This window comes from Sporosarcina sp. P3 (genome assembly GCF_002743415.1).
Taxonomy (GTDB): domain Bacteria; phylum Bacillota; class Bacilli; order Bacillales_A; family Planococcaceae; genus Sporosarcina; species Sporosarcina ureae_A.
On the sequence record NZ_PDZE01000008.1, the window covers coordinates 1 to 57395 of the forward strand.

The 57395-nt window shown below is 42.7% G+C and carries 64 protein-coding genes, 1 rRNA gene and 2 riboswitches (1 of these 67 running past the window's edge); of the genes, 17 read left to right on the plus strand and 48 right to left on the minus strand.

The window, feature by feature from the left end; translation table 11 throughout:
* Both CSV61_RS10965 and CSV61_RS10970 read right to left on the minus strand, forming a co-directional pair.
* Window positions 1-133 (minus strand): 16S ribosomal RNA (locus CSV61_RS10965); the annotation flags it as partial.
* Between the two features lie 397 nt (window positions 134-530).
* Window positions 531-1433, minus strand: a complete 903-nt coding sequence (locus CSV61_RS10970) for a DMT family transporter (protein WP_099639252.1) — start codon at window positions 1431-1433, stop codon at window positions 531-533.
* A gap of 125 nt (window positions 1434-1558) precedes the next feature.
* Between CSV61_RS10970 and CSV61_RS10975 the strand changes: the two genes are divergently transcribed.
* The gene (locus CSV61_RS10975; protein ID WP_099639253.1) at window positions 1559-2281 is read left to right on the plus strand and encodes an MgtC/SapB family protein; all 723 of its coding nucleotides are present in this window, start codon (window positions 1559-1561) and stop codon (window positions 2279-2281) included.
* 104 nt (window positions 2282-2385) lie between these two features.
* On the opposite strand, the gene CSV61_RS10980 is transcribed toward CSV61_RS10975, so the two are convergent.
* Window positions 2386-3549 (minus strand): iron-containing alcohol dehydrogenase, encoded by a 1164-nt coding sequence (locus CSV61_RS10980; protein ID WP_099639254.1) that lies wholly within the window; start codon window positions 3547-3549, stop codon window positions 2386-2388.
* A 106-nt stretch (window positions 3550-3655) separates the two neighbouring features.
* Between CSV61_RS10980 and CSV61_RS10985 the strand changes: the two genes are divergently transcribed.
* Complete coding sequence (locus CSV61_RS10985; RefSeq protein WP_083032886.1) at window positions 3656-3913, plus strand: DUF378 domain-containing protein; 258 nt, start codon at window positions 3656-3658, stop codon at window positions 3911-3913.
* Between the two features lie 41 nt (window positions 3914-3954).
* Here CSV61_RS10985 and CSV61_RS10990 read toward each other — a convergent pair whose 3' ends face one another.
* From CSV61_RS10990 to pruA, 3 genes are all read right to left on the minus strand, one after another.
* The gene (locus CSV61_RS10990) at window positions 3955-5199 is read right to left on the minus strand and encodes a Glu/Leu/Phe/Val family dehydrogenase (RefSeq protein WP_083032889.1); all 1245 of its coding nucleotides are present in this window, start codon (window positions 5197-5199) and stop codon (window positions 3955-3957) included.
* Window positions 5200-5334: 135 nt separating this feature from the next.
* Window positions 5335-6528, minus strand: a complete 1194-nt coding sequence (locus tag CSV61_RS10995; RefSeq protein WP_099639255.1) for an ornithine--oxo-acid transaminase — start codon at window positions 6526-6528, stop codon at window positions 5335-5337.
* 33 nt (window positions 6529-6561) lie between these two features.
* Window positions 6562-8106: an L-glutamate gamma-semialdehyde dehydrogenase gene (gene pruA, locus CSV61_RS11000; protein ID WP_099639256.1), complete on the minus strand. Its 1545-nt coding sequence runs from the start codon at window positions 8104-8106 to the stop codon at window positions 6562-6564.
* Window positions 8107-8287: 181 nt separating this feature from the next.
* Between pruA and CSV61_RS11005 the strand changes: the two genes are divergently transcribed.
* The gene (locus CSV61_RS11005) at window positions 8288-9589 is read left to right on the plus strand and encodes an AAA-type ATPase lid domain-containing protein (protein WP_099639257.1); all 1302 of its coding nucleotides are present in this window, start codon (window positions 8288-8290) and stop codon (window positions 9587-9589) included.
* Window positions 9590-9722: 133 nt separating this feature from the next.
* Here CSV61_RS11005 and yugI read toward each other — a convergent pair whose 3' ends face one another.
* The 4 genes from yugI to CSV61_RS11025 form a co-directional block, all read right to left on the minus strand.
* Window positions 9723-10097 carry a S1 domain-containing post-transcriptional regulator GSP13 gene (gene yugI, locus CSV61_RS11010; RefSeq protein WP_099639258.1) on the minus strand — a complete coding sequence of 125 codons (375 nt, stop codon included), beginning with the start codon at window positions 10095-10097 and terminating at the stop codon, window positions 9723-9725.
* A 117-nt stretch (window positions 10098-10214) separates the two neighbouring features.
* A complete protein-coding gene (locus CSV61_RS11015) occupies window positions 10215-10481 on the minus strand; it encodes a DUF1871 family protein (protein WP_083032904.1) in 267 nt (88 codons plus the stop codon).
* A gap of 112 nt (window positions 10482-10593) precedes the next feature.
* Window positions 10594-10815 carry a hypothetical protein gene (locus tag CSV61_RS11020; protein ID WP_099639259.1) on the minus strand — a complete coding sequence of 74 codons (222 nt, stop codon included), beginning with the start codon at window positions 10813-10815 and terminating at the stop codon, window positions 10594-10596.
* A gap of 29 nt (window positions 10816-10844) precedes the next feature.
* The gene (locus tag CSV61_RS11025) at window positions 10845-11435 is read right to left on the minus strand and encodes a peptidylprolyl isomerase (protein ID WP_099639260.1); all 591 of its coding nucleotides are present in this window, start codon (window positions 11433-11435) and stop codon (window positions 10845-10847) included.
* Between the two features lie 831 nt (window positions 11436-12266).
* Between CSV61_RS11025 and CSV61_RS11030 the strand changes: the two genes are divergently transcribed.
* Together CSV61_RS11030 and CSV61_RS11035 are read left to right on the plus strand one after the other, a co-directional pair.
* Window positions 12267-13508 (plus strand): MFS transporter, encoded by a 1242-nt coding sequence (locus tag CSV61_RS11030; RefSeq protein ID WP_099639261.1) that lies wholly within the window; start codon window positions 12267-12269, stop codon window positions 13506-13508.
* Between the two features lie 121 nt (window positions 13509-13629).
* On the plus strand, window positions 13630-15483 hold the full coding sequence (locus CSV61_RS11035; protein ID WP_233193585.1) for a transglycosylase domain-containing protein: 1854 nt from the start codon (window positions 13630-13632) through the stop codon (window positions 15481-15483).
* 45 nt (window positions 15484-15528) lie between these two features.
* Here CSV61_RS11035 and CSV61_RS11040 read toward each other — a convergent pair whose 3' ends face one another.
* Window positions 15529-16101, minus strand: coding sequence for a YufK family protein (locus CSV61_RS11040; RefSeq protein WP_083032917.1), 573 nt, complete (start codon window positions 16099-16101; stop codon window positions 15529-15531).
* Window positions 16102-16282: 181 nt separating this feature from the next.
* Here CSV61_RS11040 and CSV61_RS11045 point away from each other — a divergent pair, with 181 nt between their 5' ends.
* The 7 genes from CSV61_RS11045 to mnhG are packed head-to-tail and all read left to right on the plus strand — an operon-like array spanning window position 16283 to window position 22052.
* Window positions 16283-18691: a Na+/H+ antiporter subunit A gene (locus CSV61_RS11045; protein ID WP_099639262.1), complete on the plus strand. Its 2409-nt coding sequence runs from the start codon at window positions 16283-16285 to the stop codon at window positions 18689-18691.
* Window positions 18678-19100, plus strand: a complete 423-nt coding sequence (locus CSV61_RS11050; protein ID WP_083032923.1) for a Na(+)/H(+) antiporter subunit B — start codon at window positions 18678-18680, stop codon at window positions 19098-19100. The genes CSV61_RS11045 and CSV61_RS11050 overlap by 14 nt, the downstream gene beginning before the upstream one ends.
* On the plus strand, window positions 19100-19441 hold the full coding sequence (locus CSV61_RS11055; protein WP_099639263.1) for a Na(+)/H(+) antiporter subunit C: 342 nt from the start codon (window positions 19100-19102) through the stop codon (window positions 19439-19441). Before CSV61_RS11050 ends, CSV61_RS11055 begins: the two co-directional genes overlap by 1 nt.
* Window positions 19434-20918, plus strand: coding sequence for a Na+/H+ antiporter subunit D (locus CSV61_RS11060; protein WP_099639264.1), 1485 nt, complete (start codon window positions 19434-19436; stop codon window positions 20916-20918). Before CSV61_RS11055 ends, CSV61_RS11060 begins: the two co-directional genes overlap by 8 nt.
* Window positions 20919-20924: 6 nt before the next feature.
* A complete protein-coding gene (locus CSV61_RS11065; RefSeq protein WP_099639265.1) occupies window positions 20925-21407 on the plus strand; it encodes a Na+/H+ antiporter subunit E in 483 nt (160 codons plus the stop codon).
* A complete protein-coding gene (locus CSV61_RS11070; protein ID WP_099639266.1) occupies window positions 21404-21685 on the plus strand; it encodes a Na(+)/H(+) antiporter subunit F1 in 282 nt (93 codons plus the stop codon). The genes CSV61_RS11065 and CSV61_RS11070 overlap by 4 nt, the downstream gene beginning before the upstream one ends.
* On the plus strand, window positions 21669-22052 hold the full coding sequence (mnhG, locus tag CSV61_RS11075) for a monovalent cation/H(+) antiporter subunit G (RefSeq protein WP_083032934.1): 384 nt from the start codon (window positions 21669-21671) through the stop codon (window positions 22050-22052). The genes CSV61_RS11070 and mnhG overlap by 17 nt, the downstream gene beginning before the upstream one ends.
* An 18-nt stretch (window positions 22053-22070) precedes the next feature.
* On the opposite strand, the gene CSV61_RS11080 is transcribed toward mnhG, so the two are convergent.
* Both CSV61_RS11080 and CSV61_RS11085 read right to left on the minus strand, forming a co-directional pair.
* Entirely contained in the window at window positions 22071-22307 is a 237-nt protein-coding gene (locus CSV61_RS11080; protein WP_099639267.1) for a hypothetical protein, read from the minus strand.
* Between the two features lie 70 nt (window positions 22308-22377).
* Entirely contained in the window at window positions 22378-23892 is a 1515-nt protein-coding gene (locus CSV61_RS11085) for a leucyl aminopeptidase (protein WP_099639268.1), read from the minus strand.
* 156 nt (window positions 23893-24048) lie between these two features.
* Between CSV61_RS11085 and CSV61_RS11090 the strand changes: the two genes are divergently transcribed.
* Window positions 24049-24525 carry a divergent PAP2 family protein gene (locus CSV61_RS11090; RefSeq protein ID WP_083032943.1) on the plus strand — a complete coding sequence of 159 codons (477 nt, stop codon included), beginning with the start codon at window positions 24049-24051 and terminating at the stop codon, window positions 24523-24525.
* Between the two features lie 246 nt (window positions 24526-24771).
* On the opposite strand, the gene CSV61_RS11095 is transcribed toward CSV61_RS11090, so the two are convergent.
* The 3 genes from CSV61_RS11095 to CSV61_RS11105 form a co-directional block, all read right to left on the minus strand.
* Complete coding sequence (locus CSV61_RS11095; protein ID WP_083032946.1) at window positions 24772-25098, minus strand: YuiB family protein; 327 nt, start codon at window positions 25096-25098, stop codon at window positions 24772-24774.
* A gap of 219 nt (window positions 25099-25317) precedes the next feature.
* Window positions 25318-26532: an NAD(P)/FAD-dependent oxidoreductase gene (locus CSV61_RS11100; RefSeq protein WP_099639269.1), complete on the minus strand. Its 1215-nt coding sequence runs from the start codon at window positions 26530-26532 to the stop codon at window positions 25318-25320.
* Between the two features lie 236 nt (window positions 26533-26768).
* On the minus strand, window positions 26769-27134 hold the full coding sequence (locus CSV61_RS11105) for a HesB/IscA family protein (protein ID WP_099639270.1): 366 nt from the start codon (window positions 27132-27134) through the stop codon (window positions 26769-26771).
* A gap of 120 nt (window positions 27135-27254) precedes the next feature.
* Between CSV61_RS11105 and CSV61_RS11110 the strand changes: the two genes are divergently transcribed.
* On the plus strand, window positions 27255-27959 hold the full coding sequence (locus tag CSV61_RS11110; protein WP_099639271.1) for a DUF2225 domain-containing protein: 705 nt from the start codon (window positions 27255-27257) through the stop codon (window positions 27957-27959).
* Between the two features lie 60 nt (window positions 27960-28019).
* On the opposite strand, the gene CSV61_RS11115 is transcribed toward CSV61_RS11110, so the two are convergent.
* A complete protein-coding gene (locus CSV61_RS11115; RefSeq protein WP_029054424.1) occupies window positions 28020-28259 on the minus strand; it encodes a NifU family protein in 240 nt (79 codons plus the stop codon).
* Between the two features lie 83 nt (window positions 28260-28342).
* Between CSV61_RS11115 and CSV61_RS11120 the strand changes: the two genes are divergently transcribed.
* Window positions 28343-28669: a YuzD family protein gene (locus CSV61_RS11120; RefSeq protein ID WP_099639272.1), complete on the plus strand. Its 327-nt coding sequence runs from the start codon at window positions 28343-28345 to the stop codon at window positions 28667-28669.
* A gap of 153 nt (window positions 28670-28822) precedes the next feature.
* On the opposite strand, the gene CSV61_RS11125 is transcribed toward CSV61_RS11120, so the two are convergent.
* On the minus strand, window positions 28823-29890 hold the full coding sequence (locus CSV61_RS11125) for an NAD(P)/FAD-dependent oxidoreductase (RefSeq protein WP_083032959.1): 1068 nt from the start codon (window positions 29888-29890) through the stop codon (window positions 28823-28825).
* A 138-nt stretch (window positions 29891-30028) separates the two neighbouring features.
* On the opposite strand from CSV61_RS11125, the gene CSV61_RS11130 reads away from it, so the two are divergent.
* Complete coding sequence (locus CSV61_RS11130; protein WP_083032962.1) at window positions 30029-30265, plus strand: YuzB family protein; 237 nt, start codon at window positions 30029-30031, stop codon at window positions 30263-30265.
* Between the two features lie 255 nt (window positions 30266-30520).
* Here the strand turns inward: CSV61_RS11130 and CSV61_RS11135 are convergent, their stop codons facing one another.
* The 16 genes from CSV61_RS11135 to CSV61_RS11200 form a co-directional block, all read right to left on the minus strand.
* The gene (locus tag CSV61_RS11135) at window positions 30521-31291 is read right to left on the minus strand and encodes a TIGR01457 family HAD-type hydrolase (RefSeq protein ID WP_099639273.1); all 771 of its coding nucleotides are present in this window, start codon (window positions 31289-31291) and stop codon (window positions 30521-30523) included.
* Window positions 31288-31734 carry a DUF86 domain-containing protein gene (locus tag CSV61_RS11140; RefSeq protein WP_099639274.1) on the minus strand — a complete coding sequence of 149 codons (447 nt, stop codon included), beginning with the start codon at window positions 31732-31734 and terminating at the stop codon, window positions 31288-31290. The genes CSV61_RS11135 and CSV61_RS11140 overlap by 4 nt, the downstream gene beginning before the upstream one ends.
* A 97-nt stretch (window positions 31735-31831) precedes the next feature.
* Window positions 31832-32185 (minus strand): YutD family protein, encoded by a 354-nt coding sequence (locus CSV61_RS11145; protein WP_099639355.1) that lies wholly within the window; start codon window positions 32183-32185, stop codon window positions 31832-31834.
* Window positions 32186-32203: 18 nt separating this feature from the next.
* Window positions 32204-33169 carry a lipoyl synthase gene (gene lipA, locus CSV61_RS11150; protein WP_083032970.1) on the minus strand — a complete coding sequence of 322 codons (966 nt, stop codon included), beginning with the start codon at window positions 33167-33169 and terminating at the stop codon, window positions 32204-32206.
* Window positions 33170-33478: 309 nt separating this feature from the next.
* Window positions 33479-33613 carry a MetS family NSS transporter small subunit gene (locus CSV61_RS16615; protein ID WP_233193587.1) on the minus strand — a complete coding sequence of 45 codons (135 nt, stop codon included), beginning with the start codon at window positions 33611-33613 and terminating at the stop codon, window positions 33479-33481.
* A complete protein-coding gene (locus tag CSV61_RS11155) occupies window positions 33614-35134 on the minus strand; it encodes a sodium-dependent transporter (RefSeq protein ID WP_099639275.1) in 1521 nt (506 codons plus the stop codon).
* A gap of 160 nt (window positions 35135-35294) precedes the next feature.
* A complete protein-coding gene (locus CSV61_RS11160) occupies window positions 35295-36863 on the minus strand; it encodes a Na+/H+ antiporter NhaC family protein (RefSeq protein ID WP_099639276.1) in 1569 nt (522 codons plus the stop codon).
* A 192-nt stretch (window positions 36864-37055) separates the two neighbouring features.
* A riboswitch (Lysine riboswitch) is annotated at window positions 37056-37231 on the minus strand.
* A 54-nt stretch (window positions 37232-37285) separates the two neighbouring features.
* Window positions 37286-38053, minus strand: coding sequence for a sporulation protein YunB (yunB, locus tag CSV61_RS11165; protein WP_099639277.1), 768 nt, complete (start codon window positions 38051-38053; stop codon window positions 37286-37288).
* Window positions 38054-38100: 47 nt separating this feature from the next.
* Entirely contained in the window at window positions 38101-39480 is a 1380-nt protein-coding gene (locus tag CSV61_RS11170; protein WP_233193589.1) for a bifunctional metallophosphatase/5'-nucleotidase, read from the minus strand.
* Window positions 39481-39485: 5 nt separating this feature from the next.
* A complete protein-coding gene (locus CSV61_RS11175) occupies window positions 39486-40310 on the minus strand; it encodes a sulfite exporter TauE/SafE family protein (protein ID WP_083032985.1) in 825 nt (274 codons plus the stop codon).
* Complete coding sequence (locus tag CSV61_RS11180; RefSeq protein WP_099639279.1) at window positions 40310-41170, minus strand: DUF72 domain-containing protein; 861 nt, start codon at window positions 41168-41170, stop codon at window positions 40310-40312. The genes CSV61_RS11175 and CSV61_RS11180 overlap by 1 nt, the downstream gene beginning before the upstream one ends.
* A 175-nt stretch (window positions 41171-41345) precedes the next feature.
* Entirely contained in the window at window positions 41346-41699 is a 354-nt protein-coding gene (locus tag CSV61_RS11185; protein ID WP_099639280.1) for a rhodanese-like domain-containing protein, read from the minus strand.
* A 15-nt stretch (window positions 41700-41714) separates the two neighbouring features.
* Window positions 41715-41867 carry a hypothetical protein gene (locus tag CSV61_RS16835; protein WP_158233842.1) on the minus strand — a complete coding sequence of 51 codons (153 nt, stop codon included), beginning with the start codon at window positions 41865-41867 and terminating at the stop codon, window positions 41715-41717.
* The gene (locus CSV61_RS11190; protein WP_099639281.1) at window positions 41864-42100 is read right to left on the minus strand and encodes a glutaredoxin family protein; all 237 of its coding nucleotides are present in this window, start codon (window positions 42098-42100) and stop codon (window positions 41864-41866) included. Before CSV61_RS11190 ends, CSV61_RS16835 begins: the two co-directional genes overlap by 4 nt.
* Window positions 42101-42345: 245 nt before the next feature.
* Window positions 42346-43326 (minus strand): NAD(P)H-dependent flavin oxidoreductase, encoded by a 981-nt coding sequence (locus CSV61_RS11195; RefSeq protein WP_099639282.1) that lies wholly within the window; start codon window positions 43324-43326, stop codon window positions 42346-42348.
* Between the two features lie 180 nt (window positions 43327-43506).
* The gene (locus CSV61_RS11200; protein ID WP_099639283.1) at window positions 43507-43980 is read right to left on the minus strand and encodes a MarR family winged helix-turn-helix transcriptional regulator; all 474 of its coding nucleotides are present in this window, start codon (window positions 43978-43980) and stop codon (window positions 43507-43509) included.
* Between the two features lie 196 nt (window positions 43981-44176).
* Between CSV61_RS11200 and CSV61_RS11205 the strand changes: the two genes are divergently transcribed.
* A complete protein-coding gene (locus CSV61_RS11205; protein ID WP_099639284.1) occupies window positions 44177-44587 on the plus strand; it encodes a hotdog fold thioesterase in 411 nt (136 codons plus the stop codon).
* Window positions 44588-44664: 77 nt separating this feature from the next.
* Here the strand turns inward: CSV61_RS11205 and sufB are convergent, their stop codons facing one another.
* From sufB to CSV61_RS11275, 14 genes are all read right to left on the minus strand, one after another.
* Entirely contained in the window at window positions 44665-46062 is a 1398-nt protein-coding gene (gene sufB, locus CSV61_RS11210) for a Fe-S cluster assembly protein SufB (RefSeq protein ID WP_099639285.1), read from the minus strand.
* A gap of 42 nt (window positions 46063-46104) precedes the next feature.
* Entirely contained in the window at window positions 46105-46542 is a 438-nt protein-coding gene (gene sufU, locus CSV61_RS11215) for a Fe-S cluster assembly sulfur transfer protein SufU (protein WP_083033009.1), read from the minus strand.
* The gene (locus CSV61_RS11220; RefSeq protein WP_099639286.1) at window positions 46532-47761 is read right to left on the minus strand and encodes a cysteine desulfurase; all 1230 of its coding nucleotides are present in this window, start codon (window positions 47759-47761) and stop codon (window positions 46532-46534) included. Before CSV61_RS11220 ends, sufU begins: the two co-directional genes overlap by 11 nt.
* Window positions 47761-49068 carry a Fe-S cluster assembly protein SufD gene (sufD, locus tag CSV61_RS11225; protein WP_083033015.1) on the minus strand — a complete coding sequence of 436 codons (1308 nt, stop codon included), beginning with the start codon at window positions 49066-49068 and terminating at the stop codon, window positions 47761-47763. Before sufD ends, CSV61_RS11220 begins: the two co-directional genes overlap by 1 nt.
* Before the next feature lie 18 nt (window positions 49069-49086).
* Window positions 49087-49866 (minus strand): Fe-S cluster assembly ATPase SufC, encoded by a 780-nt coding sequence (sufC, locus tag CSV61_RS11230; protein WP_083033017.1) that lies wholly within the window; start codon window positions 49864-49866, stop codon window positions 49087-49089.
* Window positions 49867-50133: 267 nt separating this feature from the next.
* Window positions 50134-51315, minus strand: coding sequence for a dicarboxylate/amino acid:cation symporter (locus CSV61_RS11235; RefSeq protein WP_099639287.1), 1182 nt, complete (start codon window positions 51313-51315; stop codon window positions 50134-50136).
* Between the two features lie 719 nt (window positions 51316-52034).
* Window positions 52035-52892: a MetQ/NlpA family ABC transporter substrate-binding protein gene (locus tag CSV61_RS11240; RefSeq protein ID WP_099639288.1), complete on the minus strand. Its 858-nt coding sequence runs from the start codon at window positions 52890-52892 to the stop codon at window positions 52035-52037.
* A gap of 64 nt (window positions 52893-52956) precedes the next feature.
* On the minus strand, window positions 52957-53625 hold the full coding sequence (locus CSV61_RS11245) for a methionine ABC transporter permease (protein WP_083033029.1): 669 nt from the start codon (window positions 53623-53625) through the stop codon (window positions 52957-52959).
* Window positions 53618-54643 (minus strand): methionine ABC transporter ATP-binding protein, encoded by a 1026-nt coding sequence (locus CSV61_RS11250; protein ID WP_099639289.1) that lies wholly within the window; start codon window positions 54641-54643, stop codon window positions 53618-53620. Before CSV61_RS11250 ends, CSV61_RS11245 begins: the two co-directional genes overlap by 8 nt.
* 366 nt (window positions 54644-55009) lie before the next feature.
* Window positions 55010-55115, minus strand: a riboswitch (SAM riboswitch).
* Window positions 55116-55164: 49 nt separating this feature from the next.
* The gene (locus tag CSV61_RS11255) at window positions 55165-55464 is read right to left on the minus strand and encodes a thioredoxin family protein (protein ID WP_083033034.1); all 300 of its coding nucleotides are present in this window, start codon (window positions 55462-55464) and stop codon (window positions 55165-55167) included.
* The gene (locus CSV61_RS11260; protein ID WP_099639290.1) at window positions 55457-55810 is read right to left on the minus strand and encodes a toprim domain-containing protein; all 354 of its coding nucleotides are present in this window, start codon (window positions 55808-55810) and stop codon (window positions 55457-55459) included. Before CSV61_RS11260 ends, CSV61_RS11255 begins: the two co-directional genes overlap by 8 nt.
* Before the next feature lie 63 nt (window positions 55811-55873).
* Entirely contained in the window at window positions 55874-56254 is a 381-nt protein-coding gene (gene gcvH, locus CSV61_RS11265; RefSeq protein ID WP_029054457.1) for a glycine cleavage system protein GcvH, read from the minus strand.
* A gap of 76 nt (window positions 56255-56330) precedes the next feature.
* The gene (locus CSV61_RS11270; protein ID WP_099639291.1) at window positions 56331-56690 is read right to left on the minus strand and encodes an arsenate reductase family protein; all 360 of its coding nucleotides are present in this window, start codon (window positions 56688-56690) and stop codon (window positions 56331-56333) included.
* A 631-nt stretch (window positions 56691-57321) separates the two neighbouring features.
* On the minus strand, window positions 57322-57395 hold the final stretch of the coding sequence (locus CSV61_RS11275; protein ID WP_369824362.1) for an acyl-CoA dehydrogenase family protein. The gene runs 1726 nt beyond the window's last position; 74 of the gene's 1800 nt are visible here — the last part of the coding sequence; its start codon lies off the right edge, out of view — the gene reads right to left on this strand; the stop codon is at window positions 57322-57324.

Consider the following 57395-nt stretch of genomic DNA (forward strand, 5'->3'; position numbering starts at 1 on the left):
GGTAGGTTGCCCACGTGTTACTCACCCGTCCGCCGCTAACTGTTGGAAGCAAGCTTCCAACAGTTCGCTCGACTTGCATGTATTAGGCATGCCGCCAGCGTTCGTCCTGAGCCAGGATCAAACTCTCCATAATACCGGCAGACGATATACCGCGGATTGCGTTGTCAGTTTCACTCACTCAGTCGGTCACGTACCTGAGTACGCTCCCTCTTTCGCTCGATCACTTCCTAGCACTCCACAACATCTCGTCAGCCAGTTACATGAAAAATCGATTAGCTCGAGTTTCATTTGCTGGCATCAATTAAGATACTCATTTTGTTCGTGTCATCGTTAGATGCGCAAACTGTATTTCGTTAACGTTTTGCTGTTCAGTTTTCAAGGTTCGTGTTTGTTAGTCGTATAAAAGCGACTTCTCTATATTACACTCGAAGTTTGTCGAAGTCAACAACTTTTTTTAAAAAGTTTTTTATGTTGTTTTCGATTACGTCCGAAGCGACAAGAACTAATATACAATAGATCATATAGAGAAATCAAGTGTTTTTCAAAAAAAGTTTTTTCTTTATTGCTTTTATATCTACGACAAACAGCAGAACCCCTGTCAGAACAACGATTGCGCCACCTAATTGAAGTACAGTTATTTTTTCGTGCAACACGAAATATGCAGCGATTGAAGCAAGTACCGGTTCAAACAAAATAGCGATTGACACTACATTTGTGCTCACCCATTTGACTGCCCAGTTAAATAACGTGTGTCCCAACAGATTAGGTAAGATCGCCAAAGCTAAAAACCATCCCCAATCCGCAGTGGGGTATCCGAAGAAAGGCTCTTGCGTGATGAGTACATAGAAAAACAGCGCAACCGAACTTACGGAGTAAACAAGAAACGTGTACGTTACGAGCGAGATTCTTTTACGCACATTCTGGCCTATTAATAAATACGCTGTAACGAATAAACATGCGAGTAACGCAAGTAAATCTCCAAATAACGCGGCTCCACTCACTTGGAAATCTCCCCAACTAATAATGAAGCTTCCCGTTAACGCAATGAATACAGCGGTCAACATCTTTCCTGTAATAATTTCTTTAAAGAACAATGCCGTACCTGCTAACGCAAATATCGGTTGAAGCGTCACTAAGACAGTCGAGCTAGCAACTGATGTGTAGTTGAGGGATTCGAACCACAGTATAAAATGAACCGCCAGAAATAATCCTGAGCTTGCAGTGTAAAGCCAATCCCTTGCCGTTAATGTTTGCAATTCATTACGATAGGAAATGAAGAATAACGGAAGCATAATGACAGCTGAAAAGAACATACGATAAAAGGCGATGATACCCGCGTCAGCCGTGGCCATTTTCACAAAAATTGCAGATAAGCCGACAGTAAGGACACCAAGCGCAATCGGTATGTAAGGATGAATTAATGGTTTATTCAAAATATCACTTCTCTTTCTATCTCTCTTCCCATTACAATAGAAGGAGACGTGTGTACGAGTTGATTGCCGTATTAAAGAAAGTATATAGGTAATCTTCCTATTTTGTAAGTGAAGGAGGATGATTTATGTTAGCTATACTAGCCGATTCATTTAATGGAGAAGCATTGATTAAAATCAGCATAGCCCTCGTACTTAGTATCATTATGGGTGTAGAGCGGGAGATCAAGAAAAAACCTATTGGGCTAAAGACGAGTGCAGTCATTGCTACCTTTAGCTGTCTATTGACAATTATCTCAATTGAAGCAGCTTATTTAGTACCTTCTCGTAACGATATCAATATCACCATGGACCCTTTGCGGCTATCCGCTCAAATCGTCAGTGGTGTAGGTTTCTTGGGTGCGGGCGCAATATTACGTAGAGATAATGATAATATTACAGGCCTGACTACCGCTGCTATGATTTGGGGCGCAGCAGGAATCGGTATTGCAGTAGGGGCAGGTTTTTATATCGAGGCATTCTTCACAGTAATTAGTGTAATGATCGTTATTGAGCTAATAGCGCCTTTACTAGGTAGGTTCGGCCCTAAACGACTGCGTACTAAAGAAGCGAATTGTACGATCGTCATTACTCAAAAGTCCAAAATTGATGATCTTATTAGATATTTGAATGAAGAACATATGGAAATTGACCATTTGCATATCAAACAATTCCAGACACCTGAACATCAGTATCATCACGAATTGCAATTCAAACTTATGGCACACCCGAAAAAATCTACCTCTACACTCTATATAGAACTCACTACACTTTCCTATGTAGAATCGGTAGAACTCGTTATTTATCCATAATAAAAACGCCAAGTCGACGCGACCTGACGTGATCGACTGAAAGCAAACTCACTCGCAAGCTTTGCTTTCAGTCTTTTTATTCAATTGACATTTTACTACAGTAATTACAAACTAGCTTTCAATATAGTTAGAACTTCATCCTTAGATAATTTAGCAAATCCACCAACCGGACCATCCCCAGCAGCTTTTTCTGCTATCAGCTCTAATTTAGAGTCATCAATATCATAATCCGCTAGTGTGACAGGTGCACCAATTCCCTTCCAATACGCGCTTAAACGGTCGATTCCTTCTGTTGCAATCTCTTCATCCGTCTTATCAGCTGGATCTACTCCGAACACATTCATAGCCAACTGTGCAAAACGCTGTGGATTTTTTGGGAGTGTCTGCTTCATCCAGTGCGGGAATAAAATCGCTAAGCCACCAGCGTGAGGAATATCGTAGACAGCGGATATGGCGTGTTCGATATTATGCGTACCCCAGTCTCCTCTTGTACCCATCGATAGGAATCCGTTCAATCCCCACACACCCGCAAACATCATGGATTCCCGAAGCTCGGTATTCTTAGGGTCTTTCACCAGTTGCTCTCCAGTCTTCATAACGGAACGTAATGCTGCTTCACAAATTTCATCTTGGAACGACGCATTGTCTGCAGTGTGGAAATATTGCTCGAAAATGTGAGACATTGTATCGACTATACCGTTGACTGTTTGATCAAGTGGTACTGTCAATGTGTATTTCGGATCCAAGATAGAAAACTTCGGATAATTTAACGGTCCACCCCAACCATATTTCTCCTGTGTCTCTTCGTTTGTAATAACAGATCCTGCATTCATTTCTGAACTAGTTGCAGTGATCGTCAGCACCGTACCGAACGGCAGTGCTTCTTTAGGTGTTGCTTTACCTGTTACAAAATCCCATGGATCACCATCGTATTTTGCCGCGGAAGCAATCAACTTTGTACAGTCGATTACAGACCCTCCACCTGCCGCGATAATTACATCAATATTATGCTCTTTACAAAGGTCTGCGCCTCTTTTAGCAGTCGACAGCCGAGGATTCGGTTCAACGCCTGGCATGTCTACTACTTCAAAATCATGTTCAGTCAACAATTTCATTATTTCATCATATAAGCCATTGCGCTTAATGCTGCCACCACCATATACTAACAATGCCTTTTTACCGTATTTTTCAAGTTCTTTAGGTAAATGTTGCAGTTGATCTTGACCGAAAATTAGCTTAGTCGGGTTATTGAAAATAAAATTATCCAAAATTGTACGCCTCCTTCTTCTTACTCTCTATTATGAAAAAGATGTATTTACGTTGCAAGTATAGTGTTCTAAAAACAGGATATACTTTTTGATAGGAGGAGATAATATGGAAACACTGCAAAAAGTTACGTTAGCCATTGCGTTAATCGGTGCATTAAACTGGGGTGTTGTCGGGATTTTCCGTTTTGATGTCATCGCCCAACTAACTGAAGGCGCCTATCAGCCACTAGCACGCTTTCTTTATATTGTGATCGGATTATCTGGTCTCATGGCGTTACAAGTTCTCTTTACGTATTGGCGCAGGGAAGAAGAACCGAAGTCACCAGAAGAAATTCGTTCCGCTTCATCTATCGAACAAACCTAAAAGGCATCTCCTCACACTTGAGGAGATGCCTTTTTGTATTCTTATACCCATCCACGGAAACGACTTGCTTCCGCTGTTTTGCGTGCACCAATCATATATGCCGCTAAACGCATATCGATATTACGTGTAGTTGCAATGTTATACACATTTTCAAATGCCAGAACCATCTTTTCTGTCATTTTTTCACGTACCTCATCTTCAGACCAGTAATATCCCATATTATTTTGAACCCATTCGAAATACGAAACCGTTACCCCACCAGCACTAGCCAATACGTCTGGTACTAATAGGACTCCGCGATCTGTCAGGATTTTTGTTGCTTCTGAAGTAGTTGGACCGTTAGCTGCTTCCACTACGATGTCTGCTTTAATATTATGGGCATTCTTTTCTGTGATTTGGTTTTCGATTGCAGCTGGAACTAGAATATCACATTCCATTTCAAGCAATTCCGCATTGGTAAGCGTATTGTCGAATAATGTAGTAACTGTTCCGAAACTGTCACGACGATCGAGTAGATAGTCGATATCTAAACCATCCGGGTCATACAATGCACCGTATGCATCGGAAATACCGATTACTTTCGCGCCTGAATCGTGTAAAAACTTGGATAGGAAACTACCTGCGTTACCGAATCCTTGAATGATCACACGTGCACCCTTCATATCGATATTACGACGTTTTGCCGCTTCGTTAATAATAATTGTTACACCTTCAGCTGTTGCGCGCTCGCGGCCATGTGAACCGCCAAGTACGACTGGCTTTCCTGTAATGAAACCAGGTGAGTTAAATTCATCAATTTTACTGTACTCATCCATCATCCATGCCATGATTTGTGAATTCGTAAAGACGTCCGGTGCCGGAATATCCTTTGCAGGTCCCATTACCTGACTAAGTGCACGCACATAGCCACGGCTCAAACGTTCTAATTCACCCATCGACATTTCTCGCGGATCACATATAATACCGCCTTTAGCACCGCCATATGGCAAGTCCACAATTCCTGCTTTTAGTGTCATCCACATAGAAAGCGCCTTCACTTCATCAGCACTTACGTTAGGATGGAAACGAATTCCACCTTTTGTTGGTCCGACTGCATCATTGTGTTGTCCGCGGTATCCGGTAAATACTTTTACTTTTCCATCGTCCATACGGATAGGAATACGCACTTCTACCATAAGAAGTGGTTCTTTCAGTAGTTCGTACATTCCTTCATCATAGCCTAGCTTTTCAAGTGCTTCTTTTATAACAACTTGTGTAGACGTAAATAGATTCAGGTTTTCTGTCATTGTATGGCTCGCCTCTTTGTTTGTTATTGTCTTTCACGGACACATTATAACACGAGCATATTCAAACATCCACATATCGATTCCAAATCGCCTTTGATTTTTTCATGTGATAAAAGCTTGGCGGTAAAATGCTGCTTACTTGCTAAATACTGTGCGGATTTTTTCCAATGCCCAATCTAACTCCTCTTTAGTAATGGTCAATGGCGGAGCAAAACGGATTACGGTATCATGTGTTTCTTTACATAATAAACCAAGTTCTTTTAGTTCTTCGCAATACGGACGTGCTTCTTCCGTTAATTCCATTCCAATAAATAATCCACGTCCACGTACTTCTTTGATTGCAGGATGAGAAAGTTTTTTTAATTCATCCATAAAGTAGTTCCCTAATTCCTTAGATTGCTCCGCAAGCTTTTCGTCTTCCAACACTTCAATTGCGGCTAAGGATACTGCGCATGCCATTGGGTTCCCACCGAATGTAGAACCGTGAGATCCTGGATTAAATACACCTAAGATGTCCTCATTCGCGAGTACACAGGAAATCGGGAATACGCCTCCGCCCAGTGCCTTCCCTAAGATATACATATCCGGTGTGACACCATCATAGTCACAAGCAAACATTTCACCTGTACGACAGAGTCCTGCTTGAATTTCATCTGCAATAAGGAGTATGTTTTCTTTTTTACACAGTTCAGATGCTTCTTTCATGAATCCTTCAGGAGGAATCATGATGCCCGCCTCTCCTTGGATCGGCTCAATTAGGAACGCAGCAGTATTGGAAGTAATAGCCGCTTTCAACGCCTCGATATCCCCGTACTCTACTAATTTGATACCAGGTAGCAACGGACCGAATCCTTTTTTATATTCGGGTTCTGATGACAATGAAACTGCGCCAAGTGTTCGGCCGTGGAAGTTCCCTACACATGCGATAATTTCTGCATGATTGCCCGCTACACCTTTCACATCATATGCCCATCGTCTGGCGGCTTTTAAAGCAGTCTCTACTGCTTCTGCGCCAGTGTTCATAGGTAACACCATATTTTTACCTGACAGTTCTGCCATCTTTTCATACCACGGGCCCAATTGATCGTTATGGAAGGCACGTGAAGTTAGCGTGACACGATCTGCTTGGTCTTTTAGCGCTTGAATGATTTTCGGATGGCGATGCCCTTGATTGAGTGCAGAGTAGGCAGCCAGCATATCCAGATATTTATTACCTTCAGGATCTTTTACCCAGACACCTTCCGCTTCAGAAATTACGATCGGTAGCGGATTATAGTTATTCGCACCATACTTTTTCGTTTTTTCAATAACATTTGTCGTTTTCGTCATATCCGTTCACTCCTTTGAATTCAGTTTAACGATTTATAGCATCTCTGACGTAGTTTTTCCTTGCATATGCAACTGCAAGTAATCAGGCCCGCCAGCTTTTGAATCCGTACCGGACATATTGAAACCGCCAAATGGTTGGTATCCAACGATAGCGCCTGTACAGCCTCTATTGAAATATAGATTACCTACATGGAAATCTTCACGAGCTTGCTCAATATGGTGGCGATTCTTCGTGATGACCGCACCTGTTAGACCGTAGTCTGTGTCGTTTGCAAATTCAATTGCTTCTGTAAACGACGAAGCCTTTGAAAGTGCCACAACCGGACCGAAGATTTCTTCTTGAGAAATACGTGCATTTGGATCCACGTCAGCGAAGACAGTTGGCGCTATGAAATAGCCCTTTGAATCATCGCCAGTTCCGCCAGCGATGAGACGTCCTTCTTGTTTACCGATTTCAATATAATCCATGATTTTATCAAATGCCGCTTGATCAATAACTGGACCCGCTGTGTTATTTCCATCGACTGGATCACCCCATTTGTATGCCTTCGTGAGCTCTTCTACACGCTTTACCACTTCATCATAGACATCTTCATGAATGATGGCACGAGAACATGCCGAACACTTTTGGCCACTGAATCCAAATGATGAGGAAACGATAGATTGTGCAGCCAATTCCAAGTCCGCCTCATTATCAACGACTATCGTATCTTTACCGCCCATTTCTGCAATTACACGTTTCAGCCAGATTTGACCGTCATGTACTTTTGCCGCACGTTCGAAAATGCGTGTACCTACTTCACGTGAACCTGTGAACGAAACGAAACGAGTATCTTTGTGATCGACCAAGTAGTCACCGATCTCAGAACCCGATCCCGGGATGAAGTTGACGACACCCGCCGGCATGCCCGCTTCTTCCAACACTTCGATAAACTTATACGCAACGACTGTTGCTGTAGAAGCCGGTTTCAACAGGACGGTGTTTCCTGTGACAAGCGCACCTACTGTAGTCCCTGCCATGATCGCAAAAGCGAAATTCCACGGTGAAATGACAACACCTACACCAAGCGGTACATAATCGAATCGATTATATTCACCTGGTCTGCTCTCCACGTGCATACCTTCTTTCAGCGTAAGCATTTGACGAGCATAATATTCCATGAAATCGATACCTTCCGCAACATCTGCATCCGCTTCATTCCACGGCTTACCTGCTTCTTTTGTCAGTAACGCGGAAAATTCAAACTTGCGGCGTCTGACGATGGCAGCTGCTTTGAATAATACGTCAGCACGAAATTCTGGCTTAACTTTTCTCCAAGTTTCGAAAGTTTTCTTTGCAGTAGTCATCGCTTGCTCTGCTAAATCGCGACTAGCTTGCGAGACATGACCAATCACTTCTTTTTTATCAGAAGGGTTAGTGGATGCTAGTTTCTTATCTGTCATTATGCGTTCACCGCCGATAATTAGCGGATAATCTTGCCCAATATAACTTTCTACTACTTTCAAGCCTTCTTCATACGCTTCGCGGTTTTCTTTAACTGTAAAATCTGTGAATGGTTCGTGTTTGTATGGAATCATTTGGAATCAAATCCTCCTTTATAGTTAGGGACGCAAAATTAGTTTGCGTTTGTCAACGTTTACATTTATAATGATGCAAGAAAACGTTGCACATTGCAAGTGTTTTCTTCTAATTATTTTTAAATTCTATTAATTTATTAACAGAAATCCGATATGCACTAGGTTAGGAAGGTGTTTTTTTATGAGTAAAGATGAAAATATATTGAATACATGCAATCAGTTTGCTGTAGATCATGCAAATATCGGTATACATGCTGTAGATCATTCAGGACGGACGATTGTCTATAATCGCAAAATGAAAGAAATCGAAGGACTGAATCTTGAGGATATACAAGACCACTCTATTTTGGAGTTATTTAACTTTGATAAGACCGAAAGCACGTTATTGAAAGTATTGCAAAGTGGAGAGCCACAATTGCGTGTTAAGCAGAAGTACTGGAATACGAATAAAGTAGAAATCACGACGATGAATGACACCTACCCTATTTATGAACAACAGGAATTGATTGGTGCGATTGAGTTCGCTCAAGATATTACGGCATTGGAAAAATTCGTTTTACAACCATTGCGTAAAAATCGTGGCCCAATAACATTTAATCAAATCACCGCTCAATCATTGGCCATGAAATCGGTTATTTCCACTGCCGAACAAGCAGCGGCGGCTGACTTGCCAGTTTTATTGATTGGAGAAACAGGTGTAGGGAAGGATAATCTTGCCGAAGCGATTCACTATGGCTTTGCAGACAACGAGCGGATTTTCCACACATTTCATTGTCTACATGCTGATACAGATATCATCCAGCAACTCGAAGAAACTTTGCAACAACAACCGCCTATGACGTTATTCTGCGAACGGATGGATACTTTATCGATTTCATTGCAACAGGCATTGCTCTATGTTTTGCAGAAAACACCCGCCCATCAATTCATCGCGAGTATCGGGGATGACCCAGTCGAGCTGATCGCGTCAGGCACATTGCTAAAGGAGCTCTATTATTTTTTCGCGTCTTTCGCCATCAGAATCCCTCCACTACGGAAGCGCCCAGAAGACATCATTCCTTGCGCTGAAGCGTATTTAAAGATCCGAGTGGAATCATTAGGGACAGGACTAACGAAAATCGATGACAAAGTGAACGAATTACTTCTTGCATACGATTGGCCAGGAAATTTGCGAGAGCTCGAGCTACTCCTGGACGAAGTTTCTTCCATGCATACAACAGAAGATACGTTGACTCAGGATATGTTGCCTTTGCAATTTAAAATGAAGGTCGAGGCAATAGCTAATGACGCATCACAACCAAGTGACTTTATCGTGCAAAGTGACTCTAAACTGTTGCCGTTTGATCAATATTTACGAGGAGCCGAGAAGTATTATCTTCAAAAAGCAATGGAGTTGCATGACCATAACATTACGAAAACTGCCAACTCCCTCGGTATGAGTAGACAGAATTTGCAATATCGGTTGAGGAAATTGAAAGAATAAGTGATAATGCACCGTTCTACTTGTAGTGACGAAACTTACTCCAACTTCCAAGGAGCCATTTAACGTCGAAACGATTCCACAAACAAAAAGGACTGTCGCAAAAGTTATAAAAACTTCTGCGACAGTCCTTTTATCAACGTCCGGATTGCTCAATCCAACCCTGCAGTTTATCTTTCAGTGAATTAAAACCATCTGCGTCTTGCTGATCCACACGTTCTTGCAATGATTGACGAGAACGAGAGTGATTCAAGTAAGAACTTGGTGGCTCCTGTAATGCACGAATCGACAAGCTGATTTTACTAGCTCCTTCGTCCACATCTAATACTTTGACGTGAACTTCTTGCCCAACTTCCAAAAAGTCATGAATATCTTTAACAAATCCATACGTGATTTCAGAGATGTGCACTAAGCCTTGCGTTGAAGCATCCAGCGCTACAAACGCACCGTATGGCTGGATCCCGGTAACTTTTCCGGTCAGCTCATCTCCGACTGCAAATTTGTGAGACATGCAAAACAGCTCCCAATCTAAAGTAGTATCTAGTCTGCCACTATGGCCGCTTCAAAGTATACCATATTTCGAAGTTTTGAACAAAAAAGAGCCATCTGAATAGAAGGCTCTGAGTATTTAATACTGCACAATTGAATGGGCTTCATATTTAACAGCAATGAGTTTATAGGATATGTCCATACAGTTCTCTAAAGGTATCCATATTTCATGGGTATGCTCATAGACATCACGAATATATTTGGCTAAGTCTGCTGGATGATCTACACGATGAAGCTCCGTCACTATTTCAGCAATTTCTGCACCATACGCATACTCCCCTTCTTCAAATGGATCCCATTGTTTAAGAAGTGAGACTGCTTTTTTATTCATTTCCGTGGTTTGCATGATTCGTCACCTGATTTGTTTTTCTTTTAATCATAGCACAACAGGTAGCAAGAAAACAGTTAGAGATATTTTGGCAGTTTACGAGACCGATGAATAAAAAAGAACATCCCGATCAATCGATGGGATGTCCTGTATTTTGATGTTGTTGTCGTTCTTTTAGAATACGTTGTTCCAGCTCTTTCGTTTCTTCTTCCTGCTGTTTGGATTTCTTAATAATCCAACGAAATACGAACAGCATAAGCGTCATAAAGATGACGAAAGAAATTGCTGCTGGGATGTATTCTGATTTATCTTCAGGAAAATAAAGAAACGGCATCAATAGAACGAAGTCCATGCTAGTTTCCCCCTACGAATCAAATCCGCTTACTTTTGGATGATTTCAATTGATTCAATTTTAATTTCTTCATTTGGCTTATTGTCGCGGTTTGTTTTCACGTTAGCAATTTTGTCCACAACGTCCATTCCTTCTACTACTTGACCAAATACAGAGTGTTTCTGATCCAAGTGAGGTGTTCCACCGTTTGCTTCATATGCATCCGCAATTTCTTCAGGCCATCCGCCATTTTTTAATTGTGCCGCTGAAGCGCCTGCAAGTGAAGATGCTTGTACGATGAAGAATTGGCTACCGTTTGTGTTGGGTCCAGCATTTGCCATAGATAGTGCGCCACGCAAGTTGAATAGATCCATTGTAAACTCATCTTGGAATGTATTGCCATAGATACTTTCTCCGCCCATTCCTGTTCCAGTTGGGTCTCCACCTTGAATCATGAATTCTGGGATCACGCGGTGGAAAATAATACCGTCGTAATAACCATTTTCCGCATGAGTCAAGAAGTTTTCAACTGTTTTTGGAACTTGCTCTTTAAAAAGCTTTATTTTGATAGGCCCCATTGTGGTGTTCATCGTAACTAGTGCTTCGTTTTCTGCTACTTCAGTCGATAGTTGTGGATACATGATATTCCTCCTCAAATTTACGTGCTTGTTCATTTTGCTGCATGTTTTGTGTATGAAAACAGTCTATCATATATGATGGCAAAATTCGATAATTGTAACTGTGACAGTTAATTGACAAAGTTTAATTTGCTGAGAAAAAACGCAATCTGAGGACAGCGCAACGTTGATCTATCTATAGGCTATAGGGATATGCGAGTTCGCTCATAAATTCGTGTAGGTGCTCATTGTTTTTGCGTGATCGCTCTATTGCGTGAGATATCCGCTCTATCGTGGGGCGTTTCCGCTCATACTTGCGGGTTATGCGATCAATCAGGCCGCTTAGGCGCTCATTGTCTTGCAGCACTCGTGGGCAGTCGCTGGGACGCTCATAAATTCGTGTAGGCGCTCATTGTTTTTGCGTAACCGCTCAATAGCGAGAGATATCCGCTCTATCCTGGCCCGCACCCGCTCATACTTACGGGTTATGCGATCAATCAGGCCGCTTAAGCGCTCATTGTCTTGCAGCACTCGTGGGCAGTCGCTGGGACGCTCATAAATTCGTGTAGGCGCTCATTGTTTTTGCGTAACCGCTCAATAGCGAGAGTTATCCGCTCTATCGTGGGCCGTACCCGCTCATACTTACCGGTTATGCGATCAATCAGGCCGCTTAACCGCTCATAGCCCTCTGCGTTTCGACTGCTCTTGCATTCGAAAAGCCAATATACGTCCCTCAGCCGGATCGAAAATTTCAATTCACTCTCCTTTTACGTGTAAGCACTATGTTTCCTTCGACTGTCGAATTGTTTTATACTGATACCTATCGAAACATTACAGGAGGAAGGCGGTTCAACGTTGAGTCGACATAAGAAAAACTTCATTATCATCTGGATCACGAACTTTCTTGTAGCAGGTACGATGACGATGATTATGCCATTCCTGTCGTTATATATTGAAACGTTTGGGGATTATTCCGATGCGTATGTCCAGAAGTGGGCAGGATTAATATTTGGTGCTACGTTTATTACCGCGCTAGTTATGTCACCTATTTGGGGACGTTTTGCGGATCGTTTCGGTTTTAAGCCTATATTGCTTATTAATGGTTTCGGGATTACGGTTTCGGTCTTTTTGATGGGCTTTGTCAATTCCGTAGAAATCTTTTTCGTATTGAGATTTCTGATGGGCTTGGTTACAGGTTTCTTACCGACTTCATTAGCTTTCATTTCATCTCAGACTCCTCGTGAGGAAGCGGGTAAGATGCTCGGGACGCTGCAAATGGGTGGTGTCGCGGGCATGTTATTTGGTCCCGTTCTCGGTGGTCTCATGGCTGATACGTTCGGTTTTGAGTATACTTTCATCATCACGTCTATTTCCGTAGTGATCGCGACGCTGCTTGTGCTATTTGGAATTAAAGAGGAAGCACGGGTGAAAGCGAAAAAAGTAGCGAAATATTCGCGAAAAATTATTTTAGGTGGATTGTTTAAACACCGTCTGATGTTCAATGTCATGCTGGTCACGACGTTGATCCAAGTCGGGAATTTCAGTATTCAGCCGTTGCTGTCACTCTACGTAGCGGATTTGACCCATGCTGCAACCAATGTTGCGTTCCTTGCTGGACTGACGTTCAGTGCAACGGGCCTCGGCAATTTACTATTCGCTAGGTATTGGGGGAAGGTTGGCGACGATGTTGGATACGAAAAAATTCTTGGGCTACTGCTCATCATGTCGTTCGTCTTCATTATTCCACAGGCATTCGTTACGTCACTTTGGCAACTGGTTTTGTTGCGGTTCTTATTTGGGATCTCGACAGGCGGTATGATTCCACTTACGACAGCGCTTGTTCGTCGTGAAGCACCACTGGAAGTACAAGGTGAGGTTATGGGATATAACACGAGCTTCCGTTTCCTTGGTAATATTATCGGACCTATGTTTGGTGGGATTGTCAGTGGATATATTGGGATTCCTGCAGTTTTCATCGTGACAGGCGTATTGTTCATAGTCGGTTATTTGTTCTTATCTATGGCAGTGCGACGGCCTACACAGGATTTCGAACACTTCTTAGAAGACCGGCAAGGTGAAGCGAATGAACACGCGTAAAATAGCTACGTAACCTTTTATAGGTTGCGTGGCTTTTTTTATTTCTTTTTGATTCAGGCGACAGTTGTCAAGATATGTTATATTTTTCTATAGCTACGTGACAGTACAGGAGGCTAGTCAGTTGAAACAAACGGTTGCATTAGTGATTACGCTTGCATGCGTTCCGCTATTATTATTTATTCAAAATCAAATCCACGAAGAAACCGTACAGACGAAAACATTGCATACAGCGATTCGTGACACAGTGAAGCTGGAAGTACCTACTATGACCTCCCCTATTCAAATGAAAGACCGTAACGGGACTTTATTTGCGGAAGAATATACCGAATGGAGACAGCCCATTCATTTGCAGGATATGACTTTTTTCACGCGGCAGTTATTTTTGAAAAGTGAAGATCGAACGTTTTATGAGCATCGAGGCTATGATATCGCGGCAATCATTCGAGCTTTCACGATTAACGCAGCAGCAGACGCTAAACAGCAAGGAGCTTCGACCATTACACAGCAAGTTGTCCGGATGCGCTATTTATCGACAGAGAAAACGTATGAACGGAAGTTTAAAGAGCTCTTCTTTGCAGCAGAATTAGAGAAGCAATCGACAAAAGATGAAATTCTGGAAATGTATTTGAATGAAATGTATTTTGGCAATCAAGTGTACGGCATTGGTGGCGCTGCAACTTACTACTTCAGTCGTCCTATCGAGAAATTGCATGAGGCGGAAATTGCGTTTTTAGCGGCCATTCCAAATAATCCATCACTTTATAACCCAATCAAGCATTTCGACCAAACGAAAGAGCGTCAAATACGACTGCTTCAAGTTATGCTCGATCAACAAGTCATTACACAAGAGCAATTTGAGGCGTACAGTGCGTTTCCGATTCAATTGAACGTCAAGAAAAAAGAACAGCTTCACCCAATGTACAGCACGTACGTATTGGAAGAGTTGAAAGAACTGATTGCGCAGACGGAAGGGCTTGACACGTCGATGAGTAAAGCAAAAACGCCAGAGGAACGGCAACGCTGGCAAAATGAAATCAATCGTCGTACGCGAGAAGTGATCAGCAAAGGCGTGACAATCGATACGGCACTGGATCAACACAAGCAACAACATGATGAAAATCGACTGAATGCACTTATTGGAACGGGCGGTGTGCAAGCTGGAGCTGCTATCATCGACAATGACATGCGAGAGATCATTAGTCTCTATGCAGGTGCACGTTATAAAAAAACTGACTTCCATCGTGCGTATCAAGCAGTGCGGCAACCAGGGTCCGCAATCAAACCATTGCTTGTCTATGCGCCGTTTTTTGAAAGTGGTCCGTATCACGCGGATACCCCTGTCAACAGTAGTGATATTTGTATTGGGGGATATTGTCCGAAAAACTTCGGCAACTATCAGTTTGGAACGACTACGGTACGGGAAGCATTCCGAAATAGTTATAACTCGACGGCTGTACGTTTATTGCAACGTGTAGGAATCGCCGAAGCATTCTCGCATTTAGCACCTTTCCACTTCCAGCATATCGTTAAGGCTGACCGTTCTTATCCTGCAGCGCTTGGCGGCTTTTCTAAAGGCGTCACGCCATTAGAACTTGCTGGAGCAACTACGAGCTTTATCGACGGGATGTACTTGCCGCCTCGTGCGATTCGCTCGGTAAAAGATCATAAAGGGGAAGTCTTGTATAAATGGAAGGACACGTCAAAAGCGGTCTGGTCCCCTTCCACAGTCCATAGCATCCGCTCGTTGATGAGAGAAGTTGTCGTCAACGGTACTGGCGAAGGAATTGCGTATACAACTAGCTACACCGGAGCGAAAACAGGAACGACTGATGCGTTTAAAGATTTGTGGGCTATCGGTATGAATGATCGCTATACGTCAGCTGTGTGGATCGGTTACGACAGACCGACACCTATTCCACGTCTGCGCGACCAAAAAGTTCACCTACGGGCATTTTCCTCGACGATGCGACCATAAAAGCCTTGCAAGGTCCGTTATTTCGGATCCGCAAGGCTTTTCCATTTATTTAACTGGATTGGTTAACGGAATACTGGCGAGTAGCCCGTTGTATAGACGGATAATGATATACACAAGCCCCGCCACGAGAACACTCCAGATGATAATCTGGAAGAAAATCAAACCTACTGTATGGGTCAGCGGCATGAATGGACTTAATTTGTACACAACATAAACAAAATACACGAACGAAGTAATGAGGAAGATCAATACGAGGGCCTTCCATGATTGGATACCTATCGCTGAAGCAAGTGCACCGACAAAGTAAATGACTACACCGGATTTTGACGCGCTATAGGATGCATCCGCTTCTTCTTTCAGGAAAAATAATAAGGCCGTTTCATGTATAGTGACAGCAATGAGTTTTAGCGCTGCAAATAGCATGAAGAATACTAATGAATACATCGTCAATAAAAAGATACGTAACTGAAAATCTGATAAAAACTCTCTCATACCTTGATAGAGACCGATTTCCTTAAAAAGAATCAATGTCTCTCCAACACTATAGACACCAAAGGTCAAACTGAATAGCAAGACCGTAACAAATGGTAAATAGCTGAACAAATATGGATTTTTCATAATACCCCCAAAAAATATTTTTTCATCATCCTAATAATATAAGAAGGAAGTCGAATAAAGCAATAATTGGTCAACTGTCGTCTATGCAATTTGAAATGTTTTACGCTATACTAACAAATACGCCCACGCTTATGCCTTGGGAATTGAATATGTGAAGAACATGGTTGGAAGGAGGATTCTCTTGGAATTCGTGTTATTGATTTTTTTACCTGTAATCTTCGCAATACTTGTTCCTTTTGCTTATAGAAAAGTTAAAGGAATACATACAGGTTGGTTTGTTTTAGTAGTCCCTCTAGTGTTATTTAGCTATTACCTGAGCTTTTTACCGCTAGTCATGGATGGTGGTCATGCTATTTCTGAAATGAAATGGATTCCGTCACTTGGAATTGCGTTTACTTCATACATAGATGGTCTTAGTTTATTATTCACGCTATTGATCACCGGAATCGGTTCGTTAGTCGTCTTGTACTCTGTGTTTTACATGGATAGGGAGAAAGAGGATCTCGGTAGCTTTTACGTCTACTTACTCATCTTTATGACCGCTATGCTCGGAGTCGTGCAATCTGACAACACGATGACACTTTACTTGTTCTGGGAGTTAACGTCCATTTCGTCCTTCTTGTTGATTGGTTTCTGGTACACAAAGGACAAATCACGTTTTGGCGCATTGAAATCGATGATGATTACGGTGTTTGGTGGATTAATGATGCTCGGGGCATTCGTTTTACTCAGTATCATGGGGGAAACATTCTCCGTTCGGGAATTAATTGCCCAAGCTCCTGATCTACTGAATCAACCGTACTTCACTCTGGCATTAGTATTACTCTTGCTTGGTGCCTTTACGAAGTCAGCACAATTTCCATTCTATATCTGGTTACCGGATGCAATGGAAGCGCCCACACCAGTCAGTGCCTATTTACACTCTGCCACGATGGTGAAGGCGGGCATTTATTTGGTCGCACGATTTACACCGATCTTCGGCTCAGCGTCCACTTGGATTTGGCTCGTTACAGGAATTGGATTGTTGACGTTGTTCTGGGGTTCATTATTCGCAGTAAAACAAACTGATTTGAAAGCGATTTTAGCATTTTCAACAGTCAGTCAACTTGGTTTAATCATGTCGTTACTTGGTGCTGGTGCTATTTCATACCATACGACCGCAGCCATGTTCAGCTTCGCGACGTATGCAGCAATCTTCCACTTGATTAACCACGCAGCATTTAAAGGTGGGCTCTTCATGATCGCAGGTATTATTGATCATGAAACCGGTACCAGGGATATTCGTAAGCTAGGTGGGTTAATGAGCGTCATGCCAATCAGCTTTACTGTGGCTGCGATTGGTTCATTGTCTATGGCTGGCTTGCCACCGTTCAGTGGATTCTTAAGTAAAGAAATGTTCTTGGAATCTATGGTAGCACTTCGACATTTTGAGTTATTCAACTTCGATACGTGGGGTATTCTGTTCCCAATCGTCGCTTGGGTTGCTAGTGTGTTTACGTTTACGTACAGTATGTATTTTGTACTAAAAACATTTATTGGACAGAAGAAGTTTGAACAATTGCCGAAGCAACCGCATGAAGCACCGATTGGAATGCTACTTGCACCGATGATTTTGGCCACAATCGTCATTGTCGTGTTCTTCATTCCGAATGTCATCGGGAAGTGGATTATTAAGCCGGCTGTCATGGCGGTTCAACCGACATTGTATGCAAGTCCATCCGCTATCGACATTCATGTCAAAGCATGGCATGGATTTGGAGCTGTTGGCTTATGGCTAACCATTGGTGTCATCGTATTCGGTACGTTACTTTACTTGACCATTCCGAAATGGCAACCACTTTATCGTATCCAGCCTGATCAGCTATCGTTAAATAACGGTTATGATGCGATGATGCGCGGAAGCGAAAAAGGTATGAATCGGGTGTCTCGCCTTTATATGACAGGCAAGATTCGGACATACTTATTGTATATGTTCGCATTTATGTCCGTTACGATCATTGCGTTGCTGTTTATCAAGGATGCATTCGTTATCGATATGAACAGTTTCGCAGCGATTACATTATATGGTTCACTAAATGCAATCGTGTTACTTGTATCTGTCGGATTTGTTGTATTTGCGAAGTCACGTCTTACTGCGATCATCGCGCTTGGCGGTGTCGGGTATTCCGTCGCGTTATTCTTCGTCATCTTCAAAGCTCCTGACTTGGCACTGACACAGCTTGTCATCGAGACAGTATCCGTTGCGTTGTTCTTACTGGCATTTAAGCATTTACCGGCACTCAGCACGCACGGGGAAACGAAAAGCAATAAAATGGTCAATCTGATGGTTTCATTGAGTGTAGGGGTGATGGTGACTTTGGTCGCCCTATCCAGTCATTCACAAAAAATGATTCCTTCGATTTCCCAATACTACAAAGATACGGTGGAGACGGAAGCCGCTGGCGGAAATATCGTCAACGTCATTCTCGTGGATTATCGTGGATTTGATACATTATTTGAGATCGCAGTACTTGCTATTGCTGGGATCGCGGTACTTGGCATGATTCGCTTGCGTGTATCGAGAAAGGAGCAGACTGATGAAAACAAATGATGTTATTTTACAAACCGCAGCTAAAGTAGTGTTTTTCATCATCTTCCTGTTCTCCATACACATCTTTTTTGCAGGTCATTATGCACCGGGCGGAGGTTTTGTCGGCGGCTTGTTGACGACAGGTGCGATTTTGTTACTGTTGTTGGCATTCGATATACGGACAATCCAACAAATTCTTCCGTTCAACTTTACGGTAATGACTGCCATTGGATTATTGCTTGCGTTAGGTACAGCGGCGGGTTCCATTTTCTTTAATGTGCCATTCTTTACACATGCATTCGGTGATTTCGACTTGCCTCTGTTCGGGCATACATCTCTGCATACAGCGATGTTGTTTGATAGTGGAGTGTACTTAGTTGTCGTTGGTTCCGCCATCACGATTATTCAATCGATTGGAGGCGATGACTGATGGAGTTGATCCTTTCTATTCTCATCGGGGTATTATTTACGGCAGCTGTCTATTTGATTTTATCCAGAAGTTTACTAAAAGTAATTTTAGGTACTGGTTTGCTTAGTCATGGAGCCCACTTGCTCATCCTCACAATGGGTGGACTTAAAGGTTCAGCGCCACCTGTTGTACTAGATGGTGTGACGGATTTTGCAGATCCCCTGCCTCAAGCATTGATCTTAACTGCGATCGTCATCAGTTTTGGTGTGACGGCGGTCATGCTAGTTATGGCATATCGTATGTATGATGTGCACAGAACAGATAATATGAATGAATTGAGAGGGAATGATGAACATGATTAATCTTCTTTTATTTCCGATCATTATTCCTTTCTTTTTCGCGATGATCTTAATGTTTTTTAAAGAGCAAGTGGTCGTCCAGAGAGTGTTGACACTGATCGGATTAGCTTTCAGCCTTGTTGCTTCTTTCTGGCTTATCGCGACAGTGAAGACAGAAGGAATCCAAACCGTGACACTTGGGAGCTGGCCTGCGCCATTCGGTATTACGATGGTGTCAGACATGTTCTCCGCTTTGCTCGTCACGACGACGATTATCATTACCATTTTTGTCGCCATCTATAGCTTTTCATCCATTGGTGTAGAAAGAGAAAGATTTTTCTACTACCCTGCCATTTTGTTTATGATTACAGGAATCAATGGTGCCTTTACAACAGGCGATATTTTCAATATGTTCGTATTTTTCGAGGTGCTACTGATCGCGTCGTATTTGCTTATTGTACTCGGCGGCGAGAAACGGCAGCTTCGTGAATCTATAAAATACATATTGGTGAACGTTATTTCATCTGCCATCTTTGTAGTTGCAGTAGCGTACTTGTACTCTATTATTGGCACTTTAAATATGGCGGATATTTCGGTGAAGATCGCTGAGATCAATCAACCAGGGATTATTTCTGTTATCGCGATTTTGTTTTTAATCGTCTTCGGAATCAAAGGGGCTATCTTCCCTTTGTATTTCTGGTTACCGAATTCGTACGCTGCACCTCCAATACCTATTCTTGCATTGTTCGGTGCCCTACTCACTAAAGTAGGCGTCTATGCCATCACGCGTACGTATACGTTGTTTTTCGTACACGACATTGGGTTTACGCACCAGTTTTTGATGGTTCTGTCGTTACTCACCATCATTGCAGGTTGTATCGGGGCTCTCGCGTATTTCGATTTGAAGCAAATCATCATTTACAACATCATCATCGCAGTAGGTGTCATCTTGTTCGGCGTAGCGCAAATGAATACGTCTGGACTAGAAGGCGCGGTTTACTATTTACTTCATGATATGTTGATCAAAGCGGCACTGTTTGTTTTGATTGGTATTGTGATTTATGCAACTGGCACTTCGAATTTGCGGGAAATGGGCGGCTTAATTAAAACCCATGCAACACTTGGTTGGATGTATTTGATTGCTGCATTCGGTCTCGCTGGTATTCCTCCGTTAAGTGGATTTCTTGGGAAAGTGCTCATCACAAAAGGTGCGTTTGAAGCGGATCATGTGATCGGTAGTATCATAATTTTGGTTTCTAGTTTAGTTGTGCTACTGTCTGTCATCCGGATTTTCATTTATGCATTTTGGGGGCCTCAGAAGAACGAGTTGCCTATTCGCGATCAACGTACGTACCGTCAAATGATGTTCCCGGCTATTATGCTAGTAGTCATTACGGTAGCATATGGTGTCGGTGCTGAATGGCTTATGCCATATATGACGGATGCAGCGAATGTACTGGCTGATCCATCCATCTATATAAATGCGGTGTTAAAGGAGTAGAGGTCAATGGCTTTTCAGATACTATTAAATTTCTTCATTGCAGTCGTTTGGATGTTCATGAATAGTTCATTGACACCTTCTACGTTCATCATAGGATATCTAATCGGGTTGCTGATGATCATCATGACACGCCGTTATTTCAGTAGACGCTTGTACATTTGGCGCATCTGGTCTGCGGTAAAATTAACAGCGATTTTCCTAAAGGAACTCATCTTGTCGAATATTTCCGTGTTGCTTTTAGTGATTAAACCGGATTTGTCGACTATGCAGCCGATGTTCTTCGCTATGCCAACAGAGCTTGAAAAAGATTGGGAAATTACGTTGTTATCAAGTTTAATTACATTAACACCTGGTACGGTCGTCGTTCATGTTTCAGATGATCAACGTACCTTGTATATCCACGCAATCGACGTAGACGATGTGGATGAAGCAATCGATTCTATTAAAAACACATTCGAGAAAGCCATTATGGAGGTGAGCCGAGGATGAACATATTTTATTCTGTCTGTCTCGTGCTAGTCATCTTGTCTATGCTCGGATTACTATATCGAGTATGGAAAGGTCCTTCCGTGCCAGATCGGCTAGTAGCTCTGGATGCGATTGGTGTTATGCTCATATCCGCCATCGCGCTGCTTTCCATCTTGTTTGATACGCCGTTCTTCATCGATGCGATTTTATTGATCGCTATCATGTCGTTTATCGGCACAGTGTCCTTCTCAAAATTCATTGAGAGAGGAGAGATCATTGAACGTGGACCTAATAGCTGACATGATTATTGTGTTGCTCGTGACGGTGGGAATCATTTTCACGATCGTCACAGTCATTGGAATTTTACGACTTCCTGATGTCTATACACGCGCACATGCCGCTTCAAAGAGCGCTACACTAGGAGTAATGAGTTTACTGCTCGGTATATTCCTTCACTTTTGGTGGAATGAAGGCCATTTCAGTGTGGCACTGTTGCTCGGTATCGTCTTTTTGTTTATCACTTCTCCGATTGGTGGTCACTTAATGACACGTGCTGCTTATATGTCGGGTGTAGAACCTACCGACTTGACGGTTGGAGACGATTTAAAAGATGCAGTAATAGAACAACGTATTGAATCAGAAAAAAACACGCCGGATGACAAATAGTCATCACGGCGTGTTTTTTTAATAATACGGATAGTAAGGGTAATACGGTTGTGGATAATACGGATAGCTACCGTAGTAAGGTCGCGAATAATATCCTCCACCGTAGCCACCGTAGCCACCGCCATAACCGTAACCTGGTGTAATGGCATTACCTAAAAATCCACCAACTAGACCACCTAAGAAAGGAACACCAAATCCTCCAAACCCACTTCCGTAACCGCCACCGTATCCACCACTATAACTATGTCTTGTCATCTAACTTCCCCCTTTCCCTGTATCCTATGTCTAGTCGGAAAGAAGGTCTGGGGAAAGCGCCTATATAGATTTAGTGTTGTTGTTCTGCTTCAGCAGCTAATCGCTCTACAAAGGTTGCCAATGTACGCACCATAACACCCGTAGCGCCTTTTGGGCCGAGCACATGTGGACTCGCTGCATCAGATGTACCCGCAATGTCTACATGAATCCACGGCGTATCCCCTACAAATTCTCCAACGAAACCACCTCCGAAAATCATATGGCCATCCCGTCCTGGTGAGTTATTTACATCTGCGACATCACTTTTGCGAATCCGCTTCCGATCACTTTCTGTTAACGGTAGTTGCCATATGAATTCGCCTGTTTCATCTGCCGCTTCTTGGAATTTCTTATAAAATGCTTCATCGTTTGTTAAAGTACCCGTTTTATCATGACCGAGTGCTACAATGACACCACCTGTTAGTGTGGCTACATCAATTAAGTACTCAGCGCCTGCTTGTTTTGCATATGTCACCGCATCAGCCAATACTAATCGGCCTTCTGCGTCTGTATTTAATACTTCAATTGTCTTGCCGCTTAAAGACGTGATGACATCGTCCGGCTTGAACGCTTCACCAGAAATCATATTGTCAGAAGACGCAATGACCGCAATGACGTTTTTCTTCGGTCGTGACTCCCCTATGATCGCCATAGCGCCGAGTACAGCTGCCGCGCCTCCCATATCGCCTTTCATGCCCACCATGCCGTCTTTAGGCTTCAACGAATAGCCACCAGTGTCGTACGTAATTCCTTTACCGACTAAGCCGATGACATCTTCCCATTGTTCTGTCGCTTGGTACTTCAGCACAATGAGTTTGGGCTCTTCTACTGAACCTTGATTGACCGCAAGAATTGCCCCCATACCGAGCTCTTCCATTTCCGCTTTACCTAGAACATCGATTTCCAAGTCATAGCTCTCCGCTAATTCTCGTGCATACTCCGCCATCTTAGTTGGCGTTAATAGATTGGGCGGGACATTGACTAGCGTCCGGGCTTCGTTCACTGCATGTGCGGAAATCATGCCCACTTCTCCAGCAGCAGTGACACGTTCTTCATCTTCCGTCGTGATGAATGTCACAGTAGTTAGTCGGACATCCACTTCATTGGAAGATGTCTTGAATCCCTCATATGCGTAGGAGCCCATTCCTATACCCTCAGAGGCCAGGAACGCAACGTCCTCACTATCAATCTCTTCATTGCAGAACGGGGCTGTCCAGACGCCTACAGTGCGCACACGGTCTTTGTGTAGTTGTTTACCTACCTCGGCGAATAATTCACGCAACGGTTGCTCTGTTAGCCGTTTCTGATTGCCAATACCGACAAAGTATACGCGTTCGTAACTTTGCTTTGATAACGCAGGCATTTTAGTGATCACCTTAAATTTCTGTTGCACGTCATGTGATTTGATCCAGTCTGACAATGAAGGATGGAAAGAGTCGACGAACGTATCGAAGCCTTCTACATTTTCTGGATGATCGGGTATACCTACAATCAGTACTTCTACTTCCTTTTGATCCATTGCGGATGCTGTTTCTACGTGTATCATGTGTGTTCCTCCCCTTTTCTTTACGCCTTCCCCCTACTAGTATAGACTAGTCAGATTAGCACTTCCAACTACAAATAATTGTTCGTTGGATAACGAGTAGATCCAAATTATGTTATACTGATTGCTAAACTACTGACAGTAAAGGAGTGGAATCACTTGGCTATATTTGAAAACATACCGCTCCTCGCAGCGCTATTCGCCATCTTATTTGCCCAATTTGTAAAAATTCCTATTCATTTTTTATTAACACGTAAACTCAATTTCGGTCTCATGACATCTACAGGCGGCATGCCCAGCTCTCACTCAGCAGCAGTCACTGCACTCACAACCGCCATCGCATTCGAAGCTGGCTTGGACTCGCCATTGTTCGCCATATCCGCTATCTTCGCGGTCATCGTCATGTTCGACGCAACGGGGATCCGCTACCAAGCTGGACAACAAGCTTTGATCATCAACCAAATGCGCTCAGACTTCCAAATATTCGTCAGCGATTTGAAAGACTGGCCTAAAAAAGACAACGACGCAAAAATCCAAGAACTCAAAACTCTACTTGGCCACAAACCTAACGAAGTATTCTTCGGAGCCCTAACAGGTATCCTCATTTCGATTATTACGTATACGGTTATATTGTAACGTCTTCAACTTCACTACGACGCTTACAGGTTTCTCTCGCAATGAGACTACCGCTATTATCGCATCCGTTCGATTATTATGAGGGAATTTTTACACGTCACACAAGATAGTAGAATGAATGGTGCCTTTCTCTTACCAATCTTTCATTTTCTTTTAAAAAGCAAAAACGGAACTGTCACAAGATGTCGTAACACACGACTTCCTGTCCAGCTCCGTTTTTTTCATATCCAGGCCTAGCAAAGAGTATCAAAACATCTGATACCCCATCTTGCGTAAAACCTTCATTACAAAACCTGCGATAATCGCTCCGACCATACCACTCGCCAAAATCACGATATCCACTGCATGTAGCGACATCAAATTCGCCCCCAGCTCACTAAAAGCAAAACTAGGCTTCGTAATGTATTCATACATCGGCACATCATCAATAATAAAAATCACGATAATCGGATAAATAATAGCCATAAGCCACGTCATACGTAACAGCATATTCAATAAAAAGCCGATACCGAAAAACATAACGATAAATATCAAGATCGATAGCATCACTTGTGCTATGGATATAGTTTGCATGCTTGCTAACCTCCAGTTCATCACCTCAACATTTTACAGGATGAAGAGACGGCTTTCAATAGAATGAGACAGAGTACACAGAACGTTCTTCTCAGATGTCATGAATTTTTAAAATTTGACAGACGAATTTCCTTGCCTAAGCTACTTCCACGGTTGACTTGTTGCCTATTTTGTTGCACACAAAAAGCACTCGCTTCTGCGAGTGCTTTTCTGTACCTATTATAGCACGTTGAATTTACCTTTTTTAATCGTTAACCCTAGACCACCGATCATGAATAGTGCACGGTTGTCGATCATTTTCTTCATGAATGATGCTTTTGTACCCGTCACTTTTTTATCGAATACTACACCAATCGCATCGGAATCACCTAAAGAACAAACGCTACCCTTTAAATCCGGCACGAATTCTTTTGTTGGGTTTCCTTTCATCAATGCGATGATATTATTAGCAATCATATCACCTTGTTGCATAGCGATTTGTGCAGTTGGTGGGTATGGACGGTTGATGGCTTCATTGATCATCAATGCGCAGTCACCTACTATAAATACATCGTCGAATCCTGGCGCACGCATGTCTTTCTCGACTTTTACACGAGCACGCATGTTTTCTATGCCAGATTCTTCAATCAGATGGTTACCACGGACACCAGCAGCCCATACAACCGTACCGGCTTTGATGAATTCAAACTCATCTTCGCCTTTTTTAATCTTCACGCCTTCAGGAGTTGCTTCTACAACCGGTGTACCGATAGAGAACTCTACACCTTTTGAGCCCAATTGACGCACTGCATATTCCACAAGTTCCGGATCGAAACCAGGCAATACCATTGGAGCTGCTTCTACACATAAAATGCGAACCTTTTTGGCTGGCACATCATATTCCTTACATAATTCAGGTACACGGTTTCCTAGCTCACCTAGATATTCGATGCCTGTGAAACCTGCTCCACCTACGATGATAGTTAGACGGCTATCGTCTTTTACTTCTTCAGTAGACCATGTAGCGAATTGATATTCCATGTGATCACGAATGTGACGAGCTGCATTCACATTGGCAATAGACAATGCGTATTTGTCCAAACCTGGAATTCCGAAAGTTTCTCCTTCGAAACCAAGGCCGATTACTAGGTAATCATATGTGTGTGAACCAAGGTTTGTTTTTACGCTTTTTGTCGCGACATCGATGCCAGTAACTTCTGCTTCGATGAACTTTACTTTATTACTATTGATTACACTAGAAATATCATAGCGTACTTGTTCTGGAGATAATGTTCCAGCTGCCGCTTCGTGCAACCATGTAGATTCATAGTGATAGTCATTTTTGTTAATCAGAACGATATCTGCTTCATCTGCACCTAATGACTTTTGCAAATTCACAACAGTCATCAAGCCACCGTAACCTGCACCCAATACTAAGATTGTTGGTCTTTTCACGTAAATCGAACCACCTTTTAATTTCTTAAACGCCGAGAACGTGTAAAATCAATCTTACTTGGTTTTGCAGTGCCGGCATTTAGTTTGATATGAATAGAATCTTACTTTCATTACTTATAGTAGACCTTTTGAGCGCGTATTTCAACAGAATTATTATTATGCAAATAATCAATTTAGACTAGTGATTTGTCATGTCTATAATTTCACCACATCTTGCTCGGCTAAGATGGGTAGATTTATTCGCAATCGGCAGGTGCGCCAGCCTTTTTAGCGGTTCTAAATGAAGTTCCGCAACCACAATTGGCAATCGCATTCGGATTGTCGATGGTGAAGCCGCCACCCATAAGAGATTCTTTATAATCTACTTTTGTACCTACAAGAACAGCTGCATCTTCTTCTTTTACTACTACCGGAACTCCGTGAGCAATATACGAGATGTCATCGTCTTCTTTTTCTTGGGTAAAACCAAGAGCGTATGTTAACCCTGTGCAACCTCCGCCTTTGACGGAAACGCGCAAGAAAGATCCTTCTTCTTCGTTATGAGTCATCATTTTCTGCACGTGAAATGCTGCCGCTTCTGTAATCTCTACTGTGTTTGTCATCAATACCACTCACTTTCCACGTTTTCTTTTTATCATATCAATCTTTTTCATCACAATGCAAACAAATAGTCCCCCTACTAGGCCTATTTTAATGTATAATAAGACTTAGGACAGAAAGGAATGATACTAGTGGAAATCAGCCCATTTTACGAGAAAAAGATGCAATGCTTACTGTGTAAAGAGCATTTTCCTACTACTAAAATTCGTTCTCGCCAAGTAAGGGTAGTTGATCATGATAGCGATTTTAGACCTATTTATATAGATAAGGAAGTTAATCCTATTTTTTATAATGTAGCTGTTTGTCCATCTTGCGGTTTTGCATTCACTGATGATTTCGCTCCGTACTTCGCGCCAGGCACAACAGAGATGATCGCTAAAAACATCACAGCCAAATGGCGTAGTCGCTCATTTGGAGGCGAACGGACGAAGGAGCAAGCAGTGGAAGCCTACAAATTAGCTTATTTAAGTGCCAACTTTAAAAAAGAAAAACATTTAACGATGGCAGGGATGATGTTGCGTATAGCTTGGATTTATCGTCAGGATGAAAACCGCCCAAAAGAAATGCGTTATCTAGAAGTATCTCGTGACCTGTACATCCGTGCATTTTCTGAAGGGGATTATATGGGAACTCAAATGTCTGAAACTCGTGTGCAATACATTATTGCAGAATTATCTTGGCGCATTCATGATCGTGCAGAAGCAATTCGAAACTTTTCACGTGTAATTGAAGCGCAAAATAGATCGACTGAACCTACAGTCATCCAAATGGCCAAAGATCGATGGCAGGAGATTCGTGATGCAGAAACCGTCCATAAAACTAGCTGAATAATGAAAGCCGTGCAAAGAAGATCATACTTCATTGCACGGCTTTTTTATTTAATGAAATTAAAAAACCTGTTCTACTTCTACTACGCCTGGTACTTCTTCAAGTAGTGCACGTTCAATACCTGCTTTTAATGTAATCGTCGAACTCGGGCAAGTTCCGCATGCTCCTAAAAGTCGCAGCTTTACAATTCCTTCGTCAATGTCCACTAATTCACAGTCTCCTCCGTCACGCAAGAGGAATGGGCGCAATTTATCTAGCACTTCTTTTACCGGCTCATATAATTTAGTATCTGTTGTCATTGTAATCACACTCTCCTTTCCTTATACTTATTATAAACTGCCAAGCAGAAAAAATCCAATAATGAATCGGAGGTTTGATTAATATGTCGCAAACACCAGTTACAATTGAAGTATATGGAGCAGAAATCATCTGTGCCAGTTGTGTAAATGCACCTTCTTCCAAAGATACGTATGAATGGCTCCAGGCGGCCATATCAAGAAAGTACCCTGAACAACCATTTACTATTACGTATATTGATATTGATCAAGAAGTAGAAGAATCACGGCAGCAAGAAATTGTCGAGAAAATTCGTGTAGACGAGTATTTTTATCCGCTCGTCATGATTAATAACGAAATGATCGGTGAAGGTCATATTCAACTGAAGCCTGTTTTTAACGCCTTAGAAAATCATGGTTATCAAGCAGGATAAATTGATAATTTGATGGATTAATTGAGAACAATCCATTCATTGAAGCGGTCATTCTACGTCGAATTGACCGCTTTTTTGTATCCAATTACCGCATTATACATATATAACTAAAGAAAAAGCCACTTCATGGAAGTGACTTATAGATATGGATAATTAACCATTATGCCATTTATACATCCATAGCAAGCCGGATTTCATTAGACGGGCGATTCTTCCTGTCACGGTACGATCTGCCAAGTACGCAAATCCTTGTTTCTTTCCTAACGACCCCATGAAACCTTTTAGTTTTAGCTCCGGCATTTCAAGCATTAATGGCTCACCTTTCCAAGTCGAGCGTAGTACTTGAACGATTTGCTCCCCTTGCACTTCTGCCAATTGAGCGCTTGGTGCGTGTGGAAGCGCGGCAATGTCTCCGACTACGTAAACGTTTCGGTTACTTGGGACTTGGTGATATTGGTTGAGTACGATACGGCCTGAACGGTCTTTCTGAATGACTAAATCGTCCACGACCTTGCCTGGCTTAATACCAGCCGTCCAAACTACTGCATCTACATCAATGGTCTCTTCATGGTTATACAGAATATGTTCGCCTACTTGAGTAATGTTGGAATTCGCCACGACTTCTACTTCATTCTGATCAAACCAACCTTTTACGAAATTACTCAATCGTTCAGGGAAGTCACGTAAAATACGCGGGCTGCGGTCGAATAATTTAATTTTCAAGTCCGGACGACTTTCGCGTAATTCACTTGCTAATTCGATTCCGCTCAGTCCCGCACCAACGATTCCTACTGTCGCTCCATCACCTAATCCTAGTAACGTCTGATACGTCCTGCGAGATTTGCCGATTGTTTGTATACTCAATGTATGTTCAGCAGCTCCAGGCACGTTGTGGTAATTATCTTCACTGCCTAGTCCGATGACTAATTCGTCATATGCTAGTGCTTGACCATCTGCTAACAACACTTCTTTTTCTTCGAGCTTAATTTCTTGAATCTCGCCTTCGACTACTTTCAATTGGTCATGAACAGGGATCGCAACGCGTACATCGGAATCAGAAACGGTTCCTGCTGCAAGCGCATAAAATTCTGTTTTCAAACTATGGAATAAGGTTCTATCGACAAGTGTAATTTCAATATCGCTTGGTAATTCTTTATTTAGCAAACGCAATAAAATTCTCATGTTACCATAGCCGGCACCTAGTAATAGTAATTTTCTCATAATGTTCTCCTTCTATGTCTATTTTCTTATGCATCTCATTTGCCATTATAGCAGTTTGTGATAACTTTCACAATATGTCATGTTGATTGACGCTTTTGTAAAAAAAGAGTACCATTTCTAGTAGGCGAGGTGAGAAAGATGAATCCCATCGTGGAGTTTTGTATGAGTAATTTGGCAAATGGTGCCTACCCCGTATTCGAAACATTGGAGCGTGATCCAAACATCGACGTACTGGAATACGGCTGCTTGAGCTATTGTACGAAATGTAGTGATACGTTATACGCAATTGTAAATGGTGAACTTGTTGAAGCGGATACTGCGGATGAATTGACAAAGGAAATTTATCAGTTCATTGAAGATAATCCCCTTTTCTAATAAAAATAAACCTATGCGGTGTCTTAGAAGCTAGTATGCTTTTAGGGCATCCTTTTTTGTATAGGATTCAGTCAAGATCTGTGGACGGTTGCAAATATAAGATAATGGATGAGTGCGATAAGATGTAAGATCCAGCTAGCAGACGCTTTGCCGTGTCCTCATGCCTAGCCCAACAGCCTATTCTTTTACGGCTTTCCAATACAACAAAAAAGCTATCTCAAGAAGCCGTAACATTACGGCTTCTTAGACAGCTCCTCATGACTTCAGCCAATCCGCAAGCGAGTTCAGCAAATAAGTAGGTTGCTGCGCCTTCTTCAGCACATCTTCCATAGGTGTGACGCCCGTTGCGACATACGCTGTATCAATACCATAGCGAATACCCGCCATAATATCCGTATCATAATTATCGCCAATCAAAATCATGTCTTCTTTTTCGTACATCCCTTGCTGTCGGATAAACTCCAGCATATGCGGCTCTGGCTTTCCTACGATGAGTGGCTTTTTATCAGTCGCCACTTCCATCAACTTAAGGAAAGAACCATTAGCGGGTACCAATCCTTTTTCAGTCGGGAATTTGATGTCTTGATTGGTACCTAAGAAATGAGCGCCGTTACGTATCGCCAAACAAGCATCCGCGAGTTTAGTGTATGTAACTTGGCGATCAAGCCCCATTAAGACGACATCAGGATTCGTCGTGGTGATCTGGATATTTTCGAGTTCTAGCGCTTCACGCAAACCTTCTTCACCAATCATCATGACACGCGCGCCTTCAAAATGCTGCTTGCAATAGCGAGCCAATGTCGTCGCAGAATTCATGATGAAATCGGCTTCTGTATGCACACCAAAACCCGCTAATTTCTTCTGTTGAGCAGTACGTGTCAAAGCCGCGTTATTCGTAATGAAATACGTCCCTTTACCTTGAGCTTGGCACGCTGCAACGAAATCTACAGCTTCTTGGATGGGTTCATTACCGCGATACATTGTGCCATCCAAATCAAAGCAATACGCTTTATAATGTCTCATCATTCAGTCGGAAGAAACGCTGAGACTGGGCCTAATTCATTCATTAAGTAATCTCGAACTTGTCCCGGAAATTGTTGTAGTTCGTTACGTGTATCGCAAATAGATTGTACTACTTTATCTGAATCCACTTCTACGAATTGACGAACAATCATTGGTCGTAATGAAATGAATGCTTTTAAAGGGAGAGCTTGCTCAGTTTGAATGACTTTTTCATCTTCAAGGATATCAATAATATCGTCATAACTTCCAGGGTCACGCATGATGAATCCGTCGATCATGGAATTTCCTACATCAATGATTCCTTCAATCAAGCCATGCGCAATTCGCTCTACAGCTAGCTTATTTACATCGCCTTGTAGCCAGTTCGTTTCCTTCTCAAAAATATCGAGTAACTGCTCCATATACGCTAATGTTTTATTGATCTGATTTTGATCTACAAAATACATACTGTTCTTCCTCCTCCTATACTTCATACTTCTATCTTACCATATTTATTGCAAAACAAATGAAAGCTCCAAGCAATTTTGCTCGAAGCTTTCATTTTTAATGTTCATTTTTTGGAGTAGATGTTACTTCAGGCTGTACTTCCTCTACAACTTCTACTTCTGTTTGCTCTACTTTTACTTTTCCAATCTTTTTCAAGATGAAATACGCACAACCGAAATTACAGTATTCATAAATATAATCTTGGACGGTACTGATTTTGGTTTCATATGTAGATTTGGAATTACGATCTTCGAAAAAGCCTTTTAATCGTAATTGACCATATCCCCAGTCACCCAAAATATAGTCATACTTTAACAGCACTTCGCTAAAGCGTTCATTCAAGGCTTCCTCATCGAACCCATCGCGAAACTCTTCTGTAATTTCATATTGCATATTCTCTAAAATAATCATTTTCTCGTTCACTTCCATTTAACTGCTCGCTTGTCCTTCAAGTTTCAGCAGTTCGTCACCTTGGCGCTGTCTCTCTTTAGCCGAAGCATTAACTTGCTCGTCTGCATGGTAGCTTGAACGCACAAGCGGCCCCGCCTCACAATGAGAGAATCCTTTAGTCATTGCGATTTTACGCAATTCACCAAACTCATCGGGCGAATAATATTTCACTACTTTAGCGTGTTTTTTTGTCGGTTGCAAGTATTGACCAATTGTCATGATATCTACGTCGTGTGCACGAAGATCATCCATTGTCTCAATAATTTCTTCCACTGTTTCGCCGAGTCCGACCATCAATGAAGACTTCGTCGGGATCTCAGGATACATTTCTTTTGCTCGTTGAAGTAATTCAAGTGAACGATCATATGTTGCACGTGCACGAATTCTCGGAGTTAGACGGCGTACGGTTTCAATATTATGATTTAAAATATCTGGCTTTGCATCCATCAAACGTTGCAAGTTTTCTTTATCTCCACCCATATCCGAAGGGAGTACTTCAATAGTAGTAAATGGATTTTTTCTGCGTATCGCACGAATGGTTTCCGCGAAAATAGCAGATCCTCCGTCTTTTAAATCATCGCGTGCTACGGCAGTGACCACGGCATGTTTCAAGTTCATTAATTCAACTGACTCCGCTACGCGTTCCGGCTCAGCAGTGTCAAGTTCATTAGGTAAACCAGTCTTCACAGCACAGAAACGACATGCACGTGTACATACGGCCCCTAGGATCATAAATGTAGCTGTACGTCGTTCTCCCCAACACTCATGAATATTCGGGCAACGCGCTTCTTCACATACAGTATTCAAGTTTTTCTCGCGCATTAATTTCTTTAAACCTGTATAGTTCTCGTTGGTGTTAAGCTTAATTTTCAGCCAATCTGGCTTTCTAATATGCTCAGATTTTCTTCCCGTCTCAGGTTTGCATGACAACGCTACCGACTCCATTCTGTTGATAGATTCTACTCATGTCAATGTAACATAAATTCAGATAACCTTCAATTATAGATAGCAATTGATTTGAGCTAAGCCGACAGGAGTGATATAAATCGATGACCTAGTGACTCGCTCGAGATTTCATCGTAGTAACTGCGTGATTTTGTTACGCTACTTTACTTGATGTAAGTTTCAGGTCAAAAACACTACTACATATCTCTTCAACTTACGAACTTCAACGTACTATGCCAATTGTTCCTAATCGAAAGGCGACAAAAAACACTTGCAACCATCTATCTGGCTACAAGTGTATATCGTGTACTATTCGATTTTGAATTTCTTTTTAAACTTACTGAGGATCGTAGCATAAAAGATGCTGATAAATAGACCGCCCCAGATGATCATCACTCCGACTAGCATCATGAGGATTGCAGAACCGCTCATTCCTGTATCCATTTATAGCCCCCCTTTATTTTCATCATAATCTGATGTGATTCTTGTGTTGTCTTTCCACTTCAATGATGTGAAGACGATCGACATGACAAATGCCCCTATCGCTACTGGCCAACCAATCGTCCACAAGAAGGATGTTGGATAGCCTTCATAGTTTTCTGCGATATTATCTTTAATTAAGAAGAATAGCATAGTACCTAATACTAATGGTGTGATGAATGATAGCGATACTTTCCACCACCAGCCTAGACGAATATCTGATACTGCATTGGCATGTTGCTCGAACAATCCAAGTTTTCTGAAAACCCAAGCTAGTAAGATGACTTCAACTAGACCAATCACGGCAATACCAAATTGGTTAATAAAGTAATCTGCTACGTCTAAGAAGTATAAACCACCGTTTGTTGCATATAGCATAGAAATGGTTGCCGACAGCCCGATACCGATCGTAACCGAACGACGTCTGGATATGTTGAATTTGTCTGACATACCTGCAATATACGTTTCACAAATCGATATGAGTGATGTAATTCCAGCAAGCGTTAATGACAAGAAGAAGAATGCGCCGAACAAACCGTTTAATCCTGGCATTTGATTAATAATTTCAGGGAATACGACGAATGCTAGCCCTACACCTGCAGTAGCTACGTCTGCTACATCTACTCCTTGACTAGTTGCCATGAATCCTAGCACCGCGAAAACTCCAATACCTGCCAGTAACTCAACTGAAGAGTTAGCGAAGCCTGTAATAAAGGCGTTATTGGTAATATCTGATTTCTTCGGTAAATAACTAGAATACGTGATCATGATAGCAAATGCGATCGATAAACTGAAGAAGATATGTCCGTACGCTGCAACCCATACACGCGGGTTAAGTAACTTATCGACATCCGGTTTGAAGAATGCATCCAGCCCTACCATAGCTCCGTCTAGTGTGATTGCACGGATGACGACGAATAAGAAAAGTAAGAATAGTACAGGTATAAATATCCGATTCGCCAACTCAATCCCTTTCTTGACTCCACCAAGTAGGATAATGTAACAAATGACCCAGACGAGCAACAATGGCAATGCCACGCCTCCAACGAGTCCTCCGACTTCTCCAGGATTATCCGCTAAGTTCAAGACGTCCCCGAAGAAGAATGCTTCTGGATCTTTCCCCCAGGATAAGCCAAATGAATAGACCGTATATTTCATAGCCCATGCGATGATGGCAGCATAGTAAGTAGAAATGACGAAAGATACAAAGATCCCCCACCAGCCTAGAAACTCCGTCTTTTTCCCATTCAGCCGGAAAAATGAAAGTGGAGCAGATCCACGATATTTATGACCAATTGTAAATTCCATGATCAAAATCGGGATACCAGCTGTTAAAAGGGCAAATAAGTACGGGATAAAAAATGCGCCGCCTCCGTTTTCATACGCAACATAAGGGAAGCGCCAAATGTTTCCGAGCCCTATAGCTGAACCGACCGCGGCCAGTATAAAACCTGCTCTCGTTCCCCACTGTGAACGATTTTCCATACAACTCACCTCTTTTTTGTTATTTTACAAAACTTATTACATTTCGATTTATTCTGATAACTATAGTTCTGTACATTTAGTATAAACAGCCTAATTAGAGATGTCAAAACAAATTTAGACTAAGAATGAAGTAATTATCACTCTTAGTCTAAAAGGTAAACTATGCTATTTGTTCTACGCGTTTCTTTCCTTTGACACTCAAATACGTAAATAAAACTATTAAAGTAATAATAACAGCTACTAAACCGATCCAGACAGACCCAGTTAGACCGAGAACGACATACCCAATCACTGCTACACTCGCTGCGACAAGCGCATAAGGCAACTGTGTGGAGACGTGATCCATGTGGTTACAACCCGCTCCAGTAGAAGATAGGATCGTCGTATCGGAAATCGGTGAACAGTGATCTCCGAATACCGCTCCTGCGAGTACTGCCGCCAATGCCGGCAACAATAATTCAGGTGCCGCATTAACCATGATCGTACCTGCAATCGGCATTAAAATACCGAAAGATCCCCATGAGGTACCTGTCGAGAACGCCATTAATCCTGCTAATACGAAGATCAATACCGGAAGGAAGCTGACAGGAATATTCATTCGTTCTACCATCGTAGAAAGGAATAGACCCGTATCTAGCGAAGCTATTAAGTCAGTCAATCCCCAAGCGAAGATTAAAATAAGAATCGCAGGCATCATGGCCTTTATTCCGCTAATGAACGCGCGCCCCATCCAGGACACACTGGCTGTTTCGTTTTTCTTCATTTGTAAAATATATAACAACATCGCCAGCAATGTAGCCGTTACACCACCTATTACTAACGAGAATGGTACATCGGTATTTTCAAAAACAGCCCAAATATCGAAAATACCCGCTTCTTTATAGCCTGTATAAATCATCATACCGAGCGTTACCACAATCAACGTGACGATCGGTGCAACCAAATCGCGAACTTTCCCGTGCATATGCTCTGGGAATTCTTCTTTCAATTGACCGGGGATTTCTTTGCCTTGGTCATATAGCTCGCCTTCATTCATTGCGCGATCTTCATGTTTCTTCATTTCAAAGAAGTCATTATTCGTCCAAGCGAAGAAGAAGACCATCGACAATGTGGCAATGACATAGAAGTTCATCGGTGCCATCAAGACGAAGGCAGTTAATGGTGAATAGCTGACTGCTGCTGTCGTACCTAAAATAAGTGCAAGTTGTCCAATCAAGAACGCACCCCAACTAGAGATGGGGGATACGACACAAATGGGTGCTGACGTAGAGTCAATGAAATACGCCAACTTCGCACGAGAGATCTTATGCTGGTCCGTGATCGGTCTGGCAATCTGTCCAACTGCTAATGAATTGAAATAGTCATCCACGAAAATGGCAATTCCCAGCCCCATCGTCAACAGCTTCGCCCCACGTTTTGTACGGATGCGAGTGACTGACCAACGTGCAAATGCGGCACTTCCTCCAGATAGACTGACAAATGCAGTAATGACACCTAATAATAATAAAAATAACATAATGAATATATTGTATGTATTGAGCCCGCCATCATAAAAAGAAACTGTCATGGCCCTCCATACACCTTTTACTGTCTCAAGCGGAGCAAAGTTCGCTATAAGTAAAGCGGCTGTAACAATTCCTGCTCCTAATGATAATAATACTCTCCTCGTCGCTAACACCATCACGATGGCGATAATAGGAGGCAAAATAGAGACCCACGATCCGATCATTGTAATTCCTCCTCTTTCTAGTTGCTAGATGATACCGAAATGCAGAAGATCTTTCGAAGAGTAGAAAGCCTATAGTATCCTGTAATTCCTTAATTTCCCGATAAAAAAAGCCGCCCCCACAGGTAATACCATACGTGTAGGGGTCGGCCAACCAATTCATCAAGCAACACATGAATAAATCGCAGTACAATTGGCTACTGTAGCTCTCCATACATTGATCAGTGTATGACAGTGTCATTCCTCTTCGAAATGACCCCAACTTGAGAAGCAGACTCTTCTCAAACTTCGGCATTGCCTCCTTTCGCTAACGGTCATAGATGTCACTCTCTCGCTAGGTACTTATAAACAATGCAGCCTCTACGTAAGTCTCGATATTCTTCTGTTCTCAGTGTAGCAATAATCGACAACGTTCACAATACCTTTTACTCCTTCTTTTCAAGCGGCACTTCGATTTGCGCTGGCGTTTGCTCGCCTTTCGAATAAATTTGCGGTACCTTCCCTCTAATCAAACCAATCGCAATCGGTATTTTCTGTTCTACTACGCTCCTGCTTGTAGCTAGCGGGACGATAATCTGCACATTGACTTGTAACATTAAATACACTTCTACATACGCGTTATTGATACCAAATTCACGAATATCCGTTTCTACTGTTGCATGTACATCTCCAACGACGTGGAAGCGGATCGGGATTTTTGGCCCCAAGTTACCGAGTAACGGAATATTCGCCGCTTGCCCAATCGGGACGAAAAAGACAATCCCTTGTTCTTTTTCCATCTGATCGGGATTATACTCGAGATCTCCGAGTGGCGGTAACATATCTAAATCTCCGCCCTCTGCACGTTCTAGATGGTTTTCTACGAGCTGATGAATTTCTGACATGACCTGGCTAATGATTTCCGAGTTAAACTTGGTCGTCACCGTATCTGTCGTATCATCGGGGACGTTTTCGATAATTTCATTGACATCGTAAACGCTGGTGGACCGGTTGTTAATAGCTTGACTGATGACGTGGCTGGCTATTTTTTGCGTTTGTACTTCAGCATATTGTGTGTAGATTGGCGTTAGCTGTTTATTAACCGTATAGAAAAACATCGCCACTCCCACCAAAATGCCCGGGATGACAAAGCGCAGTATGATTTTGCCATAATTATTTCTCTTTGGCCGTTTTTGATTTGTATAAAACCGCATACAAACGCCTCCTACTTCACATTATGCGAAATAGGAGGCGTACATAACTAGCGTTCATTGAAATATTTTCTTCCATACCAACCGAGAATATCGCGAAGCATTTCTGGCATAATGTATTCTTTCTTCGCTTCTTTTAGTACTGGATAGAAAAAGCCAAACGTGAACATATCCAGTGTTGCCAATGTATACATCTCACCTGGCTCCACTAAACGGTTTCCCGCGAATAATTGTCCGTCGGTGTTACGGTATAAGTGCTCATGTATCATGCTGCCCATCAGTGTGCCACGAAAACCAAGACCTTTTATCGGAAGTTCTGTCCACTTTGGATCAAGTGACTGCTCGTAAACCGTCAACAAATCAGTACCATCCAAATGAATCAGGCACGGATTGATCGGATGAGGCAATAATGAATGCAAATCCCCTTTCGTCACCCAACCTTTATCTAAGCTACCAAGGAATATCCCTGCGTTGAATAGTGCACAGTCGGCATCCAAATACGTTAGTAACGCACGGCCAAACAGCGAGGATAATGGACTGTCGCCTGTTAGACGCTGTGGTAAAGGTGAAGGGTTATAAAATACTGGAACTTGCAAAGTTGCTTCTCCTTTAGCAAATAAGGAATTCACTTCTTCTATATCCTCTTCTGTCATTTCCATTCGTTGTGTCGAAAAAACTTCTGCTTGCATATGAACGACTTGACCTGTTATCCGGTCTATATCGACTTGAACATGACCGACATAATGACCGAACTTTTCTGCTGCCGCAAGTAATGTGTCGTCAATCCACTCGCCATTCGGCAATAAGTGGTGGGTGTGTGCGCCTAAAATAACATCGATCTCTGGGCATTGCGCAGCCAATAGACGATCTTGATTGATTCCTAAATGAGAGAGACAAACCATGACATCGCATTGAGGACGCAAGTTGCGTGCCACTTCCTGCAATGCTGCGTGCGGTTCAGCTACGCTCCAGCCAAGTTGTTCATAAAAAGCGTAGTATGGCGCTGTGGCCCCTATGATACCAATACGCACACCTTCTGCAGTCTCCAATACTTTAGATGTCTTCGCCCAGTAGGGTAGCTTACCCTCTACTTCCATCAGGTTGCAAAGCACTACATCAAATTTCGCATCTTCATATACTCTATTCAGCGCTTCCTTAGACATAGTGATTCCTTCATTGTTTCCAATGGTCACTGCGTCATATCCTGCTTGATTTAATAATTCAATATTTCCTTTACCTTCTGTTCCCTCGGTAAATGGATGAGATCGATCAATATGGTCTCCAATATCAAATAAAAAGTAACTCTCTCCATCGGCTTCAGCTTGTTGCTTGCGCTGCTGAAGAAAATGATGGATTTGCGGCCAGTTTTCGAAATGACTATGGATGTCATTCGTATGGTAAATGTGAATCGTCGCTACCGTTTCTTTCATATGTGTCAACCCCAAATCCCCTCATAAATGGAACGTAGTCCAAAGACGAGTAAAATGATGCGTATGACTAAAACTAAAGTATCTGATTTCATTTTGCTATTTAAGTAGGCACCAAGCATTCCACCGAAATAGGCGCCTGGCACGACAGGAATCGTATAGAGCCACGGCACATGACCGAGCGAAATATGCGAAATCGAGTTGACGATTGCTGATAAGAACACCATTAGCATCGATGTCGCGACCGCTACGTGCGGTGGGAACAAGAATAATAAAATCATAGCTGGCACGACCATCGTCCCGCCACCTATTCCGAATAACCCCGACGTAAATCCAATGAATAATGCCAATAGGATGGCGAACCAAATCGGGTATCCGTAAATATGCGTTTGTCCTTGGGGGTCTGTGAACTTGATTTTCTTCCCATTGTCTACGAACCATTTAATCGGCTTCAAATATTTTCTCGTTAGTAACAGTGTAGATAAAACGATGAGCAATATACCAAAATATAAATTAAATGATTGCAAACTTACGTTTTTATTGACCAACGCACCGAGTACGATACCTGGTATACTAGCAGTAAAAAATAGAAATGCACTGCGGTAATCAATCGTCTTCACTTTCATATAGGACAGTGTCGATCCAAGTCCATTCGCAATCATCATGATCACCGACAGACCTACTACGCTTTGCGGAGTGATATCCGGAATCATGCCTAGATTTAAACCGATAAACAATGTGACAGGAACCAAAATCGTTCCGCCGCCAAGACCGGCAATCGAACCGATAATGCCGGACGCTAGACCAATCAAGGCGAGTACTACAAATTCCATTACTGGTCCCCCTCAAATAAATCCATCTGCTTGGTGAGAGGCTGACCGTATTCTATGCCAAGTAATCCTGCAAATTGTTTAGCATTCTTTGCTGCATGCTGACCAGAGTTATTATTAAAGATGACAAACACTTCTTCTGTCTGCTTCTCAAGATGGGTGACGATTTCACTCATGCTCTCTAATTCTTTTTCATTGTAATCATACAGATAGCGGACTTTACGCCATGCTTTACTATCGCCCATCGTATTGACCCAACCTTGATCATTGCGCCCGTGGAGACGTAGCAAAACTCTCGGATTGGTCGCAACCGGCACAAGTGGTACACTGCCGTCCCCAACTTGCGGCTCATCACAGACCACATGAATGATGTCCAAGCTTTTTAGAAAGTCGAGTGTTTTCTCTCGGTAAGCTTGCGAATACCATGTTTGATTGCGAAACTCTACAGCAATAGGCAATGGTTGTAATTGCTCATGCACATAGCGAATGCGATCCACATTTTCCTTCTTACAATCAAACCACGGTGGAAATTGTACAAGGACCATCGCCAGCTTCCCAGCTTCAACAAACGACGTCATCGATAGTTTGAACAGCGAGAACATCTCCTCTTCGGAATCATACGGGAGCTTCCCACGCTGATGACCTGTGATGCCCTGATAGGCTTTTACGATGAATTGGAAATGAGCTGGTGTTTCCACTGTCCATTTATCCATTACTTTTTTCGACTGGATCGCATAAAACGTCGAATCCAGCTCAACGATCGGAAAATGCTTACTATAATCTATCAGTTTTTTATTCGCGACTGTATTTTCATTATATAGGCTTGGATGGTCTCCCCACCCTGTCAGGCCAACATGTATCATGGAAAGCACCCCTTTTTTTATCTTTAGCTTAGTGTATCATATCTGATGTACTTTCGGAAAAGTCGTACTTTCCAACTCGATTTTACTAGTTTCGATAGTGTGCTAAATCGAATCCATTTCATTTCCACAGAAAAAAGCGTGTCGGGAAACAATTCCCGACACGCTACTTTTCTATTTAACCTTGCCACGCGCTCATTCCACCGCGTACATTTGTTACATTCATGAATCCTGCTTTTTTCAGTTGTCCTGCAGCATTCGAACTGCGCATACCGCTTTGACAAATGATGATGACTTCTTGGTCTTTCTTCAATGTTCCCATTTTATTTGAAAGTACATTCAATGGGATATTCTTAAATTCCTTTATATGGCGTGCTGTATATTCAGCCGGTGAACGGACGTCGATCAACTGGACGTTCCGATCTTTCACTCTGTCTTTTAATTGTTCAGTCGTGATTGAATGCACACCTTTTGCCGGCTTCATTCGCCAAACTACTAGTCCGACGAGGAGTGCTATAATAATCCATTCCATATGTGGTGCCTCCTATTAGCGAGTCCATTCCATGATGACGAGAATGACACCCATCACCACAAATGCTATGTTACCGATACAAAAGCGCGGAAATAATTTCTTTTCCATCTCTTCTGCTGACTGGATTGTGCAGCTTCGATTGAATAAAAATTTTTTGAATGTATTCATGCATCCAGTGCAGCGTGAATACTTGCTGGGTCAAAGCCGATAATCCATTTACCATTCAACTGTGTTTGTGGGACGCCCATCTGTCCCGTTATTTCCATCAGTCGCTCTCCTTCTTCCGGATGTGTAGAAACATTAATCGTCTCATAAGGCACATGGATTTCATCTAGATAATTCGTCATCATCGTGCAGTAAGGACAAGTAGAAGATACATATACAGTTGCTTTTTCAGTCATGTGAAAAACTCCTTTTCATATGGTTGTACTCTTATTATATACCCCTACAGGTATAAAATCAACGAATTGATTTCGTGTTAGGATGGCACTTATCTTTCATGTAATACATGCTATTATTGTTAGCTAAAAATGAACTGTATTGAAACATATCCCATTCCCCAACACTACATAGGCAAATAAAAAACAAGCGTGTCTCGATGGACATACTTGTTTTTTATCATACGTCGATTCATTTCTGCTTACATTTATCTGCTTCCAGTGTTCACTCGATCTCCTACCAACTTATCTTTTGCCTCATTATACTGCTGGGCTAATTGTGCGACATAATCTTTTGTTGGTTGTACTTTATCGATGATACCGATTCCTTGACCGCAGCCCCAAATATCTTTCCAAGCTTTTTGCCCCGTGTCTCCACCGAAGTTCATTTTACTTGGATCACTTTCCGGCAAGTTGTCCGGATCCAAACCTGAAGCTCGGATCGACGTAGCTAAATAATTCCCGTGGATCCCTGTGAAATAATTACTGTACACAATATCATCCGAAGTGGCGTCTAAAATGGCCTGCTTATAATCATCAACTGCTCTCGCTTCTTCCGTAGCAATGAATGGTGATCCGATGTACGCAAAGTCTGCACCCATTGCTTCCGCTGCCAATACGCTTCCGCCTGTTGCTATAGAACCTCCAAGAGCAAGTGGTCCATCAAACCATTCCCGAATTTCTTGAATGAGCGCAAACGGACTCTTCGGACCCGCGTGCCCACCTGCCCCGGCCGCTATCGCAATTAACCCATCTGCCCCTTTCTCAATTGCTTTTTTCGCGAATGAATTATTGATGACGTCATGCAAAACGATTCCACCGTAACTATGGGCAGCCTCATAGACGTCTTCTCTCGCGCCTAGTGAGGTAATAATAATGGGAACTTTATACTTCACACAAAGCGCCATATCTTCTTGCAATCTTTCATTGGATCGGTGAACGATTTGATTAATCGCAAAGGGAGCCGCCGGTTTAGTAGGATTTTTTGCATTATAATCTGCTAGCGCTTCTGTAATCTCGATTAACCACTCTTCCAGTTGTGCAATTGGCCTTGCGTTTAAAGATGGCATAGAACCGATGACTCCTGCTTTACACTGCTCAATTACCGTCTTAGGATTACTAATAATGAACATGGGGGAGGCTATCACCGGAAGACTCATACTCTTTTTCAATTCTGCTACGTTCATCATACACACTCTCCTCTTTTATAATCGCTTTCAAATTTACATTATGCTTTTCTGTAAAAAAACGCACACCCTCTACTTTTGAAAACTACAAGATCTAACAAGTCCATCTTTTATACATGTATATACATGTATTTTACTTGATTTATTTGAGTTGTCAATCAATTTATGAATCTAGATTCATTTTTATGTGGATGAACTTTTGAATTCGTCTATCACTTTCTGTAATGCACCCAACTTCTCCAGCAAATCCATATACTCTGCTTTCCCTATAGCCCCTTCAATTTGTTCCTGTACTTGTACCCAAATTGGCGTGGCATCATTTAATTTCTCGTAGCCTAATTTGGTGATCGTGACCACTTTTGTTCTCGAGTCCTGTTCTGCTCTCTTGATCTGTACATATCCTGCTTCGTTTAATATATTCAAATTACGCGTGACGGTCGTTTGATCCAGCAACATCATCTCGCCTAATCTACTAATTGAAATATCAGGCGATGTATAAATATTGCCAAGCATATAATATTGGGTGATCTTCAATCCAGTAGGTTTCAACAGATGATTGTATAATTGCGTAAGTGAACCCGATACCGTACGAAGATTGGCACTGGCACATACATCAATAATGTACTTCGCTTGCTCCTGATCGAGATGTTTATTCATACTCTCCACCCCTTTCCTCCAAATAAAGATATCGAACTTTTCAGTCATCCTTGACAATATCTACTATTCTATACTAGTGTACATCTACGTGCATCATTTTTAAAGTCGTATTTCTCGACATACGTACTCGTATACCTTTACTACATGTATATACATGTAGTTAAAGTCTATCATCGAAATGGAGGTAGTAAAGATTATGAAAGAACTGAATTTATTGGACGGTATTGACTTAGAGCAAACATTGATTGGTGCCTTGGACATTACCTTTAAAGAACTGGATCCTGACAAAGTCGTATGTGAAATGCCAGTCGGGCCGAAAACTGTTCAACCTATGGGGTTACTGCATGGTGGGGCTTCTGTAGCACTTGCTGAAACAGCTGCCAGCATTGCGGCGGCTCTAAACCTCAATCCCGAGACACATTATCCAGTAGGCCTAGAAATCAATGCGAATCATATACGAGGTAAAAAAGATGGCGTCGTTACTGCTACCGCTATCCCTTTCCATAGAGGACGTACATCGATGGTGTGGGATATTCAAATAACCGATGAAGCTGACAAATTAATCAGTGTGTCTCGATGCACGATTGCTGTTGTGGAGAAAAGATAAGGTGCACCTCATAAAACTATTTCTACACAAGAAAAAACCCTGTCGCATCTTGTAGATGCGAACAGGGTTTTGCTGTTTTAACCGATTGAACCTTCCATCTCGAACTTGATCAAACGGTTCATCTCTACCGCATATTCCATCGGTAGTTCTTTTGTAAATGGCTCGATGAAGCCCATAACGATCATTTCTGTAGCTTCCAACTCAGGAATACCGCGGCTCATCAAATAGAAGAGCTGCTCCTCAGAAACTTTTGATACTTTTGCTTCGTGTTCCAATGAAATATTATTATTCAAGATCTCATTGTACGGAATCGTATCAGAAGTAGATAACTTATCCATGATCAACGTATCACACTCAATGTTGGCACGAGCTCCGTCCGCATTACGTCCGAAGTGGACCACTCCGCGATACGTTACTTTCCCGCCGTGTTGAGAGATTGATTTTGAAACAATAGTAGAAGACGTGTTAGGTGCCAAGTGCATCATTTTCGCGCCGGCATCCTGGTGCTGTCCTTTACCTGCTAATGCGATCGATAGAGTCAGACCACGTGAGCCTTCTCCTTTTAGGAGGACTGCCGGGTACTTCATCGTCAATTTAGAACCAATGTTGCCATCAATCCATTCCATTGTCGCATTTGCTTCACATACTGCACGCTTCGTTACCAAGTTGTAGACGTTGTTCGCCCAGTTTTGGATTGTCGTGTAACGGCAATATGCATCTTTTTTAATGATAATTTCAACAACCGCACTGTGTAGTGAGTTGGTTGTGTAAACCGGTGCTGTACACCCTTCAACGTAGTGAACGCTTGCGCCTTCGTCTACGATGATTAACGTACGCTCGAACTGTCCCATATTTTCTGAGTTAATACGGAAATATGCTTGTAGCGGTGTTTCTACTGTTACGCCAGGTGGTACATAGATAAATGATCCACCAGACCATACAGCAGAGTTTAGTGCTGAGAACTTATTATCTGAGTTCGGAATGACTGTACCCCAATATTGTTTGAACAATTCTTCGTTTTCACGAAGTGCAGAATCCGTGTCTTTAAAGACGATACCTAGATCTGTTAGTTCTTCTTTCATATTGTGGTAAACCACTTCAGATTCGTACTGTGCAGATACACCCGCCAAGTATTTTTGTTCTGCTTCAGGAATACCGAGTTTATCAAACGTACGCTTGATTTCTTCTGGTACTTCATCCCATGAAGTTTCCGTTGCTTCTGAAGGTTTAACGTAGTACGTGATTTCATCAAAGTTCAATGAATTCAAGTCGCCACCCCACTGCGGCATAGGTTTATTGTAGAAAATCTCCAAAGATTTTAAACGATAATCCAACATCCACTGTGGTTCTTCCTTCATACTTGAAATTTCTTCAACAATTTCACGTGTCAATCCACGTTCTGAACGGAACACCGAAACGTCTTTATCATGGAAACCATATTTGTAATCGCCGATTTCCGGCATTTGTTTTGCCATTATTATTCCTCCGTTCCATAATTGCTCGTACTATGGCCAAGGTCATTGCGACTCGCCAGAGACTCCCTTTTCCATCGCCTTCCAGCTCAATGTTGCACACTTAATACGGGCAGGGAATTGCGCGACACCCGATAATGCTTCGAGGTCATCGAGATCAATCGACTCGTCCATGTCTTTGCCTAACATCATGTCTGAAAATGTATGAGCTAACTTCACTGCTTCCTCTGTGGTCTTGCCTTTGATCATTTGTGTCATCATAGAAGCCGATGCCATTGAAATGGAACATCCTTCTCCTTCAAATTTCACGTCTTTGACGATGTCATCTTCTACGTTCATCGTTAATCGGATGACATCACCACAAGTTGGATTGTTCATGTCAATCGTGACATTTCCATTTTCCAAGACGCCTTTATTTTTCGGGTGCTTATAATGCTCCATGATGACAGAACGATAAAGTTGATCTAGTTTATTAGTAGACATCGTTAAAATACTCCTTTGTTGTGCGAAGTCCTTCCACGAGGCGATCTACGTCATCAGTGGTGTTGTAAAGATAGAAGCTAGCACGCGCTGTCGAAGAAACTTGTAGCCATTTCATCAATGGTTGTGCACAATGGTGACCTGCACGAACAGCTATACCATTCATATCCAGTACAGTCGCCACATCGTGCGGATGGACATCATCCAAGTTGAATGTGACCAATCCTGCGCGCTTATCGGGATCTCTTGGACCATATATGGTCAAGCCGTCGATTTCAGACATTTTATCCATAGCATAACCAGCCAACTCGTGTTCATGCTGTTCGATCGCATCCAAACCGATTTCTTCCAAGAAGTCGATGGCTGCACCGAGTCCAATAGCTCCTGCAATAATAGGTGTGCCGCCTTCAAATTTCCAAGGCAACTCTTTCCATGTGGATTCATACAGACCGACAAAATCAATCATCTCACCGCCGAATTCAATGGGTTCCATATTATTGAGTAAATCCTTCTTACCGTAGAGGACACCGATACCGGTAGGTCCACACATTTTGTGTCCGGAAAATGCAAGGAAGTCGCAATCTAGATTCTGTACATCAATTTTTAAATGTGGTGCTGCTTGTGCAGCATCCACACACATCACTGCCCCATGTTGATGGGCAATTTTTGTAATTTCTTCAATCGGATTCATTGTGCCGAGAACGTTAGAAACATACAGGATGGAAACGATTTTCGTTTTATCTGTAATGGTCTCTCGTACTTTATCCAGTGATAGTGTGCCGTCTTCTTCTAAATCGATATATTTTAGCACTGCGCCAGTTTCTTTAGCGAGCTGTTGCCAAGGAATAATATTGGAGTGGTGCTCCATATGTGTAATGACGATTTCGTCACCTTCCGAGACATTGGCACGGCCATAGCTTTGCGCAACGGTGTTGATCGCTGTTGTAGTACCACGCATGAAGAGTACTTCTTGCGTGGATTTAGCATTAATGAATTTACGGACTTTCTCGCGAGCACCTTCATAACTATCTGTCGCGCGATTTCCAAGTGTATGCACCCCACGGTGAACATTGGAGTTATCAAAGCGGTAATAGTGATCTAGTGTCTCAATTACTTGAGTAGGCTTTTGTGATGTCGCAGCGCTATCCAAGTAGACAAGGGGATGTCCGTTGATTTCTTGATCTAATATAGGGAAATGATTGCGGATGTCTTTGCTGAGCATTAGCGCACTTTCCTTTCAATAACCTCCGTCAATTGTTTTCTAACTCCTGCGATTGGCAATTTGCTTACGACTGGAGCTAAGAAACCATGAATAATGAGGCGTTCTGCTTCTTCTTGTGTAATACCGCGGCTCATTAGATAGAACATTTGTAGTGGATCTACACGTCCTACTGAAGCTGCGTGACCTGCTGTTACATCATTTTCATCGATGAGTAAAATCGGGTTCGCGTCTCCACGGCCTCTTTCACCCAACATCAGAATACGTGATTCTTGCACTGCGTTGGAACGAGTTGCGCCTTTCGCGATACGTCCGATTCCGTTAAAGATCGCAGTAGAGTTTTCTTTCATTACACCGTGCTTCAAGATGAAACCGTCTGTATCCAGTCCCCAGTGCACGATTTCAGATGTGAAGTTTTGCTTCTGGCTACCGCGTCCAACCACTACGGATTTCATATCACTGGATGAGCCGTCTCCGACTAAATGCGTGATGTTTTCAGAAATCGTATTGCTGTCGTTCATTAGACCAAGCGCCCACTCAATGCGTGCATGAGGTCCAGTAACACCGCGACGGTTGACATACGTTGTCATACCTTCCGCTAATACGTCGACAGATCCGTAGACAATTTTCGCATTGGCCATAGCAAATACTTCAGATACAATATTCGCTTGAGTTTCCGCATGCTCGATTGTAGAAAGATAGCTTTCAACGTATGTTACATGACTGTTTTCTTCTGCCACTAGTACTACGTGGTTAAATAATGATGCCTCTTCGTTAGAATGAACGAATAGTACTTGTAGTGGATCTTCGATTACTACGTTTTTAGGAACGTAGACAAATACTCCACCGTTGATCAGTGCTGCGTGAAGAGCTGTTAATTTATGCTCATCCACTTTGACGCCATCCGTCATCAAGTATTTCTGTAACAACTCACTGTGTTCGCGTGATGCCGTAAAGATATCCGTCATAATAACGCCTTGAGACTTCAATTCTTCGGACACCGACAGGTATGCAGGTGTGTTATTGTGTTGCACGTAAATGTTTTGTTGTTGTTCGTCATCGATCAATGCTTTCGCTTCAGTCGGTAATTCTTCCAACCCAGCGAAGATCGAGCTTTCAACTGTATGTGAAGGGAATTCCGTGAAATTCCACTTTGTAATTTTTGTTTTATCTGGTTTTGGCATTTCGAGTACTTCAGCTTTCGCTAGAGCATTCGAACGAAAATCTGCCATCCAAGCAGCTTCCTCCACTTTTGCGGAATAAGAGCGGACGTCTTGTTCGGTCAATGCCAATGTTGTTTCAACCGTCATTTTGAGTCGTCCCCTTTCTTATGCTTCTTGTCCAACAGTTTCGTCTTCAATACCTAGTTCTTCTTTAATCCAGTCATATCCTTGAACTTCAAGTTTCTTAGCTAGTTCAGAACCGCCTGTTTTAACGATCTTACCTTGCATGATAACATGCACTTTATCTGGCTCGATGTAATCCAATAAACGCTGGTAGTGAGTAATAATTAAGCAACCGAAGCCTTCGCCGCGCATTTGGTTGATTCCGTTAGAAACAATTTTCAATGCGTCGATATCTAGACCTGAGTCAATCTCGTCAAGTACTGCGAATTTCGGCTTCAACATCATTAGCTGGAGAATTTCATTACGCTTCTTCTCTCCACCTGAGAAACCTTCGTTCAAATAACGAGTTGCCATATCTTCTTCCATTTCAAGAACTTCCATCTTGCTATCCATTTCACGAATGAATTTCATCAAAGAAATTTCATCGCCTTCTTCGCGACGAGCGTTCACTCCAGAACGTAGGAAATCTGCGTTCGTTACGCCAGTGATTTCACTTGGATATTGCATTGCTAGGAACAGACCAGCTCTCGCACGCTCATCTACTTCCATTGCTAATACGTCTTCTCCATCTAGTGTGATCGATCCAGAAGTAACTTCATATTTCGGGTGACCCATGATTGCAGATGCAAGCGTAGATTTCCCCGTACCATTGGGACCCATAATTGCATGGATCTCATTTGTATTTATTGTTAAGGTAACACCCTTTAAGATTTCTTTGTCCTCGATTTGGACATGAAGATCTTTGATTTCCAAAATTGCCATTCCAATACCTCCAGTATAGTCGCGTTGAATGGTTATGATCCATTCTCTATTTAGTATCATTCTAATCTTAACCCATATTCGAGTTGGTTGCAAATCTTTAAGAATCATTACACATATTGGCTAATTTCATTGCTACTACACGGCTCAGTATATTTTTCCAGATAATTATTTTTCATTTGACTACTAGTGAATGAGAATCAACTAAACCTTAGTACATAAGAATTAGACAGAAAAAAAGCCGGTCAAGTAACCGACTTTACTACTACTCTATACTTTTTTAGTGAAACGATCGACAATCATGGCAAGCGCACCATCGCCTGTTACGTTCGTGGCTGTTCCGAAACTATCTTGTGCTAAATACAGAGCAATCATCAATGCTACCATGCCGTCAGTGAATCCTAGCATAGTCGTAAGAAGTCCAGTTGCCGCGACAACTGCCCCACCTGGCACACCCGGAGCCGCGATCATTGTGACACCTAGCATGAAGATGAATTGCAAGTATGCAGCAAAACTAACATCTAAGCCATTCATCAGCATAACTCCGATAGAACAAGAGACGATCGTAATCGTACTACCCGACAAGTGGATCGTTGCAAATAACGGCACCGCAAAATTCGTTACACGTTCGGAAGCACCCGTCTTTTTCGCCTGACGCAGCGTAACTGGAATCGTCGCAGCTGAAGACTGCGTTCCGATGGCTGTCAAATACGCAGGTAGCATCGTTTTCATTAGCATAAACGGATTCCGTTTGTTCAATGTACCAGCCACCGTATACTGGAATGTCAACATGAGTAAGTGAAGAATAATAATCATGATGAAAACAAATATAAATACAGAAAGCACATTCGCCACTTCACCTGTATAGGTCATATTCAGAAAGATTCCGAAAATATGAAACGGTAATAACGGAATGATGACGACAGAAATGACCTTATCGATAATTAAATTAAATTCATCAAAGAACGACAACATCGTCTTCCCCTTAATCGCTGCCATACCGATCCCAAGTAGAAACGCCATAAGCAACGCGGTCATGATCCCCATCATTGGATCCATTTCCATTTCGAAGAATGCCACTCCCGCTTCACGCGCACCTTCTGCAATGTCCGTTTTCGTGGTCGGATGAATGAAGTTCGGTAAAATATTCGTTGCCGCAAAATACGCAAGCAATCCCGCAATAACCGTAGAGCCGTATGCAAACGCAGCAGACATTCCGAGTAATTTCCCTGAACCTGCCCCAAGCTTGGCAATACTCGGTGCGATAAACGCAATGATGATCAACGGAACAACAAAGTTCAAGAATCCACCGAACAACATATTAAAAGTGGCCCCTAAACGAACGAACCAATGCGCGAACCCTTCGTGGATCATCGGCAATAGCAAGCCAAGCCCGATCGCTAACCCAATGGCGATCAAAATTCGCCAAATGAGCCCTAATTTAAACTTCACAATACGTCCTCCTCAAATACACATATGTACTACTCAAACAAAATTAACTTTATCACAAGTCGAAAGAATAAAGAAGATTTTGTTTGGATTTTATTGATATTTTTCTTGTGTTGTTGGTGGGTTGGGTGGGGGTTGAGCGGTTGGCGGGGTGGATTGAGCGGTTGGCCCGGTGGATTGAGCGGTTCGCGCAACACATAGAGCGGATAAACGACAACATTGAGCGGATAGCCTAGCTTATTGAGCGAGTTGCACAACTTCATAAGGGTGGACATCCCAACGCGCTCCACACGCTGTAATGAGCACATAGCCAAGCGTGTAGAGCGGTTATCATGTGGTATTGAGCGGATAGCCCGGCATATTGAGCGGTTCACGCAACGCATAGAGCGAGTAAACAACAACTTTGAGCGGGTAGCCTAGCTTATTGAGCGAGCTGTGCCACTTCATAAGGGCGGACACCCCAACGCGCTCCACACGCTGTAATAAGCGCATAGCCAAGCGTGTTGAGCGGTTATCGTGTGGTATTGAGCGGATAGCCCGGCACATTGAGCGGTTCTCCCGCGGTATTGAGCGGCTCACGTACCCCATAGAGCGCATAGCGCAATACATTGAGCACTCCACGCGCCACATAGAGCGGATAGCCCACAACATAGAGCTTTCCACCCACCGTTCAACCAAATAAAAAAAGCCGGCAGCTACAATCGCTACCGACCCTTACCTTATTATTGTACAGGAACAACGGATCCAGACCATTCATTCAAGATGAATTCTTGAATTTGCTCTGAAGTCAGTACTTCTACCAATGCTTGGATTGCATCGCTGTCTTCGTTACCGCTCTTCACCGCAATTACGTTAACATATGGAGACTCTTTATCTTCCAATGCGATGGAATCTTCCATTGGATTCAAGCCTGCATCGATAGCGTAGTTGGAGTTGATCAACAATGCGTCGCCTTCGTCGTTGTTATACAACTGAGGCATTAATGCCGCTTCGTAGTTTGCGTCAAATTCTAAGTTCTTTGGATTTTCTACGATGTCGTCTACTTCAGCTTTCACTTTTTCTACGTCGTCAGCTAACTTGATCAATCCTTTTTCTTCAAGCATAGCAAGTACGCGGCCATGATCGGCAACCGAGTTACTGATTAAGATCGTTGCACCGTCTGGTAGATCTTCCAATGAATCATATTTCTTAGAGTACACACCGATTGGCTCGATGTGAATAGCGCCTGCATTGACGAAGTCATAACCGAAATCAGCTATTTGGCTCTCTAAATACGGAATGTGTTGGAAATAGTTCGCGTCAATTGTCCCTTCGGCCAAATCTTTGTTTGGCAATACGTAGTCTGTGTAACTCTCTATTGTTAAATCATAGCCTTTTGCTGCTAATAATGGCTTAGCCTCTTCCAAAATTACTGCATGCGGTGTATTAGACGCGCCGACTATCAGTGACGTTTTCTCGCCTTTTTCTGCATCATCTACATCGGGTGCCCCATTATCCTTACTACCTTCGTCTTTTGTTCCGCAGGCTGCCAGTGCAAGCACTAATACAGCAGCGAATAGACCGAATAAAAACTTCTTCATATCCACATTTCTCCCTCTCCATGATGGAATGTTTTATGGTTAACAGGTTCCCCTGAAAATCCTATTATCGCTTGTCCAAACGTTTTACAATGAAATCACCTATAAACTGAATGATAAACACGATGACTAGTACTAATATTGTCGCCATCATTGTGACATCTCCACGGTTACGCTGAAACCCTTCGAGATAGGCAAGCGTACCGAGTCCTCCAGCACCGATGACCCCGGCCATCGCTGTGTAGCCGACGAGTGCAATCGACGTCACGGTAATACCAGACACGAGGGCTGGCATGGATTCTGGTAACAATACTTTGAAAATGATCGTAGATGTTTTGGCACCCATTGAACGCGCTGCTTCGATCACTCCTTTATCGATTTCCTGCAATGCAATGAGCACCATGCGGCCGTAAAACGGAGCGGCACCAATGATCAATGCTGGCAACGCGGCATTCGGCCCACGCATGCTTCCTATCAATAAATTCGTCAAAGGTAACAATAAAATAATCAAAATAATAAAGGGAATTGATCGGAATATATTTACGAAAGCGCCTGTAAAGATATTCGTGATTTTATTCGCCCATAACTGACCAGGATTTGTTAAAAACAATAACAGACCGAGTGCAATACCAAAAATAAACGTGAAGACCGTTGAGTAGGCAGACATATAAAGCGTCTCGCCTGTTGCTTGCCACATTTTATCCCAATTAACGTTCGGGAACCATTGTTCAATCATGGATCAGCACCTCCGTCTTCACTTCATTGGCATCTAGGAAAGCAATGGCTTCCTCTATGACTGCCACGTCACCTACTAATTGCAAGACAAGTGTGCCGTATGCGCCATCACGCGTCGTTGAAATATTCCCTTGTACGATGTTGACATCGATTGGGAATGTACGAATCAATTCGGCAAGCACCGGCTGCTCTGTACGTTCACCAATGAAAGCTAGCTTGATCAACTTGCCATGCGGTGACTCTTCCTGTAAATGCGCCATTGCGGTGTCGGTATCGCCGGTATCGGTCACCTGCGAAATGAAACGCTTCGTAATATCCGCTTGAGGGGATTGGAAGACATCCAGTACATTGCCTGCTTCCACAACTTGCCCTGCTTCCATGACCGCCACACGATGACAGATCTTGCGAATGACGTGCATTTCATGCGTAATCAACACGATCGTTAGACCGAGACGTTCATTGATGTCCGTCAATAAATCCAAAATTGCATTCGTCGTCTCAGGATCGAGCGCGGACGTTGCTTCATCACAAAGTAATACTTCTGGATCATTTGCAAGCGCGCGAGCAATGCCGACACGTTGCTTCTGGCCGCCTGATAACTGCGATGGGTACGCATGTTCACGGCCTGTCAATCCAACGAGGTCAATTAACTCTTTCACTTTTTGCTTCCGCGCCGATTTCTTTACGCCAGCAATTTCAAGAGGAAACATAATATTTTCTTCTACTGTTCTTGACCATAGTAAGTTAAAGTGCTGGAAGATCATACTGATTTTCTGACGCGCATCACGAAGGCCAGCACCTTTTAGCGTTGTCATTTCTTGACCATGAATCATAATACTGCCGGATGTAGGTGTTTCAAGTCCATTTAATAGTCGAATCAATGTACTTTTCCCTGCTCCACTGTACCCGATGACGCCGAAAATCTCTCCTTCTTCGATGGTCAATGTCACGTCATCTACCGCGACAATTTCTGAACGGTTCAATTGGAATCTTTTTTGAACGTTTGTTAGTTGAATCATTTTCCGCACCACCTTTAGTAAGTCTTTTGGAAAGCAACACGGCGCTTTCCGCTTTTGTTTCATCTAGCTGCAGATGCCAGCTCCTCGGGTCGTTTCAGACTTGCCAAAAAGGCAAAGTACGCCTTTGTGACAAGTCTTCCAACGCCTGTCGGAGCTAAACGGCATCTTCCGCTTTTGTTTCATCCAGCTACAAGCGCCAGGCTCTCGGGTCGTTTCAGACTTGCCAAAAAGACAAAGTACGCCTTTGTGGTAAGTCTTCCAACACCTGTCGAGCCTACACGGCGCTTTCCGCTTTTGTTAATAAAAAAAGCCTTCCTGCAGACAAGCAGAAAGGCCGAACGTATGTAGTTATGTACGTTACCATTTCTCTCATCTATCAAAGCATTGCGCTTTGAGTGAATTGGCACCATTTCACAAATGTGACGGTTGCCGGGCTTCATAGGGCACTTCCCTCCACCGCTCTTTATAAGAGTTACGTATTCAATTGATTAACTACTTATACCATACTTTGATTTCTATTGTCAACTGAGTTTCTCTAGTAGGTACGGGACGGATTGAAAGGCGTAAATCTTTTCTAAAGGCTGTCCTTTGCGCTGAATGAGTAAACAAGGGACGCTTTCCACCTCATATTCTATTGCGATTTCCTGCACGTAATTCAAGTCCGCCTTGCCAATTGGTAATTGCGGACACATCGTCTCGATCACCGTGAGCATTTTTGATGCAACTGCACACGTCCCGCACATGGGTGTATATAAATAAAAAGCGGCTACTTGCTCTGCCGCCTGTGCGCGTTGCCAGTCTTCGATTGTCCAATTATTCATGTGGTCCACCTGCCAAGTATTTGGAATGTACTTTAAAATTGGCAGCAGCTAAGATGCTAGCCAATAGTTTAACAGGAGTCGTTTCTACTTCGCGATAGAGACGATCTGTATATAAATGTTGCGCTTCTGGATACAGTTGTTTGAACAGCTTACGAATAGACTCACCTGACGCGTCCGCATCCATAAAGACGAATAAGTCTTGCTGCTCGTACGGTTCAAGCAGTTCTTCAATATGATACGCACTGATGGTGCCATTCGTACAAAGAATCTCTACAGGCTCTGCCAGGATCGGCACTAACCGTTTACGATCCTGTCCGCCTTCTACAATGAGAACTTTCGGGTCCATCCTGTTTCCTCCTAGCGTGTAAAAAAAGCGCTTGGACGTTCCAGCGCTTTTTCTTTTAGTCTATTATTCAGCTGTCATTTCTTCGTACTGCTCAGCTGTCATTAATTCATCTAGTTCAGCTTTATTATCGATTTCAACTACTACCATCCATGCACCTTCGTATGGAGACTCGTTAACCAATTCTGGGCTATCTTCAAGGTTTTCGTTCACTTCTACAACTTTACCAGTAAGTGGAGCGTACAATTCAGATACCGTTTTCACTGATTCAACGCTTCCAAAAGGCTCGTCTGATTTCAATTGATCGCCCACTTGTGGGAGTTCAACGAATACGATATCCCCTAGTTCAGACTGTGCGAAATGTGTGATTCCGATGCGGTATTTACCGTCTTCTTCTTTTACCCATTCGTGCTCTTCTGAATAACGTAAATCTTTTGGTGTGCTCATGTCGTTACCTCCAAAAATATAATAGTTTGTCTACCTTTAGTTTGCCATAGTTCCCCTGTAAAGACAAGAATCTAAATCACTTCTTCCACGTTTCCATGAATGTTGTTTCATTGAATCCGACAGTCACTTTTTGGTTGTCAGAGACGATTGGGCGTTTGATGAGCATTCCGTCTGAAGCGAGGAGTGCGATCTTTTCATCGTCGGTCATCGTGGGTAGTTGGTCTTTTAAGTTGAGCTCTCGATATTTCTTGCCACTAGTGTTGAAGAACTTTTTCATTTCGAGTCCGGAGTTCGCGATCATGTTGCGAAGTTCGTCTTCGCTTGGAGGTTGTTCAGCGATGTTCTTTTCTTCGAATGAAATCCCTTCGTCCGTAAGCCATTTTTTTGCTTTGCGGCACGTGGTGCATTTGGGATAGCCGTAGTATGTCATAGTCATAATAGTCCATCTCTCCTTTTTTTCAGTATAGCAAATAGTGGGGTGTTGATGCGAACTTGGCGGTGTTTCATTGCGGATAGGTTCTTACGGTGGGAGGCTGGCAAGCTGTTGGGGTTGGGATTGGTGCTTCGGAGGGGTCACTTCATTTCCTGAGGGCTCGCGGTGAGCTGATCCTCTAGGAGTCGCCCCTCCTACGCACAATCCCTAGCAAGCTGAGGGGGTGACAGTTTCTGGTGTGCATTGTATGTGGGATTGTGATCAGCTTTATAAAGAGGCTTGAACTAACCAAGTTTAATGGAAAAACCACTTAGACTCTATCTACAATAGTGGGTCTAGGTACCTTCACTTTAAACGTAGGATTGGAGCGGAAGCTGGGGCGACTCCTGGAGGATCAGCGAGAGCCGTAGCGAAGGACGGCTTTTACTCGCAAAAGCGCAGCGTTAGGAGCATGTGCTTTCATAGATTGCCTTGAGTAAGCCACCCCCTCAGGAAAGCGTCCCCAGCTGGATCTCCAATCCCCTTGCACACTCTATCTATTTAATCACTTCAACGCACTTATCCTTGAACTTCCTATCCAATTCTCTCCTACAAAAAAACGCCCCACATAAGAGGCGTTTTGTCTAAGCTATGATCAAACGATGTACTTCTCTGCTTCGATTAGTTTCTCAGCCGCTTCACGCTTCTTCGCAATAATGTTGTATGGGT

Bases quoted from the DNA above. Each gene is read 5' to 3' on its own strand.
- sufC (WP_083033017.1), bottom strand. From the start codon at position 49,866: ATGGCAATTTTGGAAATCAAAGATCTTCATGTCCAAATCGAGGACAAA.
- CSV61_RS16615 (WP_233193587.1), bottom strand. From the start codon at position 33,613: ATGGATACAGGAATGAGCGGTTCTGCAATCCTCATGATGCTAGTCGGA.
- sufB (WP_099639285.1), bottom strand. From the start codon at position 46,062: ATGGCAAAACAAATGCCGGAAATCGGCGATTACAAATATGGTTTCCAT.
- CSV61_RS11060 (WP_099639264.1), top strand. From the start codon at position 19,434: ATGATTAATCTTCTTTTATTTCCGATCATTATTCCTTTCTTTTTCGCG.
- CSV61_RS11005 (WP_099639257.1), top strand. From the start codon at position 8,288: ATGAGTAAAGATGAAAATATATTGAATACATGCAATCAGTTTGCTGTA.
- CSV61_RS11080 (WP_099639267.1), bottom strand. From the start codon at position 22,307: ATGACAAGACATAGTTATAGTGGTGGATACGGTGGCGGTTACGGAAGT.
- sufU (WP_083033009.1), bottom strand. From the start codon at position 46,542: ATGTCTACTAATAAACTAGATCAACTTTATCGTTCTGTCATCATGGAG.
- CSV61_RS11220 (WP_099639286.1), bottom strand. From the start codon at position 47,761: ATGCTCAGCAAAGACATCCGCAATCATTTCCCTATATTAGATCAAGAA.
- CSV61_RS10975 (WP_099639253.1), top strand. From the start codon at position 1,559: ATGTTAGCTATACTAGCCGATTCATTTAATGGAGAAGCATTGATTAAA.
- CSV61_RS11110 (WP_099639271.1), top strand. From the start codon at position 27,255: ATGATACTAGTGGAAATCAGCCCATTTTACGAGAAAAAGATGCAATGC.
- CSV61_RS11020 (WP_099639259.1), bottom strand. From the start codon at position 10,815: ATGGACTTCGTTCTATTGATGCCGTTTCTTTATTTTCCTGAAGATAAA.
- CSV61_RS11180 (WP_099639279.1), bottom strand. From the start codon at position 41,170: ATGATACATGTTGGCCTGACAGGGTGGGGAGACCATCCAAGCCTATAT.
- CSV61_RS11055 (WP_099639263.1), top strand. From the start codon at position 19,100: ATGGAGTTGATCCTTTCTATTCTCATCGGGGTATTATTTACGGCAGCT.
- CSV61_RS11155 (WP_099639275.1), bottom strand. From the start codon at position 35,134: ATGGAAAATCGTTCACAGTGGGGAACGAGAGCAGGTTTTATACTGGCC.
- lipA (WP_083032970.1), bottom strand. From the start codon at position 33,169: ATGGAGTCGGTAGCGTTGTCATGCAAACCTGAGACGGGAAGAAAATCT.
- CSV61_RS11250 (WP_099639289.1), bottom strand. From the start codon at position 54,643: ATGATTCAACTAACAAACGTTCAAAAAAGATTCCAATTGAACCGTTCA.
- CSV61_RS11200 (WP_099639283.1), bottom strand. From the start codon at position 43,980: ATGAATAAACATCTCGATCAGGAGCAAGCGAAGTACATTATTGATGTA.
- CSV61_RS11270 (WP_099639291.1), bottom strand. From the start codon at position 56,690: ATGACTATGACATACTACGGCTATCCCAAATGCACCACGTGCCGCAAA.
- sufD (WP_083033015.1), bottom strand. From the start codon at position 49,068: ATGACGGTTGAAACAACATTGGCATTGACCGAACAAGACGTCCGCTCT.
- CSV61_RS10990 (WP_083032889.1), bottom strand. From the start codon at position 5,199: ATGACAGAAAACCTGAATCTATTTACGTCTACACAAGTTGTTATAAAA.
- CSV61_RS11130 (WP_083032962.1), top strand. From the start codon at position 30,029: ATGAATCCCATCGTGGAGTTTTGTATGAGTAATTTGGCAAATGGTGCC.
- yugI (WP_099639258.1), bottom strand. From the start codon at position 10,097: ATGTCTCACAAATTTGCAGTCGGAGATGAGCTGACCGGAAAAGTTACC.
- CSV61_RS11070 (WP_099639266.1), top strand. From the start codon at position 21,404: ATGAACATATTTTATTCTGTCTGTCTCGTGCTAGTCATCTTGTCTATG.
- CSV61_RS11105 (WP_099639270.1), bottom strand. From the start codon at position 27,134: ATGACAAACACAGTAGAGATTACAGAAGCGGCAGCATTTCACGTGCAG.
- CSV61_RS11160 (WP_099639276.1), bottom strand. From the start codon at position 36,863: ATGATCGGATCGTGGGTCTCTATTTTGCCTCCTATTATCGCCATCGTG.
- gcvH (WP_029054457.1), bottom strand. From the start codon at position 56,254: ATGAGCACACCAAAAGATTTACGTTATTCAGAAGAGCACGAATGGGTA.
- CSV61_RS11115 (WP_029054424.1), bottom strand. From the start codon at position 28,259: ATGACAACAGATACTAAATTATATGAGCCGGTAAAAGAAGTGCTAGAT.
- yunB (WP_099639277.1), bottom strand. From the start codon at position 38,053: ATGCGGTTTTATACAAATCAAAAACGGCCAAAGAGAAATAATTATGGC.
- CSV61_RS11175 (WP_083032985.1), bottom strand. From the start codon at position 40,310: ATGGAATTTGTAGTACTCGCCTTGATTGGTCTAGCGTCCGGCATTATC.
- CSV61_RS10995 (WP_099639255.1), bottom strand. From the start codon at position 6,528: ATGACGAAAACGACAAATGTTATTGAAAAAACGAAAAAGTATGGTGCG.
- CSV61_RS11170 (WP_233193589.1), bottom strand. From the start codon at position 39,480: ATGAAAGAAACGGTAGCGACGATTCACATTTACCATACGAATGACATC.
- CSV61_RS11190 (WP_099639281.1), bottom strand. From the start codon at position 42,100: ATGACTGAAAAAGCAACTGTATATGTATCTTCTACTTGTCCTTACTGC.
- CSV61_RS11245 (WP_083033029.1), bottom strand. From the start codon at position 53,625: ATGATTGAACAATGGTTCCCGAACGTTAATTGGGATAAAATGTGGCAA.
- CSV61_RS11125 (WP_083032959.1), bottom strand. From the start codon at position 29,890: ATGAGAAAATTACTATTACTAGGTGCCGGCTATGGTAACATGAGAATT.
- CSV61_RS11195 (WP_099639282.1), bottom strand. From the start codon at position 43,326: ATGATGAACGTAGCAGAATTGAAAAAGAGTATGAGTCTTCCGGTGATA.
- CSV61_RS11065 (WP_099639265.1), top strand. From the start codon at position 20,925: ATGGCTTTTCAGATACTATTAAATTTCTTCATTGCAGTCGTTTGGATG.
- CSV61_RS11240 (WP_099639288.1), bottom strand. From the start codon at position 52,892: ATGAAGAAGTTTTTATTCGGTCTATTCGCTGCTGTATTAGTGCTTGCA.
- pruA (WP_099639256.1), bottom strand. From the start codon at position 8,106: ATGATTCCATACAAACACGAACCATTCACAGATTTTACAGTTAAAGAA.
- CSV61_RS11120 (WP_099639272.1), top strand. From the start codon at position 28,343: ATGTCGCAAACACCAGTTACAATTGAAGTATATGGAGCAGAAATCATC.
- CSV61_RS16835 (WP_158233842.1), bottom strand. From the start codon at position 41,867: ATGAATACATTCAAAAAATTTTTATTCAATCGAAGCTGCACAATCCAG.
- CSV61_RS11040 (WP_083032917.1), bottom strand. From the start codon at position 16,101: ATGAAAAATCCATATTTGTTCAGCTATTTACCATTTGTTACGGTCTTG.
- CSV61_RS11185 (WP_099639280.1), bottom strand. From the start codon at position 41,699: ATGGAATGGATTATTATAGCACTCCTCGTCGGACTAGTAGTTTGGCGA.
- CSV61_RS11095 (WP_083032946.1), bottom strand. From the start codon at position 25,098: ATGCAAACTATATCCATAGCACAAGTGATGCTATCGATCTTGATATTT.
- CSV61_RS11255 (WP_083033034.1), bottom strand. From the start codon at position 55,464: ATGAATAATTGGACAATCGAAGACTGGCAACGCGCACAGGCGGCAGAG.
- CSV61_RS11260 (WP_099639290.1), bottom strand. From the start codon at position 55,810: ATGGACCCGAAAGTTCTCATTGTAGAAGGCGGACAGGATCGTAAACGG.
- CSV61_RS11205 (WP_099639284.1), top strand. From the start codon at position 44,177: ATGAAAGAACTGAATTTATTGGACGGTATTGACTTAGAGCAAACATTG.
- CSV61_RS10985 (WP_083032886.1), top strand. From the start codon at position 3,656: ATGGAAACACTGCAAAAAGTTACGTTAGCCATTGCGTTAATCGGTGCA.
- CSV61_RS11085 (WP_099639268.1), bottom strand. From the start codon at position 23,892: ATGATACACGTAGAAACAGCATCCGCAATGGATCAAAAGGAAGTAGAA.
- CSV61_RS11145 (WP_099639355.1), bottom strand. From the start codon at position 32,185: ATGATTATTTTAGAGAATATGCAATATGAAATTACAGAAGAGTTTCGC.
- CSV61_RS11135 (WP_099639273.1), bottom strand. From the start codon at position 31,291: ATGATGAGACATTATAAAGCGTATTGCTTTGATTTGGATGGCACAATG.
- CSV61_RS11050 (WP_083032923.1), top strand. From the start codon at position 18,678: ATGAAAACAAATGATGTTATTTTACAAACCGCAGCTAAAGTAGTGTTT.
- CSV61_RS11025 (WP_099639260.1), bottom strand. From the start codon at position 11,435: ATGTATCCACAACTATCGACTGAAGTAGCAGAAAACGAAGCACTAGTT.
- CSV61_RS11015 (WP_083032904.1), bottom strand. From the start codon at position 10,481: ATGCAAACCACGGAAATGAATAAAAAAGCAGTCTCACTTCTTAAACAA.
- CSV61_RS11140 (WP_099639274.1), bottom strand. From the start codon at position 31,734: ATGTATTTTGTAGATCAAAATCAGATCAATAAAACATTAGCGTATATG.